Source organism: Paenibacillus qinlingensis, assembly GCF_031455095.1.
GTDB lineage: Bacteria > Bacillota > Bacilli > Paenibacillales > NBRC-103111 > Paenibacillus_E > Paenibacillus_E qinlingensis_A.
On record NZ_JAVDSB010000024.1, the window covers coordinates 1 to 57,671 of the forward strand.

At 46.4% G+C, this 57,671-nt stretch carries 53 protein-coding genes, 1 pseudogene and 2 riboswitches (1 of these 56 running past the window's edge); of the genes and pseudogenes, 4 read left to right on the top strand and 50 right to left on the bottom strand.

Annotated elements, in window-relative coordinates; all coding sequences use genetic code 11:
• Window positions 1-315: 315 nt before the first annotated feature.
• The 22 genes from lysS to J2736_RS31510 form a co-directional block, all read right to left on the bottom strand.
• Window positions 316-1,812, bottom strand: coding sequence for a lysine--tRNA ligase (gene lysS / locus J2736_RS31405; protein ID WP_310502509.1), 1,497 nt, complete (start codon window positions 1,810-1,812; stop codon window positions 316-318).
• 87 nt (window positions 1,813-1,899) lie between these two features.
• Window positions 1,900-2,376, bottom strand: a complete 477-nt coding sequence (greA, locus tag J2736_RS31410) for a transcription elongation factor GreA (protein WP_310502557.1) — start codon at window positions 2,374-2,376, stop codon at window positions 1,900-1,902.
• A gap of 221 nt (window positions 2,377-2,597) precedes the next feature.
• Window positions 2,598-3,614 carry a tRNA dihydrouridine synthase DusB gene (gene dusB, locus J2736_RS31415; RefSeq protein WP_310502510.1) on the bottom strand — a complete coding sequence of 339 codons (1,017 nt, stop codon included), beginning with the start codon at window positions 3,612-3,614 and terminating at the stop codon, window positions 2,598-2,600.
• A 16-nt stretch (window positions 3,615-3,630) separates the two neighbouring features.
• Window positions 3,631-3,843, bottom strand: coding sequence for a helix-turn-helix domain-containing protein (locus J2736_RS31420; RefSeq protein WP_310502511.1), 213 nt, complete (start codon window positions 3,841-3,843; stop codon window positions 3,631-3,633).
• Window positions 3,825-4,340 (bottom strand): 2-amino-4-hydroxy-6-hydroxymethyldihydropteridine diphosphokinase, encoded by a 516-nt coding sequence (gene folK / locus J2736_RS31425; RefSeq protein ID WP_310502512.1) that lies wholly within the window; start codon window positions 4,338-4,340, stop codon window positions 3,825-3,827. The genes J2736_RS31420 and folK overlap by 19 nt, the downstream gene beginning before the upstream one ends.
• On the bottom strand, window positions 4,337-4,705 hold the full coding sequence (folB, locus tag J2736_RS31430) for a dihydroneopterin aldolase (protein WP_310502513.1): 369 nt from the start codon (window positions 4,703-4,705) through the stop codon (window positions 4,337-4,339). Before folB ends, folK begins: the two co-directional genes overlap by 4 nt.
• A 41-nt stretch (window positions 4,706-4,746) precedes the next feature.
• Window positions 4,747-5,568 (bottom strand): dihydropteroate synthase, encoded by an 822-nt coding sequence (folP, locus tag J2736_RS31435; protein ID WP_310502514.1) that lies wholly within the window; start codon window positions 5,566-5,568, stop codon window positions 4,747-4,749.
• 54 nt (window positions 5,569-5,622) lie between these two features.
• On the bottom strand, window positions 5,623-6,483 hold the full coding sequence (gene pabC, locus J2736_RS31440; protein ID WP_310502515.1) for an aminodeoxychorismate lyase: 861 nt from the start codon (window positions 6,481-6,483) through the stop codon (window positions 5,623-5,625).
• Between the two features lie 3 nt (window positions 6,484-6,486).
• A complete protein-coding gene (gene pabA / locus J2736_RS31445) occupies window positions 6,487-7,068 on the bottom strand; it encodes an aminodeoxychorismate/anthranilate synthase component II (RefSeq protein WP_236292806.1) in 582 nt (193 codons plus the stop codon).
• A 35-nt stretch (window positions 7,069-7,103) separates the two neighbouring features.
• The gene (locus tag J2736_RS31450) at window positions 7,104-8,636 is read right to left on the bottom strand and encodes an anthranilate synthase component I family protein (protein WP_310502516.1); all 1,533 of its coding nucleotides are present in this window, start codon (window positions 8,634-8,636) and stop codon (window positions 7,104-7,106) included.
• Between the two features lie 113 nt (window positions 8,637-8,749).
• The gene (gene cysK / locus J2736_RS31455) at window positions 8,750-9,691 is read right to left on the bottom strand and encodes a cysteine synthase A (protein ID WP_173120980.1); all 942 of its coding nucleotides are present in this window, start codon (window positions 9,689-9,691) and stop codon (window positions 8,750-8,752) included.
• 113 nt (window positions 9,692-9,804) lie between these two features.
• Complete coding sequence (locus tag J2736_RS31460) at window positions 9,805-10,755, bottom strand: peptidylprolyl isomerase (protein WP_310502517.1); 951 nt, start codon at window positions 10,753-10,755, stop codon at window positions 9,805-9,807.
• 82 nt (window positions 10,756-10,837) lie between these two features.
• Entirely contained in the window at window positions 10,838-11,704 is an 867-nt protein-coding gene (gene hslO / locus J2736_RS31465) for an Hsp33 family molecular chaperone HslO (RefSeq protein WP_310502518.1), read from the bottom strand.
• A gap of 23 nt (window positions 11,705-11,727) precedes the next feature.
• A complete protein-coding gene (locus tag J2736_RS31470; RefSeq protein ID WP_171629506.1) occupies window positions 11,728-12,492 on the bottom strand; it encodes a type III pantothenate kinase in 765 nt (254 codons plus the stop codon).
• The gene (gene nadC / locus J2736_RS31475; protein WP_310502519.1) at window positions 12,489-13,358 is read right to left on the bottom strand and encodes a carboxylating nicotinate-nucleotide diphosphorylase; all 870 of its coding nucleotides are present in this window, start codon (window positions 13,356-13,358) and stop codon (window positions 12,489-12,491) included. Before nadC ends, J2736_RS31470 begins: the two co-directional genes overlap by 4 nt.
• A 1-nt stretch (window position 13,359) precedes the next feature.
• The gene (nadB, locus tag J2736_RS31480; protein ID WP_310502520.1) at window positions 13,360-14,970 is read right to left on the bottom strand and encodes an L-aspartate oxidase; all 1,611 of its coding nucleotides are present in this window, start codon (window positions 14,968-14,970) and stop codon (window positions 13,360-13,362) included.
• A 127-nt stretch (window positions 14,971-15,097) separates the two neighbouring features.
• On the bottom strand, window positions 15,098-16,036 hold the full coding sequence (gene nadA, locus J2736_RS31485) for a quinolinate synthase NadA (protein WP_310502521.1): 939 nt from the start codon (window positions 16,034-16,036) through the stop codon (window positions 15,098-15,100).
• A 200-nt stretch (window positions 16,037-16,236) separates the two neighbouring features.
• Window positions 16,237-18,198, bottom strand: a complete 1,962-nt coding sequence (gene ftsH / locus J2736_RS31490) for an ATP-dependent zinc metalloprotease FtsH (protein ID WP_310502522.1) — start codon at window positions 18,196-18,198, stop codon at window positions 16,237-16,239.
• A gap of 97 nt (window positions 18,199-18,295) precedes the next feature.
• Complete coding sequence (gene hpt, locus J2736_RS31495; protein WP_056617930.1) at window positions 18,296-18,835, bottom strand: hypoxanthine phosphoribosyltransferase; 540 nt, start codon at window positions 18,833-18,835, stop codon at window positions 18,296-18,298.
• A 61-nt stretch (window positions 18,836-18,896) separates the two neighbouring features.
• Entirely contained in the window at window positions 18,897-20,318 is a 1,422-nt protein-coding gene (tilS, locus tag J2736_RS31500) for a tRNA lysidine(34) synthetase TilS (protein WP_310502523.1), read from the bottom strand.
• A gap of 34 nt (window positions 20,319-20,352) precedes the next feature.
• Window positions 20,353-21,258, bottom strand: coding sequence for a protein kinase domain-containing protein (locus J2736_RS31505; protein WP_310502524.1), 906 nt, complete (start codon window positions 21,256-21,258; stop codon window positions 20,353-20,355).
• Entirely contained in the window at window positions 21,242-21,964 is a 723-nt protein-coding gene (locus J2736_RS31510) for a vWA domain-containing protein (RefSeq protein ID WP_310502558.1), read from the bottom strand. Before J2736_RS31510 ends, J2736_RS31505 begins: the two co-directional genes overlap by 17 nt.
• A gap of 368 nt (window positions 21,965-22,332) precedes the next feature.
• Here J2736_RS31510 and J2736_RS31515 point away from each other — a divergent pair, with 368 nt between their 5' ends.
• Window positions 22,333-27,615 carry an SdrD B-like domain-containing protein gene (locus J2736_RS31515; protein WP_310502525.1) on the top strand — a complete coding sequence of 1,761 codons (5,283 nt, stop codon included), beginning with the start codon at window positions 22,333-22,335 and terminating at the stop codon, window positions 27,613-27,615.
• Window positions 27,616-27,701: 86 nt separating this feature from the next.
• Entirely contained in the window at window positions 27,702-28,535 is an 834-nt protein-coding gene (gene srtB / locus J2736_RS31520; RefSeq protein ID WP_310502526.1) for a class B sortase, read from the top strand.
• A gap of 9 nt (window positions 28,536-28,544) precedes the next feature.
• On the opposite strand, the gene J2736_RS31525 is transcribed toward srtB, so the two are convergent.
• From J2736_RS31525 to J2736_RS31655, 27 genes and pseudogenes are all read right to left on the bottom strand, one after another.
• The gene (locus J2736_RS31525; protein ID WP_310502527.1) at window positions 28,545-29,375 is read right to left on the bottom strand and encodes a transglutaminase domain-containing protein; all 831 of its coding nucleotides are present in this window, start codon (window positions 29,373-29,375) and stop codon (window positions 28,545-28,547) included.
• Window positions 29,376-29,431: 56 nt separating this feature from the next.
• Window positions 29,432-29,514: riboswitch (cyclic di-GMP riboswitch) on the bottom strand.
• Window positions 29,515-29,711: 197 nt separating this feature from the next.
• Window positions 29,712-32,177, bottom strand: coding sequence for a stage II sporulation protein E (gene spoIIE, locus J2736_RS31530; RefSeq protein ID WP_397342072.1), 2,466 nt, complete (start codon window positions 32,175-32,177; stop codon window positions 29,712-29,714).
• A gap of 369 nt (window positions 32,178-32,546) precedes the next feature.
• Window positions 32,547-33,146: a S1 domain-containing RNA-binding protein gene (locus tag J2736_RS31535; RefSeq protein WP_173121002.1), complete on the bottom strand. Its 600-nt coding sequence runs from the start codon at window positions 33,144-33,146 to the stop codon at window positions 32,547-32,549.
• A gap of 108 nt (window positions 33,147-33,254) precedes the next feature.
• Window positions 33,255-33,578: an FtsB family cell division protein gene (locus tag J2736_RS31540; protein WP_310502529.1), complete on the bottom strand. Its 324-nt coding sequence runs from the start codon at window positions 33,576-33,578 to the stop codon at window positions 33,255-33,257.
• 15 nt (window positions 33,579-33,593) lie between these two features.
• Window positions 33,594-34,169 (bottom strand): spore cortex biosynthesis protein YabQ, encoded by a 576-nt coding sequence (yabQ, locus tag J2736_RS31545; RefSeq protein ID WP_310502530.1) that lies wholly within the window; start codon window positions 34,167-34,169, stop codon window positions 33,594-33,596.
• Complete coding sequence (gene yabP / locus J2736_RS31550; protein WP_056617955.1) at window positions 34,166-34,453, bottom strand: sporulation protein YabP; 288 nt, start codon at window positions 34,451-34,453, stop codon at window positions 34,166-34,168. The genes yabQ and yabP overlap by 4 nt, the downstream gene beginning before the upstream one ends.
• 138 nt (window positions 34,454-34,591) lie before the next feature.
• Window positions 34,592-34,855: an RNA-binding S4 domain-containing protein gene (locus J2736_RS31555; protein ID WP_057313307.1), complete on the bottom strand. Its 264-nt coding sequence runs from the start codon at window positions 34,853-34,855 to the stop codon at window positions 34,592-34,594.
• A complete protein-coding gene (locus J2736_RS31560; protein WP_028557378.1) occupies window positions 34,855-35,127 on the bottom strand; it encodes an HU family DNA-binding protein in 273 nt (90 codons plus the stop codon). The genes J2736_RS31555 and J2736_RS31560 overlap by 1 nt, the downstream gene beginning before the upstream one ends.
• A gap of 120 nt (window positions 35,128-35,247) precedes the next feature.
• Complete coding sequence (yabN, locus tag J2736_RS31565) at window positions 35,248-36,774, bottom strand: bifunctional methyltransferase/pyrophosphohydrolase YabN (protein WP_310502531.1); 1,527 nt, start codon at window positions 36,772-36,774, stop codon at window positions 35,248-35,250.
• A gap of 78 nt (window positions 36,775-36,852) precedes the next feature.
• Window positions 36,853-38,616 carry a putative polysaccharide biosynthesis protein gene (locus tag J2736_RS31570; RefSeq protein WP_310502532.1) on the bottom strand — a complete coding sequence of 588 codons (1,764 nt, stop codon included), beginning with the start codon at window positions 38,614-38,616 and terminating at the stop codon, window positions 36,853-36,855.
• 133 nt (window positions 38,617-38,749) lie between these two features.
• Window positions 38,750-39,292: a stage V sporulation protein T gene (spoVT, locus tag J2736_RS31575; protein WP_065854327.1), complete on the bottom strand. Its 543-nt coding sequence runs from the start codon at window positions 39,290-39,292 to the stop codon at window positions 38,750-38,752.
• 244 nt (window positions 39,293-39,536) lie between these two features.
• On the bottom strand, window positions 39,537-40,628 hold the full coding sequence (locus J2736_RS31580) for a peptidylprolyl isomerase (RefSeq protein WP_310502533.1): 1,092 nt from the start codon (window positions 40,626-40,628) through the stop codon (window positions 39,537-39,539).
• The gene (gene mfd / locus J2736_RS31585; protein ID WP_310502534.1) at window positions 40,615-44,136 is read right to left on the bottom strand and encodes a transcription-repair coupling factor; all 3,522 of its coding nucleotides are present in this window, start codon (window positions 44,134-44,136) and stop codon (window positions 40,615-40,617) included. Before mfd ends, J2736_RS31580 begins: the two co-directional genes overlap by 14 nt.
• Window positions 44,137-44,210: 74 nt before the next feature.
• Window positions 44,211-44,438 (bottom strand): anti-sigma-F factor Fin family protein, encoded by a 228-nt coding sequence (locus J2736_RS31590; RefSeq protein WP_310502535.1) that lies wholly within the window; start codon window positions 44,436-44,438, stop codon window positions 44,211-44,213.
• 116 nt (window positions 44,439-44,554) lie between these two features.
• The gene (gene pth, locus J2736_RS31595) at window positions 44,555-45,115 is read right to left on the bottom strand and encodes an aminoacyl-tRNA hydrolase (protein ID WP_310502536.1); all 561 of its coding nucleotides are present in this window, start codon (window positions 45,113-45,115) and stop codon (window positions 44,555-44,557) included.
• A 60-nt stretch (window positions 45,116-45,175) separates the two neighbouring features.
• On the bottom strand, window positions 45,176-45,418 hold the full coding sequence (locus J2736_RS31600) for a hypothetical protein (protein ID WP_310502537.1): 243 nt from the start codon (window positions 45,416-45,418) through the stop codon (window positions 45,176-45,178).
• A gap of 209 nt (window positions 45,419-45,627) precedes the next feature.
• Window positions 45,628-47,025, bottom strand: coding sequence for a bifunctional UDP-N-acetylglucosamine diphosphorylase/glucosamine-1-phosphate N-acetyltransferase GlmU (gene glmU, locus J2736_RS31605; protein ID WP_310502538.1), 1,398 nt, complete (start codon window positions 47,023-47,025; stop codon window positions 45,628-45,630).
• A gap of 146 nt (window positions 47,026-47,171) precedes the next feature.
• Complete coding sequence (gene spoVG, locus J2736_RS31610; RefSeq protein ID WP_028557369.1) at window positions 47,172-47,456, bottom strand: septation regulator SpoVG; 285 nt, start codon at window positions 47,454-47,456, stop codon at window positions 47,172-47,174.
• 118 nt (window positions 47,457-47,574) lie between these two features.
• Entirely contained in the window at window positions 47,575-47,958 is a 384-nt protein-coding gene (locus tag J2736_RS31615; RefSeq protein WP_310502539.1) for a RidA family protein, read from the bottom strand.
• 66 nt (window positions 47,959-48,024) lie between these two features.
• Window positions 48,025-48,849 carry a pur operon repressor gene (gene purR, locus J2736_RS31620; RefSeq protein WP_171629527.1) on the bottom strand — a complete coding sequence of 275 codons (825 nt, stop codon included), beginning with the start codon at window positions 48,847-48,849 and terminating at the stop codon, window positions 48,025-48,027.
• A gap of 195 nt (window positions 48,850-49,044) precedes the next feature.
• Window positions 49,045-49,899, bottom strand: a complete 855-nt coding sequence (ispE, locus tag J2736_RS31625; protein WP_310502540.1) for a 4-(cytidine 5'-diphospho)-2-C-methyl-D-erythritol kinase — start codon at window positions 49,897-49,899, stop codon at window positions 49,045-49,047.
• A 261-nt stretch (window positions 49,900-50,160) separates the two neighbouring features.
• Window positions 50,161-50,331 (bottom strand): annotated as a pseudogene (locus J2736_RS31630) (small, acid-soluble spore protein, alpha/beta type); the annotation flags it as partial.
• A 171-nt stretch (window positions 50,332-50,502) separates the two neighbouring features.
• Entirely contained in the window at window positions 50,503-50,778 is a 276-nt protein-coding gene (veg, locus tag J2736_RS31635; protein WP_028557365.1) for a biofilm formation stimulator Veg, read from the bottom strand.
• A 403-nt stretch (window positions 50,779-51,181) separates the two neighbouring features.
• Window positions 51,182-52,063: a sporulation peptidase YabG gene (gene yabG, locus J2736_RS31640; protein ID WP_310502541.1), complete on the bottom strand. Its 882-nt coding sequence runs from the start codon at window positions 52,061-52,063 to the stop codon at window positions 51,182-51,184.
• A gap of 55 nt (window positions 52,064-52,118) precedes the next feature.
• Complete coding sequence (gene rsmA / locus J2736_RS31645) at window positions 52,119-53,027, bottom strand: 16S rRNA (adenine(1518)-N(6)/adenine(1519)-N(6))-dimethyltransferase RsmA (protein WP_310502542.1); 909 nt, start codon at window positions 53,025-53,027, stop codon at window positions 52,119-52,121.
• A gap of 39 nt (window positions 53,028-53,066) precedes the next feature.
• Complete coding sequence (rnmV, locus tag J2736_RS31650) at window positions 53,067-53,600, bottom strand: ribonuclease M5 (RefSeq protein ID WP_310502559.1); 534 nt, start codon at window positions 53,598-53,600, stop codon at window positions 53,067-53,069.
• 117 nt (window positions 53,601-53,717) lie between these two features.
• Entirely contained in the window at window positions 53,718-54,857 is a 1,140-nt protein-coding gene (locus tag J2736_RS31655; protein WP_310502543.1) for a ubiquitin-like domain-containing protein, read from the bottom strand.
• A 289-nt stretch (window positions 54,858-55,146) separates the two neighbouring features.
• Window positions 55,147-55,341: riboswitch (cyclic di-AMP (ydaO/yuaA leader) on the bottom strand.
• 283 nt (window positions 55,342-55,624) lie between these two features.
• On the opposite strand from J2736_RS31655, the gene J2736_RS31660 reads away from it, so the two are divergent.
• Window positions 55,625-56,368 carry an ABC transporter ATP-binding protein gene (locus J2736_RS31660; protein WP_310502544.1) on the top strand — a complete coding sequence of 248 codons (744 nt, stop codon included), beginning with the start codon at window positions 55,625-55,627 and terminating at the stop codon, window positions 56,366-56,368.
• Window positions 56,365-57,615: an ABC transporter permease gene (locus tag J2736_RS31665; protein WP_310502545.1), complete on the top strand. Its 1,251-nt coding sequence runs from the start codon at window positions 56,365-56,367 to the stop codon at window positions 57,613-57,615. The genes J2736_RS31660 and J2736_RS31665 overlap by 4 nt, the downstream gene beginning before the upstream one ends.
• On the opposite strand, the gene J2736_RS31670 is transcribed toward J2736_RS31665, so the two are convergent.
• Window positions 57,598-57,671, bottom strand: the final stretch of a protein-coding gene (locus J2736_RS31670; RefSeq protein WP_310502546.1) for a TatD family hydrolase. The gene runs 694 nt beyond the window's last position; the window shows 74 of its 768 coding nt (coding positions 695-768); its start codon lies off the right edge, out of view; the stop codon is at window positions 57,598-57,600. The genes J2736_RS31665 and J2736_RS31670 overlap by 18 nt on opposite strands.

The window sequence follows — 57,671 nt, forward strand, 5'->3', positions numbered from 1 at the left end:
TTGCTCATTTGAAGCTAGCGAGATTTTGCAATCTCTTTTATAGTCGATTACTCGACTGTGCTTACTCACTCGTTGTTCAGTTTTCAAAGATCAATCACTCTTGTCCAACCCGCTCTCTTTCGAAAGCCGGAAGACCAATATACCACACTGAGTTTTTATTTGCAACTCTTTTTTGAGTTGTTTTTTGTTTGTTTCTTGTGTTTCTCGTGTTGTCCTCAGCGGCAACTTTTATAAGATACCACAGACCACATACACTTTGCAAGTCCTAATTTCAAAAAAATTAGAGGCACCGAATGGCGCCTCTAATTCAACCAATTACTCACCTTGACGTTCACGCATCAACGGGAATAATAAGACATCACGGATGGACGGCGCATTCGTCAATAGCATAACCAAACGGTCAATACCTATACCTAAACCACCTGTTGGCGGCATACCGTACTCAAGAGCACGAATGAAGTCTTCGTCCATTTCATGTGCTTCATCATTACCTAGATCTTTTTCACGCAACTGAGCCTCAAAGCGCTCTCTTTGGTCAATAGGATCATTAAGCTCTGTAAAAGCATTCGCATGCTCACGTGCCACGATAAAGAGCTCAAAGCGATCCGTAAAGCGCGGATCCTCAGGATTCTTTTTGGCAAGCGGAGAGATCTCTAATGGATGTCCATAGATAAACGTAGGCTGTATCAACGTCTCTTCAACAAACGTTTCGAAGAACTGGTTCACAATGTGACCAAACGTCATATGAGGCTCCACAGCAACCTTGTGCTCTTTGGCCAAGCCATGCGCTTGCTCATTCGTCATATGAACGCTAAAGTCTACACCAGTGACTTCTTTGATCGCATCAACCATGGATACACGTCTCCAACCCACAGCCAAATCAACCTCATGGTCGCCATAAGGAATCGTCGTCTGTCCAAGCACTTCTTGCGCGATATGAGCAACAAGCTCCTCTGTCAGCTTCATGATGTCTTTGTAGTCGGCATACGCCTCGTACAACTCGATCATCGTAAACTCAGGGTTGTGACGCGTAGAAATACCCTCATTACGGTATACACGACCGATTTCGTACACTTTCTCTAGTCCGCCTACGATTAGACGTTTCAGGTGAAGCTCGATTGCAATACGCATGTGCAGTTGCATATCTAGCGCGTTGTGATGCGTGTTAAAAGGGCGTGCAGAAGCACCACCTGCGATTGAATGCAAAGTCGGTGTCTCCACTTCCAAATAGCCCAAAGAATCTAAATAACGGCGCATGGATTGTATGATTTTGGAACGAAGGATAAACGTCTTCTGAACATCTTGATTCATAATCAGATCCACATAACGTTGACGGTAGCGAAGCTCAACATCACTAAGACCATGGAATTTATCCGGCAATGGCAGCAATGATTTCGTCATCACCTCAAGTGATTTCACTTTAATAGAGGTTTCGCCTGTTTTCGTTTTGAAAACAACGCCTTCAACCCCTACCATGTCACCGAGATCAAGAATATCAAAAGCTTTATATATGTTGGCATCCAACGCATCTTCACGCACGTAGATTTGAATTTTCCCAGTGATGTCTTGCAGATGCGCAAAGCTAGCTTTACCCATGCTTCTCTTTTGCATGATACGCCCAGCAATACGAACTACGACATTCGCTTCATCTAGTTCTTCTTTGCTCATCTCTTGATAAGCAGTAAGAATGTCCCCTGCTGAATGCGTTCTTACATATTTGCCGCCGAAAGGATCGACACCAAGTCCGCGGAGCTCGTCCAATTTGTTGCGCCTGATAACGAGCAATTCATTTAATTCTAGTTCCTGACTCATACTTTCATCTCCTACTAATTTAGTTTAGGGCTGTGAACGGAAAAAAGCTTCCTGAGGGAAGCTTTCCAAAAGGCTTGCGGCTGCACGCTACTTTTTAATATCAACAATTTGATACTGAATGACGCCAGCAGGAACGACAACATCAACGTTGGTGCCCTTTTGCTTGCCAAGAATAGCTTTACCCACAGGGCTTTCATTGGAAATCTTATTCTGCAATGGATCGGATTCAGCCGAACCAACAATGTTGTATTCTACCAAGTCACCGTATTCCAAGTCTTTCAGCGTAACAATCGACCCAACACTAACCGTGTTAATATCGACATCATCGTTATTAATAATCCGCGCATTGCGCAGCATTTTTTCTAAAGTAATGATTCTTCCTTCAATAAAAGCTTGCTCGTTCTTCGCATCTTCGTACTCGGAATTCTCACTAATATCGCCATAACCGATGGCAACCTTAATTCTTTCCGCGACTTCCCGGCGTTTCACGGACTTCAGATGCTCAAGCTCATCCTCTAATTTCCGTAGCCCTACTGGTGTAAGAATGACCTCTTTTTCAGCCATTGCCAACTGATCTCCCGTCATGTGAAAGATTTTCATATCGTTGAATCGATGCTTCCTGCTAGGAGTTAGGTCTTTATAGAGCTGATTCAAGTAGTATGAATTCACGTTTCATAATAAGTTGCTTACTCGTTAGTCTTTCAATATATGCAGGAACACATTAATATTGACTGATTATATTGCAACGGTTTCAAAATGTCAATGTCAACCATTGTTGCATTTTTTTAATGCAGCACAGCTGATTCTTCCGCTGTCCCAGACGCTGAACTTACAGCAAGATGCTCAACGTAAGCGTCCAATGTACGAACCATTTCATCCCGCTTTTCAGTCTCCATAATGATGTCTTTCACACGCGCTGCTCCAGTCATACCTTTGAGATACCACGCCATGTGTTTGCGCATTTCCTTCACGGCTACATGCTCACCTTTGAGGGCAATTAGACGGTCCATATGCAAGATAGCGATACGGATTTTCTCTTCAGCTGTCGGTTCCGGCGGAAGCTCTCCATTCGCTAGATATTGTACAGTACGATACAACATCCATGGGTTGCCTAACGCACCGCGTCCAATCATAACACCGTCTACACCCGTTTGATCCAGCATGCGCTTTGCATCCTCTGGTGTGACGACATCCCCGTTACCAATCACGGGAATCGAAAGAGCTTGCTTCACATCGCGAATGATATCCCAATCCGCTTTGCCGGTGTAAAGCTGCTCACGAGTACGACCGTGCACACTAACCGCACTACCGCCGCCTCTTTCGACAGCTTTTGCATTTTCGACCGCATAAATATGTTCGGAGTCCCAACCAATACGCATCTTTACAGTTACAGGCTTACTCACTGCTGCAACAACAGTTGCGATCATGGCCTCAATTTTATCCGGTTGAAGCAACCATCTTGCACCCGCATCACACTTGGTGATTTTGGGAACAGGGCACCCCATGTTGATATCAATAATATCGGCATTCGTATGTTGATCAACGATTCGAGCCGCTTGAACCAACGTATCCGTATCGCCTCCAAAAATTTGAAGACTTAACGGCTTCTCACGATCGTCAACGTAGAGCATCTCCATAGAACGTGTATTACCGTGCACGATCGCTTTGTCACTAACCATTTCAGCACAGACTAGGCCTGTACCAAACTCTTTGGCAATTAGGCGAAACGCCGGATTACATACGCCCGCCATCGGGGCTAAGACGACTTTATTCGGAGCTTCGACATTTCCTATTTTCAGCATTCAGATTACACTCCTCTCATTTCGCAATAACAGCTACTAATTCTTCCGGTTCTATATTTAGAACTTGTGAGATATTTTGAATCATTTTGTTATCTGGCTTCCGTGTTCCTCGTTCAATCGCCCCTAAGATGGCAATAGAGACGCCTAACAAATCCGCTAGTTCACTCTGGGTATACCCTTTTAACTTACGAAAAGCGCGTATGCGCTGTGCTATTGAGCTTTTTTCCATAGAATAACGCCTTCCTTTCCTTCCAGTTTCTCCAAATGTGCAGAGATGGATTCAAATTGGACGGCCTGCCGCGCGTAAAGAACCTCAGAGAGAGGAACTAATACAAAAGCCCGCTCATGCATCCGCGGATGCGGAATGATCAAGTCGGGGGTCGTTAACCGATGGTCACCATATAGGAGCAGATCCAAATCAATCGTTCGAGGTCCCCAACGCAAGTCACGCGTCCGACCCAGACGGTTTTCGATGGCTAGCAAGGTAACTAATAAGGCTTCAGGCGATAAGTCCGTATGAATTTGAACAACCATATTTAGAAATGCAGATTGATCCACATAGCCTACAGGCTCGGTCTCATAGATGGAGGATTGCCCCGTCACCGAGATGCCCGATTCTTCATTCAGCGCTGTAATCGCACCCTGCAAATAATGTTCCCGATTATCAATATTGGAGCCTAATGCGACGTAAGCAATGATCGTGCGTTCTTGTTCTTCGGCTGTCATTCCAATGCCCGCTTTCGATTAATCTCTATTGTAACGCCATCAAAAATGACGGCAAAGGGCGGATGCGGCTTAATAACGCGAACCGTCACTTCATTGATACTAGTATAAGTATGCAGGAGCTCGGATGCAATATTTTCTGCTAATGCCTCAATTAATTTGTACGTACGCCCTTCAACGATCTCTTTGATCAGGAAAAAGGCCTCGCCATAATGTACCGTTTCTGTTAAGTCATCGTTCTTGCCAGCTTTATCTAAAGGGAGCATTAGCTCTACATCGACGTAGAATCGCTGACCCAGCGTATTTTCTTCAGGGAACACACCGTGATTACCAAAAAACTGCATGCGGGATAGGATGATTTTATCCATAGTAGAAGCCTCCAGGGTTAAAACAGAATATACCTTCTCAATTAAAGGTTGCTGCGAAGAATGGCGTCGGTCATCACGGCCAGCCTTTTAATTGCTTGGACATCGTGAACTCTAACAATGCCACATCCCTGCGCAATACCAAGGACTACGGTTGATGAAGTTCCTTCGAGACGCTCCTCAGGAGGCAATCCTAAGGTTAGGCCGATAACACTTTTGCGCGATGTGCCCAATAGGACGGGGTACCCCAAATCAACGATCGCACGCAGGTTGTTCATCAGGTAGAGATTCTGTGCATATGACTTGGCGAAGCCAATGCCAGGATCGAGAATAATATGCTCTGGCTTAACACCAGCCTGCTGAGCCTGATCCGTGCAGCGGAGAAGATCAGCTATCACCTCAGGGAGAAATTCGACATATTCTGAGTCTGTTCGATTATGAGTAATGATAAACGGACATTCCAATTGGGCTGCCACGGCTGCCATCTCCGCATCCGCTTGACCACCCCATACATCGTTGATGATATGCGCGCCTGCATCTATAGCTTGCTTAGCCACTTCAGCTTTGTAGGTATCGATTGAAATAGGCACGTTGATTTCTCTGCGAATCGCTTCGATCACTGGGATTACGCGTTGCAACTCCTCATCGACAGTGACCGTTGCTGCTCCAGGCCGAGTGGACTCCCCTCCTATGTCAATGATGTCTGCACCTTCCGCTACCATGTGCTGAGCTCTACGTAGCGCATCCTCAATACGATTATAGCTGCCTCCATCCGAAAATGAATCTGGCGTTATGTTTAATATGCCCATAATGATCGTACGATCACCAATGGGCAGCTCGTGTCCTCTACAGGATAACACATTCATCTTAGGTTCACTTCCTATTCATTGCTGTTCGTTGCCGTTCATTCGTTCGGGGCCTTACTGAGCATAATGTTTCGTCAGTTGGCGGGTGATTGTGCCTGGTGAGCCAGAGCCTAATGTATAGGCTTGTCCACTCGGAGTGTACAAGGTGTTAACAGGGACTATTTCTTGAATCGAATTGACGAGAAACGCCTCGTCCGCTTCTATGAGATCTTCCCACCGATACAAACCATCTTGGATAGGAATTTGAAGCTGCTGGGCAAGGTCCATGACATAGGCTCTTGTGATGCCCGGTAAGATTCCCGTATCGAGAGATGGGGTATATAGGGTATCTTTTTTAACGAAAAACAGGTTACTGACGATCCCCTCAGCCACATAGCCATCCTCTGACAACATCAGGCCTTCAGCCCCTGTTGCCCATGCATATTGCCCAAGCTCTCTTTTGGCCAAAATGTTATTCATATAATGAAAGGACTTAAACCGATATAAGCCCTCTGGTGTATTTCGTGGCAGTTTCAGCAGTTGTAATGCCTTGCCTTGAAGGTAAGTTCTTTCATCCCTTGGAGGTAGTGGCTTGATGTAAATAATTTCTGTTGGCTTCGTATAGTCACTGGTTGGAAGACCTAATGCCTCTACGCCTGCAGAGACCGAGTAACGAATGTACGCATCCTCTAAATGATTCGCTTGGAGTAATTCTTCAATAAAGCGTGACAGATTCTCAAGGTTAGGCTCGTAGACAATACCAAGCTCCTGACACCCATCTGTCAAACGACGAATGTGTTCAGCAAGCAGGAAGGGCTTACGATTATACGTGCGAAAGGTCTCAAACAAGCCGATGCCGTAAAGAAAACCGTGATCATATACTGAGACCACGGCTTGTGTTTCTTCAACTAAGGTTCCATTCATGGAGATGATCATGCGTTAGACTCCTGTTTTGGCTGTGCGACGAAGGAAGTTGCGCAGCATTTGATGTCCGTGCTGGGTAATAATCGATTCCGGGTGAAATTGCACCCCTTCGATTGGATACTCTTTATGGCGTAAGGCCATGATTTCGCCTTCTGCTGTTTGTGCACTGATTTCCAAGCAATCAGGTAAGGTTTCTGTTTTGACAATCAAAGAATGATAGCGTGTGGCGATGAAAGGAGACGGAAGTCCTTCAAACAAGGTTTTGCCGTCATGGAAAATCTCCGAAGTTTTGCCATGCATCAAGCGCTCTGCGCGAATGACATCGCCGCCGAAGGCTTGGCCTATGGACTGATGTCCCAGACAAACGCCGAAAATCGGGATGATCCCTTTAAAATGGTCGATCAGTGATAAGCTAATTCCAGCTTCATTCGGTGTGCACGGCCCTGGAGATATTAAGATATGGTCTGGCGCGAGCGCCTCGACGCCTGCTAAGTCAATCTCGTCATTCCGACGAACGATGACTTCCTCCCCGATCTCTCCTAAATACTGCACAAGGTTGTACGTAAACGAATCATAATTATCAATCACTAAAATCATTCTAAGCTCCCCTTTCGTCTCAGCCCGCTTGGGCCCTAAGCTCGGCTCATGCTCCGCTCGCTATATTCAATGGCTTTCCACATCGCTTTGGCTTTATTCAAGGATTCGATGTATTCTCGTTCTGGAATGGAATCAATAACGATCCCCGCTCCAGCTTGAATATGTCCCATCCCTTCAACAGCTACTAGCGTGCGTATAATAATATTAAATTCCATATTGCCATTATAGTCAATCCATCCCATGGATCCTGTGTATGGACCACGACGTACGGGCTCTAGCTCTTCAATGATTTCCATACAGCGAATCTTCGGCGCACCCGTAATGGTACCGCCAGGGAAGGTGGCCGCAATGACATCGTAGGCATCCTTGCCCTCGGCCAATTCGCTGACGACTTCGGAGACGATGTGCATCACATGGGAATAGTATTCGATGACCATGAAGTCTTTGACATGGACAGAACCATACCGTGAGATGCGTCCCATGTCGTTGCGCTCGAGGTCGACGAGCATCACGTGCTCAGCACGCTCTTTGTCGTTGTGGATGAGCTCGCCAGCTAGGCGAAGATCATCCTGGTCGTCCTTGCCGCGCGGGCGCGTGCCAGCGATAGGACGCGTCCGCAGGACGCCGTCCTCGAGCTGCACGAGCAGCTCCGGCGAGCCAGAGACGAGGGCGAAGCCAGCGAAGCGCAGCAAGCCCATGTAGGGCGAGGGATTAACGATGCGCAGCGCCTCGTAGATTTCCTCCGGCGTCGTGCGCAGCTGCCGGCTCTGCCTGACGGACAAGTTGACTTGGAACACGTCACCTTGGGAGATGTAGGCTTGGATGCGCTCCACCGCAGCCATGTACGCTCCTTTGTCGAAGGCAGGCTCGATGCCTGCGATGCTTTCGACGTCGATGTGCAGCTGCTCGCGCGCCATCGTAGGTTGGTCGGCACCGTTCAGCGGTGTGCCGGACCAGTTGCCTGCGCGGATCGCGTGCCAGCGGACGAGCATGGCTTCAGCGCGAGCGTGCGCCGCAGCGTAGAGCTCGTTGATGTCTGCGCCTTGGGCGAGCGGCATATGCACCGCGATGAACAGACTCTTCTCCGTGTGATCTAATGTCCACACCTGATCATACATAGCGAAGCTGTAATCAGGAATGGGCAGATCGTCACGCGACTGCTCTGGCAGCTTCTCAATGGTGCGAATCACATCATAGCTCCAATAGCCTACGCAGCCGCCGACAAACTTGGGTGCTCCTTGAACTTTAGGGCTGTTGAAGCCCGACATCCATTGCTTCACGATATCGAGCGGCTTGCCTTGTACGCGAGAATGTGTCGAGTTCGTGTGAGTTGTGATGTCAGCTTCCAAGCCTGTCCCCCGTACAGTGGAAAAGGGATGTAGTCCAAAGTGCGTATATCTGCCGCCTTTTCCGCTTTCGAGCACGAAAGAATCCGGAGAAGCTTCTTTCCAAGCATCTTCCCAAGAGGCAATTCGATCATCTGCCAGTCCTAATTTTATTATATACGGCAGCATCGTGTAGTCTGATGAGGACCACTCCTGCCATTGTTCCACTGAAGTTAAAATCATGCCTGTTCTCCTTCAAATCCGTTAATTCGTTGTCCATTAGTATACTCCAACCCTATACAGAAAAAAAGCCCCAGCTGCAATAGCTGAAGGCTTGATCTTGTTTGGCTTTAATCTTATTGCTCTTCGAATTGGTACAAAGGCGTGGACAAGTAACGCTCACCGTTACTAGGGATTACCGCAACAACACGTTTGCCAGCGCCAAGCTCTTTAGCAACCTTCAATGCTGCGAAAATCGCTGCACCGGAGGAAATTCCGCCAAGGATTCCTTCTTCTTTAGCAACACGACGTGAAGTTTCGAACGCATCTTCGTTCTCAACAGCAATGATTTCATCGTACACATTGGTGTTCAAAATATCAGGAACAAACCCTGCACCGATACCTTGGATTTTATGAGGACCTGGTTTACCACCAGAAAGAACTGGGGATGCCGCAGGTTCAATTGCGTAAATTTTGATGTTAGGGAAGTTTTCTTTCAGAACGCCACCCGCACCTGTGATTGTACCACCAGTACCGATACCAGAGATGAAAGCATCCAGTTTACCATCATGAGCGTTAATCGCTTCTACGATTTCTGGCCCTGTTGTTTCACGGTGAACTTTCACGTTCGCTTGGTTCTTGAATTGTTGTGGAATGAAATAGGAAGGATTCTCAGCTTGTAGCTCTTCCGCACGTTTGATTGCACCCTTCATACCTTCTGCTCCAGGCGTTAGAACAAGCTGTGCACCATAAGCGCGAAGCAGGTTACGTCTTTCCAAAGACATTGTTTCTGGCATAACGAGGATCGCTTTATATCCTTTAGCCGCTGCCACTAATGCGATCCCGATTCCTGTGTTACCACTTGTCGGTTCTACAATTGTGTCACCTGGCTTCAATTTACCTTCTTGCTCCGCTACTTCGATCATGGAGATGGCAATACGGTCTTTAACACTGGCACCCGGGTTCTGGTACTCTAATTTCACATAAACCTCTGCACTGCCTTCTGGAACAACACGGTTCAAACGAACTAGTGGTGTATCCCCAATCAAATCCGTAATGCTCTGTACTAATCTTGCCATAATATTTCCCCTCCAGATTGAGTATTGAATGATTTCCGAGTTGTTTAGTCGGTATTAATTATACTAATCTTATCAATGCGCCTACAGGTTGTCAACCATATTTTCACATTCACCTATCGGAGCGTCGGATCCAGCACACTAACCTTCCATTTAACGCGCAACTGCACGACAAACTCCTTCAATGGAGGCGCTTCTTGCAGTGCTAGCTCCTTTCGCACACTCTCTCGAATAAACGCCATATCCGGGTTCTCCTGATCCCGCTTATTCTTAAGTAAAATGACGGCAAAGCCTTGTGAAACAGGTATGGGCTTACTCACTTCGCCAACCTTCATCAATTTCGCCGCTTCCAGAATAGAGCCCTCAACAAAAGGATCGTCACCTTCAATCCAACCCAAATCACCACCGGTGTTATGGGTTGCATCATCGATGGATCGATCTCTGGCTAGTGTCACAAAGCTCACACCTTTGGCCAGTTCCGCAATGACTTTCGTTGCTTGCTCCTTCGTGGATACAATGATCTGCCCAATGTTGTATTCCGTTCCTTGTTCAAACTCATCCGCATGTGTCTTTATGTAGGTATCAACCTGAGTATCTGTAATGTGAATGGATGCCGTTGCTAGCTTCTCAAGTAACAACTTATTCGCTACATCCTCTTGGATTTCCTGCTCAGACAAGCCCAACTGACTTTGCATGGAGTCATAAAATTGCCCTTCACTTTCGTACCCTTGCTGCATCCTTTTCAGCTCACGGTTGATTTCCGCACTCGCTACCTTAGTCCCCGACTCATTTCCCTCTAGGCGAATTACTTCTCGATCCAACATTTGACTCAACTGCTCCGGCCCATAATGGCGCGCGAGCGCTGATTCGAGCTCACTCATAGTAATTTCCTGATTCCCAATTTTGGCGACAACTCGTGTATTCTTATTCTCACCCTGCTGTTCTGGCTCCGGTGATTGTCTTGGTTCTGATTGGTTGATGGCATGACTGATCAGCAAGGATGCGAGTACGAGAATACATATCGCCATCGCGATGATGACTCCCCACAATCGCTTTACATTGCGCATCCTATTTCCCTCTTTTACTTCCATATTGCTTCTAGCTGCTTGCATCCGTGTTCAGTAGCTAAATCAAGCAGTTCACCCACGCTTACACATCAATCATCCGTTGCAAATCTTCGCCTTCATACCGGTAAGCTTCATTACAGAAATGACAGACGACCTCCGCAACTCCTTCTTCTTCCAGTATCTCTTGAAGTTCTTGCTTACCTAACGATATTAAGGTAGACTCCACTTTCTCCCGACTACATTTGCATTGGAACCTGACATCCATCTCATCAAGCATACGGAAAGAAGGGAGTACGGTTTGTAAAATTTCCTCTAAATTCAATCCGCCGCCTAACATGTTCGTGAAGCTTGGGATTTGGCTTAGCATGGCTTCGATCTCATCAATCTCACTATCCGTTAATCCTGGGAGCAGTTGAATCACAAATCCACCCGAAGCAAGAATCGAGTGATCCTTATTCACCAAGACCCCTAACGCGACTGCCGAAGGTGTTTGTTCTGACTTTGCAAAATAATACGTAAAATCTTCCGCTAATTCACCTGAAATTAAAGGAACACTTCCTTTATAAGGCTCTTTCATTCCTAGATCTTTCGTTATGTATAAAAAACCGTCTGTCCCTACCGCAGCGGCAACATCTAATTTGCCATTCTCTTTGAGCGGCGGATCTACGAAAGGATTATCTACGTAACCACGCACTTCACCCTTCGCATTCGCATCTACAACGATTTGTCCGATCGGTCCATCCCCTTTGACCTGAACAATGAGATGTTCTTCACCTTTGAGCATAGCAGCTAAAAGAAGCGCAGCGGCCGCTGTTCTCCCTAACGCGGCTGTCGCTGTCGGTGTCGTTTGATGCCTGCGACTAAGCTCTTCGGTTAGGAGAGTCGTCTGAACAGCAAACGCACGTACACGCCCATCTAAAGCTGTTCCTCGAATTAAATAATCACTCATGTCAATTTCCTTCCTTATACTGCTTAGACATTTTTCTCGTAAATCATTTGTAACCCTTGTAGCGTAAGCAATGGGTTGACGACTTGAATCGTCCGCGACTCGCTAGAAATGAGTTCTGCTAATCCACCCGTCGCAATCACTGTTGGATTTACATTAAACTCCTGAATGACCCGTTCGACAATCCCGTCAACCTGGCCAACATAGCCATAAATAATGCCCGCTTGCATTGCTGCTACGGTATTCCGACCAACCACACTTTTCGGCTTAACCAGCTCAATACGCGGCAACTTCGCTGCCTTCTGATACAGCGCTTCCGTGGAGATCCCAATGCCTGGCGCAATGGCGCATCCCACTAGCTGCCCTGATGAATCAATGTAATCGTAGGTTGTAGCTGTGCCGAAATCAACAATAATACATGGAGCTCCATATAGCTCCAGTGCCGCTACCGCATTCACGATGCGATCTGCGCCAACTTCCTTCGGATTGTCTACACGGACGTTCAATCCTGTTTTGATCCCTGGACCTACGATAAAAGGCGCCCTTTTCAAATAGTGTAAGCAGAGGTTTTCCATAGCATTCATCAACGGGGGCACGACAGATGAAATAATGACACCTTCTACTTGCGCAAAGGAAATGCCCGAATGTTGGAACAAGCTGTGCAGCTGCATGCCATATTCATCCACGGTAGCCGAACGATTCGTGCTTACACGCCAATGATGCAAGAGCGTACGTTCTTGGTAGAGGCCGAGTACAATATTCGTATTCCCGACATCGATAACGAGAATCATAATGCTGTCCCCTTCCGCTCATTCAGATCTAGTGAGATATCGAGCGCTGCTACCGAGTACGTCAGCCGTCCAACGGAAATCACGTCTACACCCGTTTCCGCCATCGCTTTAATCGTTTGCGGGGTGACCGAACCTGATCCCTCTACTACAATATGCGGCGCTTTGCTTTTAATTATCGAAACTGCTTCTTTCATTTGGACTGGAGCCATGTTATCCAGCATGATGATATCAGCTCCTGCTTGGAGCGCTTCATGCAGCTGTTCAAAGTTCTCCACTTCCACCTCGATCTTCATCGTGTGGGGAATGTTCTGACGTGCGGCTTGAACCGCCTGGGTAATGCCTCCTGAGCCTTTGATATGGTTATCCTTAATCATAACCGCATCATAGAGGCCAAAACGGTGGTTGTAGCCGCCACCAACGCGCACGGCATACTTCTCAAGCAATCTGTGTCCAGGCGTTGTTTTCCGTGTGTCTACAAGTCTGGTTGGCAATCCTTCCAGAGCCATCACAAATTCATGCGTCTTCGTGGCGATCCCCGACAATCGTTGCATCAAATTCAGACTCAATCGCTCGCCTAATAGGATGCTGCGTGTATTGCCTTCCACTTCAGCTAGTATGGTCCCTTTATGAACAGACGATCCTTCGGCCACTTTTGTTTCGAAACGAAGAGAAGCATCGACCACAGCAAAAACCTCCTGTGCGATGCGAAGTCCACAAACGATTCCGTCTTCTTTGACGTGGATAATCCCCTTGGATACTTGTTCCAAAGGGATTGTTGTTATAGTCGTGACATCGCCCGTGCCGATATCTTCTTCTAGCCATAGGCGAATTTGCTTCCGAACTAATTCCATATTTATTTCTAACATGCTAAATCCACTCCTCAATCCTATCTTCCCCGCGCTGGAAAACAATATGCTTCTTCCATACCAAGTCATCCCGTTCTGGGAAATCTTCTCGATAATGACCGCCGCGGCTTTCCTCACGGGTTAATGCTGCTGTTGTTGTTAAAAGGGCGACATTGAGCAAATTAGCGAACTCATACTCTTCACGCTTCGTCATGAGAGAATCAAAGATTGACAATTGTCTCGCCAACTCTTCATGCCCTTTTTGCAAGCCCTTAGCTGTGCGCTTGAGACCTGCATAGCGAAGCATAACTTTCTGAAGCTTCAACTTTTTCTCTACAACCGCCTGATTAGGAATCTCTGTCCGTGGGGCTTCCGATTCCGCACGGATCTGAATATTACCTTCCAGCGGAGGCAGTTCTTGAATCCGCTCAATAATTCTGCGACCGAACACAATTGCCTCGGATAAAGAGTTACTCGCTAAACGGTTAGCGCCATGTACGCCTGTCGACGAAACTTCACCACATGCAAAAAGGCGACGAACTTGAGTCTCTCCGTGTAAATCGGTTTTCACGCCACCCATCATGTAATGTGCGGCTGGTGCAACAGGGATCCAATCGGTACTCATATCGAGCCCGTAATTCAGACAATATTCGTAAATCGTCGGGAACCGATGTTTAATCAGTTCTTCCGATTCGTGTGTAATATCAATATAAACGAAGGTAGATTTACAGCTCTCCATTTCGTCAACGATCGCACGAGCAACAACGTCTCTAGGCGCTAGCTCTAGTTGTGGGTGATAGCGCTCCATGAAGCGTTCGCCCTTGATGTTACGCAAATAAGCGCCTTCGCCCCGCACCGCTTCAGAAATCAGAAACCGTGGTGCGCCCGGGTAGCATAATGCTGTGGGGTGGAATTGAATGAATTCCACATCTTGAATCTGAGCACCCGCGCGATGCGCGATCGCAATCCCGTCGCCCGTGGCGATGTCGGGATTCGTTGTGTAGCGGAACAGCTGTCCCGCGCCACCGGAGCAGAGAATTGTAGCGTTGCCACGCACAAATACGCGCTGTCCGTTAGGTTTCTGAACGAGCGCTCCGTAACATTCGCCGTCTTGGGTAATCAGGTCGATCACGAAGTGGTCGTCCCAAATTTCAATATTCGGATCCTGTTTGGTACGTTCCGATAAAGCTCTAACAATTTCCGCACCTGTCGCATCTCCATTAGAGTGCAAAATACGTCGTTGGCTGTGCGCCCCTTCTTTGGTTAAAGCAAACTCCCCGTTCTCTAGATCGAACTGCGTTCCCATTCGAATCAAATCCTGAACGCCTTCTGGTCCTTCATGGACAAGTACATCAACAGCTTCCGACGAACAAAGACCTGCTCCTGCAATCACTGTATCTTGACGATGATATTCGGGTGAATCTTCATCCGAGATCACTGCGGCAATTCCGCCCTGCGCATAACGCGTGTTGCTATCCAAGAGAGATTTCTTCGTAATCATAAGGACTTTTTTATTCTCGCTCGCACGAAGCGCTGTGAATAGTCCAGCAATGCCTGCACCAATAACAATTACATCCGTATGTATATGAGGAATCGAATCTAAATCAACATCTACGAGATATCTAGGAATCATGACGTTTCACCTGTTCTTCACCCTTAATACCTCGTAAAGCAACGTCAGTACGTCCATACTCGCTCATTAGATCGATACTAGCCTTGCTTCACGAGGGCATCTATTCAAGACAAGAGAGTAGCGCATGCTACTTAACTTGTAACATGCGCTCCAAGGACAATCTTGCTTTATCTGCCACATCTTCTGGTACATAAATCTCTGGTTGCATCGTCTCTAGACATTTCACAATTTTCTTCAAATTGTTTACTTTCATATTCGGACACACCAGATATTTGGTTGCAAAATGGAACTTCTTATCAGGACTATCCAGGCGTAATTGATAACCAGTCCCATCTTCTGTTCCTACAATAAACTCTTGGCAGTCCGACTCTTTGCAATATTTAATAATTGCAGTTGTACTACCTACAAAGTCCCCTAGTTTCACAACTTCTGGGCGACACTCTGGGTGAACAACAAACTGTGCATTCGGGTATTGCGCTCTCATTTCTTCCACATCTTTAACGGTTAACATATCATGTGTATTGCAGTAACCTTCCCAGATGATCACTTTTTTGCTTGTGAATTTTGATACATAGTCACCCAAATTTTTATCCGGTACCCAGATGATCTCATCTGAATCGACGGAATTGATGACATTGATCGCATTCGCAGAGGTACAACAAATGTCTGTTTCAGACTTCACATCGGCCGATGTATTAATATAGGCAACGACCTTGGCCTTCGGATGCTGACGTTTAAGGGCGCGTAGACCTTCCACATTCACCATATCGGCCATCGGACAGCCAGCCCGTTCGTCTGGAATAATCACGGTTTTATTCGGTGCGAGAATCTTGGCACTTTCCCCCATGAAATGAACACCACAGAATACGATGACATCCGCATCGGTTTGTGCGGCCTTCTGAGCAAGCAAAAAGGAGTCCCCTCTAAAATCCGCTACCTCTTGAACTTCGTCACGCTGATAATAATGAGCAAGAATAATGGCATTCCGTTCTTTCTTCAATTGCAGCAGTCGTTCTTTGAGCTCACGGTTTTGTTCCGCTTTGCGCTCTAATGCTAAGGCTTCCATGGTGCTTCCTCCCCTATCTGGGACGTAAAATGGTCTCGTCGTCTATCTAAAAGTAGTATGATCTAAATGCAATAAAATTAGAGATTTACAACTAATTTACACATTCTCACATCGCCTGTCAATGCGCAAATACAGTGAAAAAACTCGGAATTCCGCGCACACTTGATGTGTACAACGGATTTCCGAGTTCGCATTGCAACTTACTCTTCTGTTTGATCCGGTTTGATCTCTTTAACTTCTTTATCTTTATCAAACTCCAGCTTATTGCTCTCACTAGCTTGACTTTGACCTTGAATAGTAACTTTCACATCTTCCTCATCGGAGCTGGCGCTAAGCTTACCTTTTTCCAAAAGTTCGATGATTTCGTCTTTATCCAACGTTTCTTTCTCAAGCAATGTTTTGGCTACAAGGTGAATCTGATCCGCATGCTCCGTAAGAATCGTGCGTGCACGTTCGTAGCACGTACGAATAAAGCTTTGCATCTCTTGATCGATCTCGTAAGCAATGGCATCACTATAGTTCTGTTCATGTCCGATGTCGCGGCCCAAGAATACTTGACCTTGTGAGCTACCGAACTGCATCGGTCCAAGCTTATCACTCATACCGTATTCCATGATCATGCGGCGAACGATTCCTGTTGCCTTCTGGAAGTCACTGTATGCCCCTGTGCCAATTTCTCCGATAAATAATTCTTCGGAAACACGACCACCCAAGAGTCCAGTTACTTTATCCAACAACTCGTTCTTCGTTTGCATCATGCGATCTTCGCCTTCTTTAGGCAACATCATCACATAACCGCCAGCGCGTCCACGAGGCACGATTGTTACTTTGTGAACCATGTCCGCATTCTCTGCATGATAACCGATAATCGCGTGTCCTGCTTCATGATAAGCTACGATACGTTTCTCAGTCTCAGAAATAATACGGCTTTTCTTCTGTGTACCCACGATAATACGGTCAAATGCTTCTTCAACTTCTGCCATCGAAATATCTTTACGATTACGACGAGCAGCGATCAAAGCCGCTTCATTTAATAAGTTCTCAAGATCAGCGCCCGTAAAACCAGTTGTATAACGTGAAAGTGAATCTAGCTTCACATCTTTCGCAAGCGGCTTGTTACGTGCGTGAACTTTCAATACAGCTTCACGGCCTTTGATGTCCGGACGATCTACCGTAATTTGACGGTCAAAACGACCTGGACGCAATAAGGCAGGGTCTAAAATATCAGGTCGGTTAGTTGCTGCAACGATAATAATACCTTCGTTCGCACCGAAACCGTCCATTTCAACAAGCAATTGGTTGAGCGTTTGCTCACGCTCGTCATGTCCGCCACCTAAGCCTGCGCCACGTTGACGACCAACCGCATCGATCTCATCAATAAAGATAATACAAGGTGAATTCTTCTTCGCGTTCTCGAACAAGTCACGAACACGGGATGCACCGACACCGACGAACATCTCAACGAAGTCAGAACCAGAAATACTGAAGAATGGTACGCCTGCTTCACCAGCAACTGCACGAGCTAGCAACGTTTTACCTGTTCCTGGAGGACCGTTCAATAGAACACCCTTAGGAATTCTAGCGCCAACTGCTGCGAATTTGCGAGGATCCTTCAGGAACTCAACAACCTCGATCAATTCTTGCTTCTCTTCATCCGCACCTGCCACATCTTCGAATGTGACACGTTTCTTCTCCTCGTTATATAGGCGCGCACGGCTCTTGCCGAAGTTCATCACTTTACCGCCGCCGCCTTGCGCTTGATTCAATAAGAAGAAGAACAAAATGAAGATAATGACGAATGGAATAATGGACGTAAGAAAGCTAATCCAAACGCTATCACGTTCCATCGGCCCGTACTCTTCCGAAGGTACGCCGTTCGCTTCAATCATTTGTACAACTAACGGCTCGTAAGGAGCATGTGTTTCGAAGCTCTTCTTATCGGCGCCATTAGGCGGGTTAATATACTTACCCTTAATGGAATAGGTATACCCATCAAACTTTAATACTACGGACTCTACATTTTTGTTTACTACTGCTTGTCGGAATTTATCGTAGGTGATTAACTCCTTCTGTTCATTTTGAGTACTAATGAAATGAACGATCCCTACAGTAACCAAAAATATAAGCAAATAAAAGCCGGTATTCCGGATAATTCGATTCATAACGAGCCTCCTCTCAAACGGCACACAATTATTATTTTACCATATCCCGGTAAAGCGCCACAACATTACTGTCCTACTGCGCGTGCGGAACATGACACTAGCTCGAATAGATCTCTGGTTTCAATATGCCGATAAATGGAAGGTTACGATACTTCTCTGCATAATCCAGACCATATCCGACAACGAATTCATCTGGTAGCACATAACCTGCATAATCAGGCTCAAGCTCTACCGTTCTTCGTGCCGGTTTATTAAACAGCGCAACAACTGAAATCGTCTTCGCATTGCGACGTTCTAGCACATCTATCAGATAACTAAGCGTTAAGCCGCTATCGATAATATCTTCCACGATCAGAATATGACGTCCTTCAACCGGAACATCAAGATCTTTGATAATCTTAACGACTCCTGAAGATTTCGTGGATTGACCGTAGCTTGATACCGCCATAAAATCAATTTCCAAAGGTACTCTAATTTGTTTTACAAGATCCGCCATGAAAATAAAAGCGCCCTTCAATACACAAATAACCAATGGATTCTTGCCTTCGTAATCAGTGGAAAGCAATTCCCCTAATTCTTTAATCTTGCCTTGAATCTGTTCTTCACTGTAAAGTACTTCTTGAATGTCGCTGTACAAGGATGAACCCCCTAGATTATATTATGAATCCTTATAAATTTACATTCTAGAAGAACGAAATTTACGTATGTTTCTGCAGCACTAGCTTCATATGAAGCACACGTTGTGTGTCTGGTCCGACCATAGCGTGTTTGGACCTACGAAATCCAGCAATCCAGAGAATCTTTCCGGATGCGTCGACCAGTAGTGGGATAACCTCACGCCTCGTTGGCGGCATTTTGGCATCAATGAACATATCCTTTACTTTTTTGGATCCGTTTAAACCAAGTGGTTCCAATCGGTCGCCCGATCGGCGGCTTCTAATATAAAGCGGCAATTCAACTTGGTCCAAATCCAAAAAAACGTCGCCGTTATCATCTGGGATTGCTTTCTCGTACGAGCTTAAAGGCATCCAGGAGTAGATCAGCTTGGCGTTCATGCCTGGCAGGTTCACTTCATTCGATGCTAACCTAATCTCATAAGCGTAAGGCTTCGGATCGGGTGCAAATGTCTGAAATTGAATAGATCCATATTCTCTCACAATATAAACCTGTTCATCCACCTGTAAGACTTGATTCGACATCTGATCTTTCACAATTAACTCGCGAACACGCTCAATTCGTGTAAATACCAGCCGTTCCCTTTCCAAACAAAGACAGTTTAATATTAATTTAATCAAACGCCTTTGTAAAGCAACGTGAAGCTCGGCGAAATCACTCCTATTTAAGCGGCAGATGTTGGACTGAAAAGTCACGATTCGGCGAAAAACGTTATCCGTTTCCCCATCCAAATAATCATTCTCAGCTTGCATCACTTCCGTCAATCGATTGAGTGACTCTGGAAGTTGTTCATTATACTGTTTCAGCATCGGCATCAGATCTAGCCGAATCCGATTGCGGAAATACTTCCGCAGCTCATTGCTGCTGTCCTTACAATAGGTAATTTCATGCTGAGCGCAATAATTCACAATATCTGATTTGTATATACGTAAAAAAGGACGAATCAGTTCCACTTTTTTTTCGCGTCTGCGTTCTGGCATTCCGACAAGCCCTGAAGGGCCCGTTCCTCTGAGGATTCGCATGAGCATCGTTTCCGCTTGATCATCCGCATGATGCGCTAAAGCGATCCGTTGTGCGCTGTATTTATCTGCTACTTGGTGAAGAAATTCATACCTTTTCTCACGTGCTGCCGCTTGCCCATTTAGAGAAGCTTCCTCTATATAGGCAGGAACATCAATTTCCCCAATTTCACAGGGAAGCTCCAGCCCTGCCGCAAGCTCCGCAACGAAATCTGCCTCTGCATCCGACTCAGCACCTCGGAATTGATGGTTCACGTGAGCTACAACGAGCGTCCACTGATACGTCCGAGAAAGCTGAAACAGGACATGTAATAAAGCCACAGAATCAGGCCCCCCTGAAACCGCAACAATCATTACATCTCCTGTATCGGCGAGCTTTTGCTCTACTATTCGTTGTTCTACACTGGCAACTAAACCCGTTTCCATGCCACTTTCCTTTCTGCCAATCCCTTACCCCACACTACCAATACTTATATATCGTTACTCCAAAAATAAAAATAGAGGCAGCAAAGCATATTTTGAGCCATGGCATTTTCAACGTAGCCTGCGCGGCTTTCTTGCCCGTTATTAACTTCTTCCAATAACTAATCGCTTCTTCCGAAGTGCTGAACTCGCCGTGCAGGGCTTTATTCAAAAAGGGAGCCAGTTGTGCAGCAATTGGATTTTCGCGCATAATCGCAGTTAACTGATCTAATTCTCGATTCTGTGGCAGCATTTTAATAAATCCTGTGAAGCGCTTGCGATGATCTAGTGTCTTTAATAATAAAATAGCGAATGAAAATAGATCGTAGCTTTCTTCCGCAACCCGCTCCCCCATATTCCAAAACCCGCGATCGTAGACTTCCGTTAGTTGTTTAATCGCTCGTCCCTTAGAGGTTACACCGCCAAAATCAATAAGATCCACATCTCCATACTTAGACACAATCATATTCTCAACCTTCAGGTCCCCGAATACATAACCGCTTCTATGGATTTCTGTGAGCTTTTGCAAGAGATTCGTGCCTATGACATATATCCAATCTTGGCCACGCTTATTTATAAAATCAGAAAGACTTGCACCTTCAATATAGCGCATGACATAAAAGGAAATTCCTTTTCCCTGAATAATCATATCGTCTGAATCGATCAAAAAATTCTTAAATGAATTCTCTTTCAATGAAATAGCCAGCAAGGAATTGATCTCCGACTGATGGTCAACGGTTTCATATCCTGCTTTAAGCGCAAATCTAGCGTTTCCCCTGCGTACAAGAGCAACAATACCATTCGAACCTGCACCTAATAAACGCTCGACCACATACACATGGCCATTCCACTTCCCTTTAATCTCAGACCCAGGGCGAAAGGCCTCATCATACCACGTAGTCACTCAGCATCCCTTCCTCGGTCGTCTTTGGTGAGAAAGGCTTTTCTGTCACGAACTGCAACGTTTGCAGTAGCGCTGGACCCGTTGGCGTCGTACCCTTCATGTTTATTTTATAGAACATCTTATCAACATTTGCAAGCTGATTCGTCCAACCATGATCCATTTCTAATTCTTGATCACTTGATTTCGTTGACGGGAAATGGAAAACAGCCAACTCACTTACACCGCTACGGGCTCTTAGACTCAGCAGGAGATCATGGATCGCTTCACGTACCGCGGCAAGCTTCGGCTTCATACTGGCACTAGCATCTATTAAAAGAGCGACACGCAGCGACGTGGTTTCACTCATATTATCAATCACTTGTACGACTTCGGCACGTTTCTCCGGTGGTAATTGTTCAATTTGAGAAATGCCCAGAATGCTTTGCAGTTCTTTGCCCACAGCATGCTGGATAGTGGCATTGACGGTTTTACGAGTCATCATTTGCACCGTATGTGAAAGCTGTTCGGAATTAACAATTCGACTCATGCCACCACCGGCTGCCGCAATCTCTCGAATTTCTTCTGATCCTAGCACGCCTAGCTCTCCATGATCAATCACACCAATGACATTCACCGTAACACCTTCTGCATGCGCTTGAGCCGCTGCGATAACCGGACTTACACCAACATTGGAACAACCATCTGTGATTAATAGTATTTGTTTCATCATGAACCTCTGCCTCCCTGGCGGAAAAAGATTAGCTCTCTAGTAGTTTCTATCCTAGTTTTTCCATTTTTAAGAGTGTCTAATCATCCCAAAGTTAGCGTTACTATCTATGTATTTTTGGATTTCAAATAAACTTCACATTTATTTTCATTAAACATAGACTTTAGTCCCGCCATTAACGATATAATAGGTAAAAAGATCTACTTGCAATGGAGGTGAATAGTGCTTAGGTTGGAAAATATCGACATTTCATATCAACTTGGCTTCTACATACGAAATAGGATTAGCAAATAGATATAAACATGTTGAAAGTACTGATTTTACTCAATTACATGGCCATTCATGTTTAAGGATTCGGAGGACCGATTATGCGTCAATTATCTTCTCGCGTGAAAAAAAAGCGCGCCATGCTTCAATTTCGCAATAAAATTCTCATCCTGCTTTTCACACTTTCTCTAGGTGTATTGCCCTACTACAATTTTGTTGCAATAGCAGCGTCTGTTAATCTTACTCTGGAGAAATCGGTCGACAAAACTACTGCTAAACCAGGGGAAACGATTACCTTCACGATCAAGTATGCCAATCCAAGTACCACCGTTGCCGCTGAAGATATGGTGATTACGGATATCCTGCCTCCAACGCTCGATTACATTGACGTGGATACCACAACAGACGTAGCTACAGTAGATGCCACCGCAGGCACAGTGAAGTTTAACATGATCCACATTCTTCCCGCCGGTAAAACTGGCGTACTCAAGTTGAGGGCGAAGTTCAAAGAAGGTGTTACCCGTCAGGGTGACATCGCACAGAATACAGCTACTGCAACAGCAGCTAACGGCGTTCCTACTTCGTCTACAGCCCAGGCTGTAACTGCTACTGTGGATGCACCAGATTGGCTTATCGAGAAAAGCAAAATCAATCCCACTGTAGATCCCGCCTTAGATAGTGAAGTCACCTACGAAGTCAAACTAAAAGGCAACAGCAAACTAGGCGGCTCCAATATTAGTCATGTAGGCGTTTATGATACACTTCCGCCGAACTCTACGTTTGTTTCTGCTACTGGCGGCGGCGTTTACGATTCCGTGTATGGCAGTGTGTACTGGAACATTCCTACATTAAATGTAGGGCAGCAAGTTACTTACCAAGTTGTGCTGAAATTCCCGAGCCCGCCCTTCAACATAGGCAACTCCGTAACCAATTCGGTTTATGCTGCAGGAACGAGCCTCGCTGGAACTGCTCTTATGACCAATGTGGCACATGTTACGCATCTTCTCGCGGCCCCGACGCCAGGCATATACGGAATTAACAAAGATGCTCGTCAATCTAATGACGAATATGCCATTGGTCAAATAGTTGATTACAAAATCAATAGCTTTGGCAACAGCGGCAACGTACCTCTGAATAGCCTGATTGTCGAGGATGCAATACCTGCCCAGATTAATCTGACTAAGGTAACGACGGGTTCCTATGTGAACAATTCAGGAGTTACTGTATCTGTCTTTTATCAAAAAAACAATATCAACACTTGGTTCCCTTGGAACGGTGGCAGTGGCTTGAGTACGAGTACTAGCCAGGATTTAGTTGTTTCCAGTTTAGGGCTCGCAGGTGCTGATTACGTGTCGAAGGTCAAGTGGGAATATAGCGGGGCTCCTGCTGGATTCCGTGTTGCTTCTGATCTTCACGTTTATGGTGAACTGCTAAGTACAGATCATAACGCAAACCCTGTCGCAACAAATCAAGTGATTCCAAATACCGCTACGGTTACCGCGACATATCTCGCTGCTTCACTTACTAATAGCGATACCGTTACAATAAAAGTGGTAAATCCTCAGCCTTGGATCGTGGCCGACAAGTCCGTAGTAGGCAGTTCCACTGTGAATCTGGGCGATACCGTTACCTATAAATTAAGAGTACAGAATCATCCTTACGCTACTGGTAACCTGACCTCTCCGACGATTCTTGAATTCTTTCCGAAAGAACTAGACGATTTTACAATCGTTAGTGAAGATCAAACACACGCTCACACTGGTGGGACGATCAACTTCAGCCATACAACGCCGACTGTTGGCACTGTCACTTATTCTGTCTATAACTGGACATTTGCAGGCGCTGTTTTACAGCCTGGGGATTATATTGATGTGACAATCCGTGGAAAGATCAAGACTGACGCTTTGAATGGCAACTTCAGTAATACGATGTATGCCGCCAGCTCAGTCACAGATACCTTCCGAAGTGACGTCCCTACCATTCCTGATAGCATCAATTGGGATGCCAATGGAACAACTACAAAGTTTGTATCTGACACAGCGAATGTGTACGTGAAATTCAGAGGATCCCTTGAATCCATAAAGTGGGTAAAAGGAGAGCTAGATAGCGGCTTCTCCAAGTATCCAGCTACAGGGAAGACTCTTCCTGGCGGAAAAGCGATGTATCAATTAAGGGTTAAAAATGCTGACTCTAATGGTCCGATCTCGAACATCGTCATCATTGATAAATTACCTCGCATTGGTGATACAGGTGTTATTGATTTGAGTGAACGAGACACGGAATGGAGACCCTATCTGGTTAATCCTGTGACAGGTCCTGACGGCGTTGCTCTGAATTCTGAAATCAAAGTCTATTACTCCACCAAAAATAATCCAAATGTCAGTGATCTTTCAGATCCACTTCATCGCTCAACATCAAGTGATTGGACAACTACGATTCCAGATGATATTACAACCGTAAAAGCACTGAAATTCGATTTTGGTAATATGTCGCTTAGTAGGGGCGAATCCGTTACCTTGGAATGGGATATGCGTGCACCTGTTAGTGCGCCAAGAAATAAAATTGCTTGGAACTCATTCGGTTATGGTGCTACCTATCCAGATTCAAGCGGTCCACAAGCCTTCTTACCTTCTGAACCCATTAAGGTAGGTTTCGGTGTAGAAAGTATAGATCCCGCAGGAACGAGCAACTTAGGTGATTTTATTTGGGCAGATACGAACGCAGATGGGATTCAAGATGCTGGGGAAGTTGGCATTAACGCTGTTTTGGTCAATTTATATCGCGCCTCAGCACCTACAACACGAATCGCATATACTAGAACTGGATTTGAACATGGAACGAATAAACCGGGATACTATGAGTTCCCTAACCTTATCGCAGACAATTACATCGTTGAATTCGTTATGCCAAGTGGAAGTTATTATCTATCACCTCAGGATAATCCATCGGCTACAGATGCAACAGATAGTGATTTTGCTTTATATGATTCAGGTGACCAAACCTATCGTACGCAAGTTAGCCTGCCTGCAAATACAACCAACATGACATTAGACGCAGGTATTTACACGAAGGGCGAGATTGGTGATTTCATTTGGAATGATTTGAACGCCAACGGCAAGCAAGATAGCGGTGAACCAGGCATTAGCGGAGCGACAGTGAAGCTGTTCAAATCATCCGATTTGGACCCAGCACATGTCCTTCAAACGACAACAACGGATGCGTCTGGTAAATATTTATTTCCTCAATTGGATCCAGCCCATTATACGGTTCAATTTATTAATCCTATCGGTTATAAACCAACTCTTCGAGATCAGGGAGCCGATGATGCCAAAGATTCTGATCGAGACGTAATAACAGGCTTTAGCCATTCAATAGCATTGACATCAGGAAAACAAGACCATTCTGTTGATGCAGGCTTCTACCTCGGCGAGATCGGCGATTTAGTCTGGTACGATCGCAACGCCAATGGCGTTCAGGATGCCGGAGAGCCTGGTATTTCAGGCGTAACCGTCAAGCTGTTCGATGCTTCACATCTAGCAGCAGCTTTAATGACAACAACAACTAGTAGCAGCGGAATTTATAACTTTTCTAGCCTCTTACCCGGCAGTTATGTTGTAAAGTTTACAAGACCAGCCGCCTATAACTTCTTCTCCTCTGCTAATCAAGGGGCAGATGACTCGAAAGATAGCGATGCTATCTTTACAACCCGCGAAGCTTCAGAAGCAACGATTAACAATATTTCGCTTCTGGATGGCGGACGTGATTATACGTTTGACGTAGGTCTATATAAACCAGCTAGTTTAGGCGATAAAGTCTTCCTAGATGCTAATAAAAATGGCATTCAAGATACAGGTGAGGCCCCTGTCCCAGGGGTAGTAGTAAAATTGTATTCAAACACGGATCCTACTCATGCAATCAGTACACAAACTACAGATGTCGCTGGATTATATAAATTTGAAAACTTGGATCCAGGCAGCTACATCGTAGAATTCGTGAAACCTCAAGGCTATGGGCTATCGGCCAAGAATCAAGGCGGTAATACCGCTTTGGACTCCGATGCTGACCTTGCAACAGGTAAAACAAGCGTCGTAACCTTATCTGCCGGAGACGATAACATCACCATCGATGCTGGACTTTATTTATTGACAGACGGCTCACTCGGAGACATCGTGTGGCACGATCTTAATGCCAACGGCCTGCAAGACACCGGTGAACCTGGGATTCCTGGAGTCACGGTGGAGCTGTATACGGCAGGGACGGCAACATTGCTTGGCACGCAAACTACGGATGCTGGAGGGCGTTACCTGTTTACAAACCTCCTGAACACAGGTAGCTACCAAGTGAAGTTTATTGCTCCTGCAGGCTACAAGAAAAGCCCTATAAATGTTGGCAGCGACGATAGCAAAGATTCAGACGCTGACCTAACGACAGGACTTAGTCATTCCATTTCCTTACTGACTACAGTTAATGATTTGACCATTGATGCAGGCTACTATAAACTTGCAAAGCTGGGGGACCGGGTATTCCTGGATTCAAATAAAAATGGATTGCAAGACGCCACAGACGCTGGCTACCCTAAAATGACAGTCAAACTTTATCTCACATCTAATCCAAGCGTCGTTCTCGATACACAAGAAACGGATGTCAACGGTAACTACTTGTTCGAGAATCTAGAACCAGGTTCCTATGATGTCGCATTCCAACCTGTCAGCGGTTATTTATTCTCAACTAGCCTTATTGGCCCAGATCGTGCAGTTGACTCTAACCCTAACAGTTCTGGTCGTGTAACAGGGATTGTCCTACAATCTGGCGACGACGATCGCACGATCGATGCTGGTATCTATCTGCAACCTATTTTCTATGGCCCTGGACCAGTACCGACACCAAGCGTTACACCAACACCGACGCCTAAACCTAGCGTGACACCAGGAGTTACTCCAAGCGCCACGCCTAAACCTAGCACAACGCCTTCTCCAGCTCCTTCGGCGACGCCAGCTGCGCCTATTACAACCGATGAAGATACATCCGTTGAAGGCATCATTCCGGTGGTATCTCCGAAAGCGGAAGAATCTATTTATGTAGCTCCTGGAAATGGTGATGTCGAGTTAACAGACGATGGCAAATGGATCTATACGCCTAAAGAAGGGTTTAATGGAACCGATGGCTTCACAATCGCCATTAAAGAGCCTGATGACTCCATTACGTATCATGATGTTCAAGTTCGTGTATTACCAAAAGGCAAAAAGAATGGCAGCGCTGCTTCCCTTGTTCCGAAAACAGGCCAACAAGCCTACAGCAATTTCTATTTAACCGGATTAGCCATGGTAGTTGCAGGATTAAGCGTTTTTGGAGCTACCCGTTGGCAGCAACGCAGAAATAAATAATCATTGACCCTAGGGGCACAACATGTGCCCCTTCTTAATTCTCTTTTGAGTAACCATAATGAATCAGCTAAGGAGATGACAGGTGCATGTTCAGGCTAAAAACACCGAAACCAAAAAGATCGTATGCCATTTCGTATGGGTTGGCAGGGTTTCTACTTGTTGCTGGAATCTCCTTTCTCTTTGTCGATTCGTATACCCAACATAGGGAGAGCCAGCAGTCCCTCACTTTACATAATCAACTCTCACAGCTTTATTACTCAAATCCAACATCCCCTGCCTCCATTCAACCTAAAGCAGCGGATACACAAACAGATGCACTTCCAACATCCCCGCTGATGCCAGAGAACACGCCCGCATCCATTCGGGACAAAATTAAAAGCCTAACCGTCGTGAACAAAGAAATCAAGGGCTGGCTTCGTGTCGATGGCGCTGGTGTCGATTATCCTGTGGTCCAGCATACCGACAACGACTATTATTTGCATACGGATGCTGCAGGTAAACCATCCATATATGGGAGCATTTTTATAGATTCTCGCATTGATATGAATCGTCCACAACGTAATATCGTTATCTATGGGCATAATATGATCGATGGGACTATGTTTGGAAGCTTAGGCAACTTCAAGAAGGAATCTTTCTACAAAGAACACCACTCGATTCAGCTCGACTTACCCGATGAAGTTACAAACTGGGAGGTATTCGCTGTCTACACGTTAGATGCGAGTCAGGATACCATTGAAGCCTCTTATGATAATGATCAAGCTTTTCTTCAAGCACTACATGAATACCGCCAGAAGTCACTTTATTCCACAAAAATTAACCCTACGGCGAAAGAACAAATCATCACGCTTGTTACTTGCAGTAATGAGACCGATGATACGCGTCTCGTTGTGCATGCGGTCAAAAAAAAGGAGCCATAGGCTCCTTTTTTATTTATATTCAGTTTCAGCGACAGGGTAGTCACTTTCTTCCCATGTATGCTTCATGCCCTTGAGCGCTTTACTCGTTACATTATAATAATCCATTGATGGATTTGATGTTGAATCATTAAATACAGTATCAAGCATATACCAATTATCCTCGATGTTCACTTCATTCCACATGTGCGGTTGTTCTACATCATCATTAATATAACCTACGATTAGATGGCTTGTAATTCCCGCTTTGTTCAGCAGTAGATTTGTAAGGATTGCATAACCCTGACATACCGCTTTCTTATTGTATAACGCTGAATATGCCGTATGGCCAATCTCGCCTACATCTTCATACGAGGTATGTGAGACAACAAAGTCATGTATAGCTAACTCTTTCTCAAAAGGAGTCATCTTCGCCGTAATGATCTCACTCAATATACGGTCAACTTCCTCGTCCACATATTGGTCCTGCTCCAGTGTCGTTAAATACTCCGGATGCAATGTAATCTTCAGCTTGCCGATACTACCTTTCATGGAATAAGTAAAACTCTTCATATTCCAAAATAATTCTTCTGCTAATCCACTTTGAGCTTCGTGAATCGTATCCTTCACACCTTGCAAATAACTTGTTGAATTTGTCGGTCCTTTAGCCGTGTAAAGAATCGTTATCTCCTGTGGTTTCTTGGCTAACTCTTCTTGTAGCGCTGCTTCCAGCTCCACTAAATCATTAACCTCTACTACTGAATTGGTAGAACTGGAGATTGACGTTGCCGCGCTTACCGTTGTAGAGACCATGAAGATAAAAAGCGTGAATAGGGCAAGGGACAAATATAACTTATTACGCATAACAAAAAACCTCCTTTGTAGTGAAGCCAAAAGAGGTTAGATTTACTCTACTACCCCTTGGCGGCCCGACGATCATAGCGAATGCTTTAGACTCGTGGCTTTGCGTCCCTGCCTTTCGACAGGTTTGCCTTTTTCAAAAGTTAAATGATATAAAAACTATATGTCTATTCTACCATTTTCGACATCGAAGTCAATTGAATTGTTTCAATTGGTAGTCGAGGAGAACTAGGTTTAAAGTAGTACGTATCCTTTCATGCAAAAGTGGCTGTTGCCCACGAGGGCAACAACCACTCCTTACTTCCCTCCATTTCAATAGGCTGTGGTGCCCCCATAACGTCAGCTAACCGTCTTCGGCCGCTCCATACGCGTAATGCCTGGCCAACGAAACGTCGCCCATTCGGGTTGCCGTCTCTCAATACGTGCTACAACAACCGTCATATCATCCTGAATCTCGCCATGATGATGTCGGAAAATACGTTCCAACAAGCAATCAGCGAAATCCTGCGGTAAAGTTGTATCAATCTCCTGAATCATGCGCTTCATCCACATCTCCTTGTTCACAGCATGGCCTGGCGCATCAAAGATACCATCAGTCATCATCACCAGGATATCTCCTGATTGCAACGGGATAGAAACCAGATCAACATCAATCTCGCTCAAAATGCCTACCGGTAAATTATTCGCCGAGATCGCAAAAACCTCTGTCCCCCGCTTAATAAAGCTTGGCGTTGAGCCAATCTTCATGAATGTCGTATTCGCGTTGTACATATCGATCAACGCCATATCCACCGTCGCGTACATCTCGTCGGAGGATCGCAGCATCAACACCGAGTTCAGCGACTTGATCGCCAGCTTCTCGTCCATCCCCGACTGCAGCAGCTGCTGCAGGATGCTAAGCGCCGTCTCGCTCTCCGCGCGCGCTCGCTCGCCATTCCCCATGCCGTCGCTCAGCGCAACGGCATACTTGCCATTGCCCAGCTCCACCGTGGAGTAGCTGTCGCCCGAGAAGAGATCGCCTCCCTTGGCAGCGCCGGCGACTCCGGTTTCGACCTCGTATTCCTTGGCGGAGCCGAATACGACCGTACTGTAGCCCTCGCCGCGCGTGTGCATCTCCTCACGCATCACAGCGACGTTCTCACCGATGATTTCGCTGAGGAGCGGCGCGATGATTTTACGACATTCATCAAATCCCTTCGTATATTGATGGATGATTTCGATTTCGATATTTCCTTCATCCAAGGAAATAACGTCAATCGTATGGATGGACAGGCCTAACTCCTCCAGGGCATTACGAATTTGCTCTTCTTGGAGGAACAATTCCTGTCCTTCCCTCTTAATTTCCTTCGCTAGGTCTTCCATGACCTGCGAAACGCCTGATAATTGGTCGGCGACCAGATGTCGACTATCGATGATCTGCTTTTTCCAATGCATGTCATTCTTATATAAACTATATTGCTGCTTCATCACGTCTAGCACTTGCTCCGTCTTGATACATACCTTCTTCCATTCGGGTGGAATCTGCTTTTTCGACATACTCTCCTTCGTCTCAATCTGGCTCATCATATCCGTCATATAGGTATAGGTTTGATAGAATTTCTGGTCCCAGCACTGGCTCTTCTTCCAACAGGACTCACACGCCTTCTGGGTGACTGCATTCATAAAGTGCCCGACATCCTCCTCCTTGCGGCTCACCTCGTCTTCCGTTGTCAGCTGTTTGAAGCTGCGCGCCAACTGGCGAAACACCTCCGAAAATTGCTCTACGCGTCCTGCCGTCACATCTCGCACACGCTTTGCATAATCCTGCTGCGACTTGAGATTCTCTTGCGTGCCAGGCACATACTTGGCCAACATGAGAATGACGCTCCTAGGTGTCAGTAAGAATAAGGCCACAGCCGCTAATGATTCCCAGGCGGAGTTAATAACATCCACACTAGAGCCCATATAGAAAGAGAGAATAGAAGATCCAAGCAGCATCCCAAAGGCAACCATCAAGCGATTCCCCTCTTTAAGAAGACCAGCGAGCATTCCAGAGAAAGCAAGTAGACTCATCTGATAGATGGCATTACTGTTCGCCAGACTGAGAATAAGACCTGTCACAACACCGACCGACGCTCCGAACGGTGCTCCACCTACTAAGGCGAACAGTAGAATTAAATACCGAGACAACACATGCTCTATCGTAACAGGACCTGCGATCCAACCGACCGTACCTGTCATCACCGAAGCCAACAAAATAATTAAACAAATGATCTCCTCATGTTTCAGATGATAGTTTTTACGGGTAAGTGTAAATACAGGGATAGCTTGAATGAAAATGAGCGTCAGCACCAAACTTAGCAAAGCTTCAACGGTGAGCATCATCAGCGAGTACCACGTCAGATTAGAAACAACCAATTCTGCAAAGAGCTGCACGAGGAATGTGGAGCTAAATACGAGCAGCGGTGCTAACGAAACGTCTGATCGTTCATATTTTTCCAGCGCCTTCTGGATCCCTAAGAAAATAATAATTTCGGTTACGAGATAACCGGTGTTCCCATTTACCGCGAGCAAACTCCCAGCAAAAGCAGCAATGCCTACCCAATGCAAAATATCTTTTCTTGTAAAATAGATGACTGCAATAAACGCCAACGCAAATGGTGATAACTGTTCCAGAATCATCGCACGACCTAGCAAGAAGCCCATAACGATAAGCAGTAACGACCACTTCTTAGCCACAAAAGCTTGCACCCATCGATTCTCTACAGCTGCACTGTGAACACCTACTTTTGCTTTCTGCCATACTCCCGACCATCCGCCACCCATCACCGCGCCTAAGCTTCGTCTTTGCATATTCTCGAACACCATCCATTTCTTCCCTTATTTGTTACTCTAGTATAGAGACAATCTAGTAGAAAGTTTGTCAGAATGAGTTGATAGATTCAAAGAAATTTCCGACATGTCCCGATGTCTTTGTCAACAGCTCTCAGCCCTTGCCTACTCTAGGTTCCTTGTATTGAAAACGTTTCCAAAAGTCTGATTACCTCGAACTTTCGCCCTGCATATGCGGGAGATACCCGTAACTCCATGTCGATTGATTTGCACTCGTTTGAGCTGGATTTGTCACACCCGAGCATTCGCGGCAAATAAAAAACCACATTCGCCTAAGCGAATGTGGTTCCTTATCTGCATCTATTAGTCTCTTCTTCCGCCTCGGCCACCGCGTTTGGACTCGGTGTTCTTCTTCAAGGACGAAATCCGCTCTTCACTATCTTTGAGGAAACGAGATACTTTATCTTCGAACGAAAACGGTCTAGCACCGCCCTGCTGCTTGTTAAAGCCGCCGCGACCACCACCGCCGCCGCCACGATTGAAGCCACCGCCGCCACCTGGACGACCGCCACCACCACCTGAACCACCGCTTGGAGGGCCACTACGTTCTCCACCACCGCTTGGACGACCACCTTGGTAACCGCCGCTTGGACGATCTCCACTAGGGCGACCTTGATAGCTGCTGCCACCTGTACGTTCAGGACGAGCTGGTCTTTCCTCAACTGGCTTGTCAATCGTTTGCTTGATCGACAGTCCGATCTTGCCATCCTTGTCCACGTTAATTACTTTGACCGTTACCTTGTCTTCAAGCTTCAAGTGGTCATTAACGTCCTTCACATAATTGTCCGCGATCTCCGAAATGTGAACAAGACCGGTAACTCCTTCAGCAAGCTCGACGAATGCTCCAAAGTGAGTAATCCCCGTCACTCTTCCCTCTAACTTGGTGCCAACTTCAATTGCCATAAAGTAAAATGTTCCTCCCTTAAAATGTTGAAAACACTGGCTACGCCGATTATAACCGATGCAGAAACCACGGTCAACACGGCATTCGCCACTTCTTCGTAATGTTTTTTATTGCGACTTCGAGGCGCTTAGTGGCGTCTCTCCCGTTTTACTGTAATGAAAGTCTCGGCGAATGATCTGATCCAAATATTCGTCGTTATGCAGCCGTGCGATTTCCTTCGTCGTTTGGGCATTCACCTTCTGTGCCTGAGCGAGTTGTTGTTCCATATCCGCTACGACACTTCTCTTCTCGTGCAGCTTGGCGAACTGCCCCCAGATATTAACAGCAGCCCAGCTCAGAAAACATAAGACAATGATCAAAAGGATACGCAGTCTTCGCTTCGAGCCTTCCCGACTGTTGCGCTTGGTTGAAACGGTTGCTTGAGCATGCATGAATAGGAATTCCTCCTACTTCGAGAATATCCTGCGATAAAGCGCAATGATACGTCCCTTTAGTTTCTTCAACCAGTCAGGGATCACCAAGTACTTATGCACAGGCTTAGTCATCCAGAGGAATAATCTCCACACAGGATACAGCAATTGTAGCACAATTCTGTAAAGGAATATAGCTACGGCTAGCAAAAAGCCTAAAATTATCACCGTTAGACGATATAAGCCAATAATCGGTTTAATGATCAGAATTTCGACAGTCCGCGTAAGGAAACGGTAAATCGCCACAATAATTCGAATGATGATAAGTGTAAGACGAACCACTAGGCGGCTCAGAAGCGCGAAGTAGAAACAAATTCCGATCCCTATCCCGAGGAAAATAAAAATACGAACTTGTCCTTCATTACTGTAAATGAGCATCTTGAACACCAGGATTGTCGCCACAATCCAATAGATACTATCTACAATCGGAATGCTCCAGCGCGGCAATCGCAGCTTGCCCGAGAGTACATGAAAAACATCGAACAGAGCTCCTATGCAAATTCCACTCAGGAACATCATGAAAATCGTCTGAAATTGAACGTGAAGTGTCACTTAAATAGCTTTCCAAGAAACCCCTTGGATTTCTCCTGGGTATTTCCGTCCACATAGGCTAATTCATGAATGATACCTTCAATGGCGACTAATCCTTGCTCCAAGCTCAAGTTCTTGATGTGCAAATTCTGCCCCTTAATCATCAAGTAGCCCATTTCCGTTTCTAGGAGGAATTCTTCGCTATCAAAGCTTTCTACGTTCAAAACTCCTGAAATTTCCAAGAGCTTGCGATTCAGCATCTTAATTTCTTGCCTTTTATTACTATTTTTCACGGGTTCGATCATGGCCTGTACCCCTCCTTCACCTAATCTTACGATATGGGAGGACGTCCTTTTTTAGAACCAAGCCTTGTACCTGGGCCTACAAAAAAAGCAGCCTAAAATTCCCTCTGCAGGAATCCCAGGCTACTTCATCGGTATGCGTTATTCGGATTGGAATGCTTCTTCCTTCAGCAGCGTGTACATCTGCGCAGCGTCTTCCTTACGGGTAGACTCCGTCAGAAGCTCAACGCGAATCGTTACTTTCTTCTGACCGAACTGAATGGACAGCTCATCTCCAACTTTCACATGTGTACTCGCTTTAGCGTCTCTACCGTTAATCCACACGCGTCCTTGGTCGGACACATCCTTCGCAACCGTACGGCGTTTGATCAGACGAGATACTTTGAGAAATTTATCGATCCGCATTATTTTACAGCGTCTTTAAGCTTGTTACCTGCTTTGAAAGCAGGAACATTGGATTCTGCGATTTCGATTGGGTTACCCGTTTGTGGGTTACGACCTGTACGGCCGGAACGTTTGCGAGTTTCAAATGTACCGAAACCAATCAATTGTACTTTATCTCCGGATGAAAGAGCGTCTGTCACTTCACCAAGGAATCCGTTAAGGACAACTTCTACGTCTTTCTTAGTAAGTCCGCTTTTTTCAGCGATGTTGTTGATCAAGTCTGTTTTGTTCATGTGTTTTCTTTACCTCCCAAAATGTTTGAAGATCAGGTCTTCTATGTACCAATTGTGGTTACATTTCATCATTATACCTTGCAACAAGTCTAGTATTCTGCTTTTTTCGGCAAAATCCTTCTATCGCAGATCAAGTTTTACAACTTTTTTTGCTTCCTGCCAATATTGTTCCATCTCTGATAACCCAGTTTGTTCAAAAGATAAGCCCTTTAAACGTAGCTGTTCCTCTATATATGAAAATCTTTGCATAAATTTACGATTTGTTTGGGCTAGCGCTTCTTCAGGGTCTACTTTGAGGAATCTAGCAACATTTACGATAGAAAAAAGGACATCTCCCAGCTCATCGCGACGCTCTTGAGCACCTTCTTCTACGGGTTTCGCTATCGCTTCACGCAGCTCTACAAGCTCCTCTTCCACCTTAGCAAGTACATCATCCAGCTCCGTCCAGTCAAAACCGACCGTTGCCGCCTTCTTCTGCAGCTTCAGAGCCTTCATCAACCCCGGCAGCTCACGCGGAATCCCATCCAACACAGATTGCTTCGTGACATCAATGCCTTTCTTCCGCTTCTCTTCAACCTTGATCGCATTCCAGTTAACTAGTGCTTCATCAGCGTCATCTGCCTTCGACTCCCCAAACACATGCGGATGACGGCGAATCAGCTTCTCATTCAACGTAGCGATCACATCATATACGGAGAACGTGCCGATCTCTTCTTCCATTTGCGCATGCAGCATGACTTGTAAAAGCAAATCGCCAAGCTCCTCACACATGTGGTCCGGATCATCTTCATCAATCGTTTCGAGCACTTCGTAGGCTTCCTCAATCAAATTCTTACGAAGACTCTCATGCGTCTGTTCACGATCCCATGGACACCCTTCTGGACTGCGCAGCGTCTGAACAATCTCATGCAGCTTACCAAATGTCCGATAGTAAGGCGCCTCCTGCTCACTCCGTGGTACCCACACCAGTGACAGGTTGCCGTACCCCTTGACATGATCCAGCTCGTGGAGCGGCACTTCGATGATCTGTTCCTGACCTGCCACACCTAAAGAGTGGCCTACTACAACTCTATACTCGTCTGGATAGGCATCCATCAAACTAATTTTCAGATCAGATGCTGTATAGGTATCGTACACTTGCCCAATGACCGTATGCAGCTGCGGATTCAAGGCATAACGGCTGATACTAGTCGCATCAAGCAACTGGAAGCCATCAATGGGATCGAAGCCAAAGCGAAGAAACGCTTGGTCCAGAAAGCTCTCTCCGCCTGTGATTTGGAGTTCAATACCTTCCGATGGGCAGCGTTGTTTCAAAAGTTGCACCGTGTACTCTGCCACCATGGGATGGCCTGGGACAGCGTAAAGCACTCCAGCCGTATGGCTTGTCGCTGCCGTGATTAATTCTTCCGCAATAGATTCATAGACGCCCTCGAATGACTCATTCGACATGTAATTAGCATCGAACGTTTCATACGGAATCTGATTGGCATCCAGAAGTTGCACCATGGGATGATCTTTCGTCCGCAGGAACAGCTTGGCTTGCGATTTTGCCGCTAGTTGAAGCTTCTTCCATACACCTAATGTTAGTTGATCTTCGTCTCCTGTACCGAGTCCAAGGACGGTAATTCGCGGGTTGCTCATTGACATCGGATGACACCTCCTGATTAATAGTTATTTAATGGATCTAGGGAGTCCAGTAATAGTAAACCTACAACAACAAACCTACTACTGCTCGCGCTTCGTCAGCCTCAGCTTCGCCAGGACCGACGCCAGCTTTCGGTCCAGCTCCGGCATCAGCCGCATCTCCTCGCGGCTGATGCTGCCGCTGCGCAGCAGCGCAAGCGCGTAGACGGCTGCGCCGCCGGCTACGCCAAAGATGGCGATGGCGCTAGCGCTCCATCGCTCAGGCACGTGCCATGCCGCGCCAGCGAGCATGGCCAGCCCTTGCAGCGCCGCGAGGGCGCCGCCCATCAGCCCCACGCCCAGCGCGGGACTGACGGCGTACGGCCGCAGCGCGAAGCGCACCCCGGTGCTGCGGCGCAGCTGCACCAGGTTCAGCCCCGCCGCAGCGGCGTAGGCGATCACCGCGCTGAGCGCGGCGCCGTCGATGCCCCAGCGGGGCATCAACATGACGTTGCCGAGTGATTTCAGCACGATGGCAACGAGCAGAGCCTTAGCCGGCGTGCGTATCGCGCCGGCGCCCTGGAGAACGCTGGCGCTGACAGCGTTCAACGTACTAAACAAGGCCGTGAAGGCCAACACGGCCATCGTCCAGCTCGCCTCGGTGCTCGTATAGAGCATCAGATTGATCGGCATCGCTAAAAACGCGAGGCCAAACGAGGCGCCGAGCCCGATCAACCAGGCGAGCCTCACGGACATCTCCGCGCGGGAGCGAATAAGATCAACCTGCCCGCTTAGTTTCGCTGCCGCAATAGCTGGTACCAAAACGGCTGACATCGAGGATGCCACCATGACCACCAGCTGAACGAGTGGCAGCCCTCGGTTATAAAGTCCGAACTGACGCATTGCCGCAAGCTCACTGCCCATTGCAGCTTTTAGTAATCGAGGCATCGTGAACGTATCCACCAATGTGAGCAGCGGTACGACAATCGCACCTAAACATACGGGGATCGCATACAACGTAATCTTTTTCGCCCATTGCCATGAAGAGATTTCTTCCTTGACCTCTAAGCCCGCTGCTATCGCTTTTCTTGCTCCCTGCTCTACCTCTTGCCCGTTTCCATCCTGCCTCTCCTTATCAGTCGGCAAATCTGCTTCGACATCTCTCAGCCGCCGCTCTCGCTGCCAGTACACGACCATCACGCCGAGACCCGCTCCAGCGCCTGTCACGGAGCCGAATGTTGCTCCTGCTGCAATCCATGCCTCATCGTACGCGAGAGCAACCAAGTACAGAAGTAAAGCGACCATCGTAATCACACGAATAAGCTGTTCAATAACTTGCGATACCGCAGTCGGCACCATGTTCTGATACCCTTGGAAATAGCCGCGGAGGACGGCCAGCACAGGAGACAAAAGCAGCGCAAAGGATATGCTGCGAATGGCTGTCACGGTCTGCTGGATGCCAATCCAACCAGCGATGGTCTCCGCGCCGTAATACAACAAAACGAATAAAAGAAGCCCTGCACTCATTAATAACGCTGATGAAACGATCACAATTCGTTTGGCCCCAGCATGGTCCCCTGCCATAACGCGTTCAGCTACAAATTTAGACACAGCGACTGGGAATCCAGCCGTAGCTGCAAATAAGATTAAGATATAGAGCGGATAAACCGCATTATAAATACCAAAAGCCACATCTCCGGCTACGTTTTGCAAGGGGATCTTCTGCAGCGTTCCCAATAACTTAGAAATTACAGCAGCAGCCCCAAGCAAGGCAGCGCCCTTTAATAGCTTATCCCCCTGTTTACCTGCATTCCCTCGGGGCCGGCCGAGCTGATGAGGCTCCCATTTCTTGTCGCCCACTCCCATCCGATTTACCCCTCTACACTTTCATAATTCCTATGTACGTATTATAACGAAATCTGCCAGTTCAGACAAAAAAAGCTTCACTTACAGATGCGTCACCATCTCCGTAAGGAAGCCTTCGTTTGGCATTATGTGTTCACTGCTCCATCTGCTTCGCTAGAAATCCAGCGGCAGTCTCAACCATTTTAACTTCCATATTGCCCATTTTCACATTCTCATCCTTCGAGATCAGGATTACCGAACCAATGGGATCCCCTCCTGCGACAATCGGCGCAGCTACGAAAGAAGTGAACGTTTCATTGGTATCTTTAATAATCTCAAATTGACCCGAACTGCTTTCAATGACGGCCTTACGATTCTCCATACAAGACTCGATGATCGCCCCAACGGATTTCTCTAAATAATCTTTCTTGGATCCGCCAGCCATAGCAATAATATTATCTCGATCTGAAATCAAGGCAACATGATTGGTGCTTTCAAAAAGTGACTCTGCATATTCCTTTGCAAAATCCCCCAGCTCACCAATCGGTGAATATTTCTTCAGAATGACTTCTCCATCACGATCAACGAAAATTTCCAAAGGGTCACCTTCACGAATGCGTAGGGTGCGTCGTATTTCCTTGGGGATTACAACTCTCCCTAAATCATCTATCCGACGGACAATTCCAGTTGCTTTCATATCTCTAGATGCCTCACTTTCCGCTTACGAATTAGATACGACACGAGCATGAAACCTTGTATGCTAGATCGGGATTTGGTGGGAACTTGAAATCTATCCATAGTATTCTTCACTTCCCATTCTTCTATGCAGACGCCCCGACTAAGCAATTTACTTTATTTAGCTCTGCATCCTGCTGCGCTTATCATGTCCAAAAATGAGAAATAAAAACAGGATGTCCAATGTCGGACATCCTGGTAAGTTCTTACTTTGCAGCTGGGCTCGCAGCAGGACTAGCTGCTGGACTTGCCGCCGGTGCTGGGTTTGTTTCCACTTTTGGAAGGTTATTTGTTTCAATCAATTTCGGATATTCTGTTTCAGCAAACTCAGACAGGGATTTCTCTGCAAGCTGAGATTTGATTTGTGTTTTAAGTGTATCATCCAATTGCTTCGTGCTTCTGGATTCAACTTTCATCACGTGGTATCCGAATGAGGATTCAACAGGATCACTGACTTTATTCAGTGGAAGTGTGCTAGCTGCATCCTTAAATTCTGTTACCCATTGATTAATGTCAGCATCTTTGTACGTACCGCCATTATCTTTGGAACCTGGATCATCGGAAAACTCTTTCGCTAACGCTGCAAAGTCCCCGCCAGCATCTAGCTTCGCTTTCACTTCTTTCGCTCTTTTCAGCGCTTCTTCTTTCGTACGAAGATCTGCTTGTGTCGCAGAATCTTTCAATCCGATTAGAATATGGCTAACCGTTGCAACATCGAAGGCATGCGCTGCCGCTTGCTCTTTATACGAGTCTTGAACAGCTTGGTCTGTGATTTTGCTTTCCATGCTGCCCATTGTGTAGAAGCTTAATTTCATCAAGGACTCGATATCTTTCAATTCGATTCCGTTGTCTTTCAACTGCTTGTCCATTCCGCCTTCTTGTTTACCGAAGTAGTCCGTAATAGCTTTCATTTGCTCTGTTACTTGTTTGTCAGCATCCGCTTTCACTTTGTCATCCGCTTTAGCGGAAAGAACACGGAAAGTAACCATTTGCTTCAACATATCTTGTTGAAACGCAGGATCTGCCAAATACTGTGCTAATTGTGGAGAGAACATTTTGTTTACGTTGATGAATGAATCGAATTCACCGCGTGTAATTTTCCCGCCGTCTTTGTAAGTAGCAATAATATCACTTGGATTACCTGTCGCAGCCGCTGATGCGGAAGGCGAAGCTGTTGCAGCGCCTTCCTTTTTGCTTCCACACGCGCTGAGGACAGAGAATGCAAGGACTACTGTCACCAAACCTAATATCCATTTTTTCGAAGTACGTCGTTGTCTGCTAGTTTCATTTGGCAACATCCTGTAATTCCCCTTTCGTTTTCAGAACATCCTTATATTGTACCAAGAATTTCTCCAACAATTCGATGGAGGCTTCCGGCTTCATACCTTTAAAACGAATAACAATTAGTAGCTGCGGATCTGCATTCAATTTGATACGACCATCAAAGCCTTTGGACAAAGCAAGCAGCTTCTGTCCATCCAGCCTGCCATTCTGGTCGATATGCACCTTGATTAGGTAATCCTCCCCTTTTTGGCTAATCGTTTCAATCCGGTATTCCGAACCGTATGCTTTCAAACGAGCCACTGTCAGTAGGTTGAACACGGACTGCGGCAGATCACCGAAGCGATCAACGAGCTCATCATGCAGATCCGCGGCTTCTTCCAGCGTACGAATGGCGGCCACTTTTTTATAAATTTCGATTTTCTGCATGCTGTCATAGATGTAATCAGATGGCAAGTAGGCATCCAATTGAATATCGATCGACGTATGCCATTCTGGTTCTGGAATGACCGCTTCTCCATCTATTTCAAGCTTCAGCTTAGCAATTTCTTCGGCTAGCATTTGAGAATACAAATCAAAGCCGACAGAAGCAATGAAGCCGTGCTGCTCAGCACCCAATAAGTTCCCTGCGCCACGAATGGATAAGTCCCTCATCGCAATTTTAAAGCCTGAACCAAGTTCTGTAAACTCTTTAATCGCTTGAAGTCGTTTCTCGGCAACTTCTGTCAGTACTTTATCACGTTGATACGTGAAATAAGCATAAGCGACGCGATTCGACCTGCCTACACGTCCACGCAGCTGATAGAGCTGGGAAAGCCCCATTTTATCCGCATCATGGACAATGAGTGTATTGACATTCGGGATATCTACACCCGTCTCAATGATACTTGTGCTGACAAGGACATCGTACTCTCCGTCCAAGAAATCGAGAATCGTCTTCTCCAGCTCCTGCTCGCCCATTTGGCCATGTGCAACAGTTACCCTCGCATCTGGAATCATCATCGATATTTGATCAGCAATTTGTGTAATACCCTGTACACGATTGTAGAGATAGTACACTTGCCCCTCACGCGCTAACTCACGTTCAATGGCTTCTCTAACCAGCGTCGGACCGTATTCCACTACATAAGTTTGCACCGGGAAACGGTTCTCCGGCGGAGTTTCAATGACCGATAGGTCACGAACGCCCAGCATGGACATATGCAAGGTTCTAGGAATTGGCGTTGCGGTCAGAGTAAGCACGTCCACGTTCGTCTTCAGGCGCTTCAGCTTCTCTTTGTGAGACACGCCGAAACGCTGCTCCTCATCGACAATCAGCAAGCCAAGGTCCTTAAACTGGACATCTTGTGACAAAAGACGATGTGTCCCGATGACAACATCAACGGTACCTTTCTTAACGCCTTTCATTACCTCGGTTTGTTCCTTCTTCGATCGGAATCTACTTAACACCTTTACATTAAACGGATAGCCGGAGAAGCGTTCACGGAACGTCTCATAATGTTGCTGCGCCAAAATCGTTGTTGGTACGAGCACTGCCACTTGCTTCCCGTCGATTGCTGACTTGAAGGCCGCGCGGACCGCAACTTCGGTTTTGCCGTATCCAACGTCGCCGCAGAGCAACCGATCCATTGGACGTTCTTTCTCCATATCCTTTTTGATTTCCTCAATAGCGCGAAGTTGATCTCGCGTTTCATCGTAAGGGAACATGGCCTCAAACTCGTTCTGGTAGGAGCTATCTTTACTGAACCCGTAGCCAGTCGCAGCTTGCCGCTCAGCGTATAACTTAATCAGCTCGTCTGCAATATCTTTGACAGAAGCGCGTGCTTTGCTCTTCACGCGAGCCCAGTCTGCACCGCCAAGTTTATATACCTTCGGTTCTTTCTCTTCGGAACCGACATACTTTTGAATCAAATCAATTTGATCGATCGGAACAGACAGCTTATCGCCGCCGGCGTACATAATATGCAGATAATCCTTATGAATGCCGCCAACCTCTAAGGTGCCGATACCAACGTATTTCCCGATCCCGTGATTCACGTGAACAACGTAGTCGCCGACCTTAAGCTCTTGATAGCTCTTGATCCGCTCCGCATTCTCCAGCTTCTTCTCCACTTTGCGTGCCTTACGCTGCTTCTGAGTGAAAATCTCACCCTCGGTAATGACAACAAGATGGATTGAAGGCATTTCAAAGCCCGTTTGCAGATTGCCATCAACAATTTCAGGTACTTCAATCTGGTAGTCACCCAGAACACGACGTACACGTTCTGCACGGTCTTCCCCGTTCGCCAAGAGAATGACCTTACTGCCATTCTTCTTCCAGCGCTCCATCTCCGCCTTGAGCAAATTCATCTGACCATGGAAGTTTTGCATAACACGGCATACGAAGTTCACAATGTTTTGCGGCTGGATTCCCGCTACCTGGCGAAGGAAAAGGGACACATACAACGTTGGGAACGGTCTGCGATGTAACAAGGTTTCGTAAGATTTGGACAGCACAAAAGCCGGCAAGCTCTTCCCCTCAGTTAACGCATGCATCATCCATTCGGCCTCATCGCGTTCAAGCTGCTTCGCTGTTTCCAGGAGGCGGGCCGGTTCATCGATAATGAGAATCGAATCTTTGGGCATGTAGTCCATGAGCGTCTGTCTTTCCGTGTATAGGAGAGAAATATATTTATAAATGCCTGGGAACGTCTGACCCTCGCGCATCAACTCAATATCACGACCTATGACCTCTAACAGCTTGTCTTTGGCTGAACGTTCAGTCATCTTCGCCAGCTGGGCCTGCAGCAGTTCGTACGCGTGCTGTGCCGCTGACTGTAAACGCTTTCTATCCGCTTGAATCTCTCGGCATGGCGGGATCGTCACGGTCGTTAATTTATCAATTGACCGCTGGTCACTTACATCGAAAGTCCGAATAGAGTCGACTTCGATATCAAAAAGCTCAATCCGAATGGCATTCTCAGACGTTAATGGAAATAAATCGAGAATACCGCCTCGCACACTCAGTTCACCTTTAGTTTCAACACGTTCAACCCGTTCGTAGCCTAGGCTGGATAACGAAGCTAGCAGTTCATCTAATTGAACCGTATCGCCCACATTAATCGTTACACGAGATTCCTCGAACACTTGTTTGACTGGCAGCAATCTTCGCACGCCTGCAAAAGGAGCAATGACTACACCTCGGTAACCGCCGGCGAGTTTCGTGAGAACGTCAATACGCTGCGCTAGCATCTCTGGGCTTGAAGCCGCTTCTTCTGTCGTCAGAAGCTCTTGAGATGGATAGAGCAGCACTTCATCAGGGGATAGACACTCCAGGAGGTCTTCCGCTATTTTTTGCGCGGCGAACATATTATGCGTGACAACGAAAAGCGGACGCTCAAGCTCACGCGCGAGTGAAGCCAACATCACTTGCCTGGAGGAGCCAGTTAAACCGGCAATGAGCTGCTCTTTCATTTCGGACTTGAGGCCTGTCACAATCGTTTGAAAGTCGGTATCCGCAGAAAAAGCTCCAATTAAAGCTTGCAAACAAGTACACTCCCCTCACAAAAAGAAGCCTCGGCACACTTGCCTCGGCTATTAACTCTTCATTTTCATCATAATTATTGCAACGGACTGGCTAGCAGGGATAATTCCGGGTTCGCTTCTAATGCCTCATGACAATAGTCGCAAACGACTCTAACCGTAACATCGCCATTCGTATTATACGATATTATATCTCTACGCTCATCAGGGGTCAAGAAATGGAAGCCTAACTGCTGCTCCGTAATGGCATGCTGATTAATTTCCCCGACAAAGGTATGACAATGCCTGCAAATATACTTGATCATATGTATGCCTCCTTCGACAATTCGATTACATCCTAGTATGACCATTCTTCGGAGAAATTAGCCGAATCTGCCATTGTCATTTCGGATAGGTTGCATACATATCATCATCTATACAATTATTTATTAAACTTAGCCATCGTCTTCTCGAAGGTCTCCCCAAGACTGAACTCCATCGCATCGCAAGTTAAGTCCAGCACATCGTTAATAGACTTCATCTCATCCTTAGTAAAGTTGGACAGCACGTAATCCGCAATATTGTAGCCAGGTGCCGGGCGATTCACACCAATCCGTATGCGATTGAAAATTTGTGTGCCCCCATGCTGAATAATGGACTTAATGCCATTATGTCCGCCTGGACTCCCTTGATAGCGAAGTCGAATTTGGCCATAGGTCGTATCCATATCATCATAAACAATAACAACGTCATCTATTTTCGCTTTATAGAAATCGAGGAATGCTCGCATGGATTCACCCGAAAGGTTCATGTAGGTCATCGGTTTGAGCAAATACACCTTTGTCCCATTTACATTGCCTTCGGCCAGCAACCCCTTCCCTTTATTCTGAAAAGAGGTGATCCCCCATTTGGCGGCAAAGCGGTCAATCGCCATGAAACCGACATTGTGCCGATTTAGCTCATACTGCTTTCCCGGATTTCCCAGTCCGATAAAACATTTCATAATTTTCAAAATCCCCCTAAGGATAAACTAAAAAACCTTTGCGGAACCCACTTTTAAAGGTTATTGTTTACAATATAACTGTAATCCGCTGTCATCCATCCCATAAAAGCTGTAGGTGATAAAAGAACGATGTATCTTCATGGACAACAGCTTACAGAAGATGATCATTTCCAAGATCATGTCGATGCGGACGTACCCGTCCAAGTATACTACCAAAATCTGCACAAGGATATAGGATTCATTGAAATGTACAACCGTCATTTCGTGAAAATCAATCGTATCTTTTATAGCAGAAAGAGACATACTTTTATATCGCGTCCTGGATATTAAGCGCTTTCATTGGTATGGCGCTTCAGAGAACTAGAAAAAGAACCCCCTTTGGTCTCGCTCAGCTTGGTCGCTTTCACGTATGCAAGCTGAGTGGGCAGCTACTCGTTTCTAGCGTACCCTACCTCAAGAGGTTCCATTCCTTCTATTCATTCCAGCCCTAGCACATGATCATCCGCCAAATATCAACGGCCTTTATTCTCTTTCTTCGCTTTCATCCGCGCTTTAATCTTCTCGGCATAGCCTGCCTTATTCTCTTGTCGCACGCGAGCGATAGCCAAATCGCCTTCATTCACATCATGTGTAATCGTGGCGCCAGCAACGACGAACGCACCGTCCCCAATTTTCACAGGAGCAATCAAATTGACATTACTGCCAATAAACGCGTCGTTCCCAATTTCGGTTACGTTTTTATTAAAGCCATCATAATTCACTGTAATCGCACCGCATCCGATGTTCACATTCGTTCCAACCACAGCGTCACCAACATAGCTCAGATGAGAAACCTTCGTTCCTTCACCCAACGTAGCATTCTTAATCTCTACAAAATCGCCAACCTTCACTTGCTTGCCAAGTTTAGCACCTGGTCTCAAATACGCAAATGGACCTACCGATGTTTCGCTATCTACAAATGCCCCTTGAAGAACGGATTGCTTAATCGTCACTTCATCATGAATCGTGGAATCGATGATTTCGGTTTGCGGTCCAATCGTACAAAGCTCACCAATACGCGTATTTCCGCGTAAAATCGTACCCGGCAGTAACACGGTATCGGAACCGATCGTAACATCCTTCTCGATATACGTATTCAACGGATCAATGATTGTAACACCATTGAGCATGTGCTGGCGGTTAATCCGCGCTTTGAACAGCTGCTCCGCTTCTGATAAGGCCACCCGATCGTTCACACCAATCGATTCAGCCGGATCTGCCATGCAATAACCTTGCACGACTTCTCCCGCGCCTGTCATAATCCCGATCACATCGGTTAAATAGTACTCATTCTGAACATTCTGGTTCGTTACCGAAGCCAGCGCCTTGAACATTTTACGATTATCAAAAATGTAAGTACCCGTGTTAATCTCCTGAACAGCCGCTTCCTCTGGTGTGCAATCCTTCTGCTCGACGATACGCGCAACGCGCCCATCTTCTCCTCGGATAATACGACCATAGCCTTGCGGTTGATCTAGCTTCGCCGTCAAAATTGTCGCAGCCGCACCCGATTGCTTATGCAATTCGATCGTGTCTTGCAGCGTAGCCGCTGTAATAAGCGGCGTGTCGCCGCAAATGACAACCGTCATGCCCTCTTCCTCACCAAGCAGTTCCTTCGCCTGAAGTACGGCATGCCCCGTTCCTAATTGCTGCTCTTGCAGCGCATACTGAGCACGATCTCCGAGATAACCTTTGACCGCCTCCGCACCAAATCCAACGACAACTACCGTTTGCGTTACTTCTATATCTTGCAGCGTATCCACAACGTGACCCACCATCGGTTTACCAACAACCGGGTGAAGCACTTTGTATAGCTTTGATTTCATTCGTTTCCCTTGTCCTGCAGCCAACACAATTGCCATGAGCTTCAACGAATATCCAACTCCTTTATAATGAATGATGATTTCTCTTTTCTGTCTCTGAAGTCTATCTCTTAAACGATGAGTTCTTCCCCCAATATAGCATCATTACCAGCCAAAAGAAAAGAGAGCCCTAAGGGCTCTCTCAATAATCTGAATTATGCGCCTTCTTCAATAACTTCCTCTTCTACAGCCGCGCGATCGTATTCAGCGAGTACCGCTGCTTGAATTTTCTCACGAGTTGTGGACGAAATCGGATGAGCGATATCGCGGAATTCACCATCTGGTGTTCGTTTGCTCGGCATAGCAACGAACATTCCGTTATTGCCATCGATGACACGAATGTCGTGTACGACGAACTCGTTATCAATGGTAATAGAAGCAATCGCCTTCATCCTCCCCTCGGAGTTTACCCGGCGGAGTCTTACATCTGTAATTTGCACTTGTGTTCACCACCTTTTTCCATCTCTGAGACTTGGGTGATATATTCAACATCTCCATGCAAATTCCTTCTTATTATTTTGAAATTTTTGATAATTTAATGTGATCTTAATGTTAATGTTAAATTTCGACAGGAATCACAGCAATTAGTTCAATTTCGACATAAACATCACGTGGCAATCTTGCAACTTCCACCGTAGATCTAGCAGGTTTATGATCACCAAAGTAGGTTGCATAGATTTCATTAAGCTCACCAAATTGGTTCATATCTTTCAGGAAGACAGTTGCCTTCACGACATCGCTGAACGATGAACCCGCCGCCTCAAGCACGCCTTTCAAATTCGCAAACACTTGATGCGCCTGTTCCTTGATTCCACCCTCGACGATCTGGCCATCCAAGCCTAACGGGATTTGTCCCGATGTAAACAAGAGGTTCCCCAGCTTCACCGCTTGGGAGTAAGGTCCGATAGCAGCCGGTGCTGCTGATGTTGAAATGAGTTCCATGCTTTTCGAATCTCCTTCTTTTAACAAATAATGAGATGTGATAGCCCTCAAGGAGGACTTCATCGTTTATTTTGCGTCAAAATAGTTGCCTGGCTCTACTGTAATTTGCTTCGTCTTGGAGTCTACGCCATATAACCGAGCTAGTGACACGTAGTTATCAACCAACTGCTCCTCGGCCTCGCAGGATTCCATGAATACGCCTACGCCTTGCACAGTCGCTTTAAACTCCGCCAACAGATCCATCATTCCATGAATGGTACCGCCTACATGCATGAAGTCATCGATGATGAGCACCTTGGACTCTTCCTTCAGCGCGCGCCTCGCTAGTGACATGGTCTGGATCCGTTTGTTGGAGCCCGACACATAGTTAATGCTAACCGCAGAACCTTCCGTCACTCGGCTGTCTCTGCGCACGATAACAACAGGCAAATTCATATAAGTGGCCGTCGCATAAGCGAGCGGTATCCCTTTGGTTTCAACAGTCATAATCACGTCCACGTCCCGACCAGCGAAAGCGGATGCAAAGGTTTTGCCAATTTCGTTCAAATATTGAGGTTGTCCCATGATATCTGACATATACAAGTATCCACCGGGTAGAATCCGTTCTGGTTGTTGGAGCTGTAGGCACAGATTCTGGATAAACTTCAGAGATATTTCTTTCGGCACCTTCGGTGAGAACTTCACGCCTCCGGCGGCACCAGCAAGCGTATTCAGCTCACCAAGTCCTTCTTCTTCAAATACTTCTTTAATAATTGCAAGATCTTCGCTTATGGAAGATTTCGCGGAGTTGTAACGCTCGGCAAAAGTCGTTAAAGGGATTAACGAGTGGGGGCGAAACAACAAATATTGTGTCATTTCTACCAGCCTAGCGCTCCTTTTCAACTTTTTCATCGCACTACCCCCAAAAATCCGAATATTATAATGAAAATATACCACTTTTATACGTATTTATTCAAGCTTACCATGAAAATTATGTTAACACGAACCTCACACAGATATAACATCATCCAAGATTTAGACACGACTCTTACCATTATGCCCCTTTAGATGAAAAAGAGCCCCATCACGGGGCTCAAATATCGCCATTTACGTCAACATGCGCACCGCGTAAACGTCTTTACAAAAACCTCGCAGTCCATTGTAGATGCGCGGCACCTTGGCTTCCTTGGAAACGAGACCAAACACAGTCGGCCCGCTACCTGACATCAACACGCCGTCTGCTCCCAAACGCTGCATGCATTCCTTCAGATGTCTGACTTCCGGATACAAGTCCAGCGTCACTTCCTCCAGGACATTGCCTAGATTATCGCACAAACGATCGAACTGCTTGTCCCGTATCGCACTCAGTACACCTGCTGTGGATGGGTGTTGCTTGATTTCACGTGCATTCAGCTTTCCGTAGATCTCCGAGGTCGATACGTTGATAGGCGGCTTCGCTAAGACAACCCAGCATTGGGGAGGAGCAGAGATATGCTCCAGCTTCTCGCCACGTCCTGTTGCAAGTGCCGTCCCCCCCGTTACACAGAAAGGCACATCAGAGCCAAGCTCAGCGCCTAGCACCTGCAGCTCCTCATTGGAGATATTCAGGTTCCAGAGACGATTGAGGCCTCGCAACGTCGCCGCCGCGTCACTGCTCCCGCCTGCCAATCCTGCCGCTACAGGGATCCGCTTGTCCAAATGAATGTAGACGCCTTGTTTGACGTCATAGCGGTCTTTAATGAGACGCGCAGCCTGAAAGGCTAGATTCTTCTCATCAAGCGGAATATACCCCGCCTGACTAGATATGATGATCGTATCACGCGCCATCTCCTGCATTTCAATCCGATCAGCCAGGTCTACCATCGTCATCACCATTTCAACTTCATGGTAACCGTCAGGTCTTTTATGTAGAACATCAAGAGACAAATTAATTTTAGCCGGTGCTTTCTCAAAAATCTTCATCCGATCACCTTCTTTTGCTCGTTTGCCATTTCGATATTATAACAAAAGCGCAAAAAAAAAGCTAAAGCATTTGCTTTAGCTATAATACGGACGTTGTGTTCCCTGTCCAGATTGCTGATAACTTTGATTCATCGCACCCGCCTGCTGCTGGTAGGTGTTATAGGAAGGTGTAGGCGCCTGCCCATAATTTAAAGGCGGACTAGCTGTCGTCTGGCGATAGTTCAAGGGACCCGCATGCACGTTGTTCGAAGCACCGACGTATTGCTTAGCGAGATGCTCCTCCGCAATTTGAATAGCCCGCTTCACCATATTTCCTGCATCCTTCGTACGAATACCTGCCCAACCTTCACGTTGCACAACGTCATAGAAACCAAGATCCTTCGCTAATTCATATTTAAAACTTTCGGACATGACACTTCTTCTTCGACTCATACCAAATCCTCCTTATCATTTTCGCACAATGAACGCTGCAACCATCATAAGCAGTGATTGACGATTTCGATTAGTATGTCCTATCCATGTAAGTCCATGCACCATCAGGTTACCCCTGAATAAAGCAAAAACAGACCATAAGGGCCTGTTCAATATCGGAACGCTATTAAGCTAATGCTGTATGTAAGTGATGCGGACTTGACCATCATCATTACATACAGTAACTTCGACGGATTCAGTAAGGATATCGGCGTAGCTGTATGACACTCGTTTGAAGGCGTGAGATTCTTGATCTAATTTCACAATAAACACAGAAGGGTAGGTTTCTTCTAAAACACCAGAACGCTCGACTGTCTTACGACGGCCACCATTCGCTCTCAACATGATCTTCTGCCCAACGTGGGGTTCCAAACTGCGTTTGATTTCCAATAGCGCATTTTTTGCCATTGTCAACTACCACCTCTTTCCTTGTCAATTATAACCCATTTACCCCTTCATGTCAAATGAGGGCAAATATTATATCAGCACCCTAATCCCGTTGTCAACGGCATTTTTGTTCGTTTTCCGATTTCTCCTCCCTTCAGGTTGTCACCAATGTTCGCAAATTATTCACACTTTTCCAGTTAACGAGAAACTATTTCCCGCCTCCTTAGACATGCCCGCTTCTTTTCGAGCAAATAAGGGCTATTCAAGCTATCATTAAGCAAAAAAAAGAAACACTCGCCGTCGCTCTCCTCCAAGGAGTCTGCTGACAGGCTAGTATTTCTTTTAAATAGCTGAATTGTGGGATGTGTCCATGCCACGAAAGCACTAGCCACTATGCACCATCTTCTAGAAGCGCCATATTTAGCTACACAGACTCTTCCGTGTGATGAATACCAGGAATGCCCATCCGATAACTACCGCGCGTCTCTACGCCTCCTAGGCCCTCTAAACCGGTCACCGTTAAATCCATAATATCCAACATCGAGATTGTCTCTCTAGTTGGCGTGTAGGACAGCTTAGCGGCGATGCACAGCGGATCTAACGCGTGAATGAGAATGCGCGCAGGAGAACTTGCGAAATTAGCCCCTGCCCGCAGCAAGGCTTCGAAATGGGACTGACAAGCGCCTGCAACAATAATCAAAGAATCACGATCCCTCTCATATTGTCTGGCAACTCGCACGGCATTCACAAAGTTTTGAGAATTCTTGTAACTAGACAGATTGCTCGGGCTGGCACTTTGGCGGCTTTTCAAAATGCCATCATGACCAGTGATGACGACAATATCTGGTTTATATTGAGGAAGCAATCTTTGCAGTGCTTCCGCCATTTGCACCTCAGGAATGAAGAAACCTTCTGCTGGCACACGCAATTCGCCATATAATTGCATACTTTTGCGTAGATAACTTGGATCGCCATCTAAGTGAAGCACCCTTCCTGGTACTTCAAAATAGCTATTATTCGTAGGTAATGACTTCTGTTTATGATTGATGGCTAACTGATTCTTCTCCTGTAGTTGCACTTGGGACACCGCTAGTCGACGCAGCGACTCACGAAACTCAGGCGAGCTTGACCGTGGATGATCTAAGGTCTCCTTAGGATTCGTTTTTGTCAGATCCGTGAGCGGCGCATCTGCAAGCAACCGAACATCAACACCTCGCAGAATGGCCTTGAGATGCTCAATTCGCTCAATTTTAAACACGACGTCGCCGCCATAGGAAATACGGGTAACAAAATCTCCTTGCCTCATCGCACAAATCCCCTCCTAAGGGTATCCTATGGCGAGGCTAGGCATTTGGTGCGGGTTATTTGCAGCCGTGCGCGCGAAGCGCCGTTGACAAGCGCGCGAACTCTTCCATGCTGAGCGTTTCGCCGCGGCGCGAAGGTTCAATTTGAATGCTGTGCAGCAGCGCTTCCAGCTCCGGTTTGTTCTCTTTCGTAAAGAACCTCGCCGCGAGGTTGTTGTAGAGGGTTTTGCGACGCTGAACGAAAGACGCTTGGACGACAGCGAAGAAGAAGTCCACGTCCGCCACTTCGACCGGCGGCGCTTGACGCACACGCAGGCGGATGACAGCGGAATCGACGTTCGGCTGCGGCACGAAGACGGTGCGAGGCACGATCGTGACGAGCTCCGGCTCGCAGTAGAACTGCACGGCAATGCTCAGGCTGCCGTAATCTTTGGTGCCCGGACGAGCCGCCATGCGGTCGGCCACTTCTTTTTGAATCATCACGACGATATTCTCGAGTGGAAGCTTCTCTTCCAGAAGCTTCATGATGATCGGCGTCGTGATGTAGTAAGGCAAGTTGGCGACAACGCTGACGCCTTCCACGCCTTCAAAATGCTGCCGGAACAGCTCCGGCAGGTTGGTTTTCAAGATATCCCCATGAACGACAGTGGCATGGGGGTAAGGCGCCAGCGTTTCGTCCAGGATGGGCAGCAGGCGCTGATCGATCTCCACAGCCAGCACGCGGCCAGCGAGCTTGGCTAGCTGCTGTGTGAGCGCGCCAATACCTGGGCCGATCTCCAGCGCAGCTTTCGTAGGGCCGAGCTCAGCGGCCATAACGATTTTGCTCAATATATTCTGATCAATCAAGAAGTTCTGGCCCAAGCTCTTCTTCAGCACGAGTCCATTCTTCTTAATAATTTGTTTCGTTTTACTTGGCGTTGCCACATCTTCTGCTGTTACAACAACCTCTTGTCCGTTTATATTCATAGTATAGACCTCGTATCTATAGGTTCTCGTTCTCGTCAATCAATTCAAATGCTCAAGTGCCGCTTCGAATTCCTCTCGCGATATCTGGAACATCGCGCATCGCTTATAAAATTGCTTACCATTGCAATAGCCAATGCCAAGTGCATTGCCTACCGTCAATCGACGAGCCGCCGCATCGGGATGCACGATGAGGCCGGCAGCAATCAGATCCTCCATCGTCAACTGCGAGACGGCAGCGTTATACTCCGTCCGCAGGCTCTGGAGCGCCTGCCGGATTGTCTCAGGCGTCGCGTTCTCGACGCCGATATCGCCTTTATACGCAGCTTGCTCCTGCGTAATGAAAGCATGCTTGCAGCCAGGCACCTTGGCTGCTACGATTTTACGAATCCGCTCACCGGCGTGGTCCGGATCTGTGAATATAATGACGCCTCTACGCTGCTGTGCCAGCGCAATTCGCTTGAGAACGGCTTGTCCGATAGCGGAGCCGCCTGTTTCAATCGTATCCGCCTCCACAGCGCGCCTGATGGCCGCCGTATCGTCCTTGCCTTCCACAACGATCATTTCTTTTATCATCACCGATTTCCTTCCCCAGTACGCAGAAAAAGAAGAGGGGTCTCCTCTTCTTTCGCGCAGGCAGATGCCAAGCTACGTGTATTTAGTAGTGTTCCCGTCAAAACTACCGTTTACACGTTAGTTTTGGGACGGTTTTGTAGGGCCAACTACATACACAGTGTACCCTTGCTTCGTGCCGAATTTATTCGCATAACCATGATCTTCATAGTACACATCAATCATTTGGCCTTTCACGCCACTGCCAATATCCTCAGCACGACGGAAGCCAATTCCTTCGATGTATACCCACCATCCAAGCGGAATTACTTTCGGATCGACCGCAATCGTACGACCTTCGGTCACGGTAGTACCTGTGTAGGTTTTACCATAGCCCGAGGAGCCTTCGGTTTTGCCCGTCGACGCAGCGTCCGCTGAATAAGCTGTAAGCTTCACGTTTTTGAGAATTTGTTTGTAACCGAAGGTCACACCGTTCTTGGAAACCTCATCCACACTCGGTGAAGAGGCAGAGAGAACAACCACAGGGTTTTTGGTGCCAACGGAAACTACTTTTTTAACACTTTCTGTTTGTACTTCTTCACCCACAACTGCTTCCGCGACTAAAACACCGTCTTCGAAAGTCTTTTCTTTCTTCTTGACCAATACGCCTTCTTTACCCTCTTGGACGATTTGCTCTTTCCCTTTAAGTAAAGACGCGTCATTCTTTTTCTCTGTCTCGAATGCGATCGGTTCAGAGACTTCCTCCGTCTCTTTCTTCACACGGACGATTTTGATTTCATCGCCAGTCGTAAGAGCGGCCGTCGGTTCGGGAGTCATTCGGTCGTTCTCCCCAAGTGCAATATTTAAACGTTGCAATGCACTTTCTACCGTTCTTGCAGTTGTGTAAACAGTGGTGGTCTTTCCATCAGCAGTCAATTGAATTGGTGAGGCATGCTCGATAACAATTTTGTCTCCACCCTTGAGCTTGGTCGTGAGTGCAGCTGAAATTTCATCGTGTTCACCAATCGTTATGGCTTGTTCATCCAGTAGGCGTTGCAGGACCCATTGCTTCGTGTGCACAACAGTTTCTTGTCCATTCACAACCACGGATACGCTCTTGGTAGCCGTTCCGTACAACAACACCAAAAACATGAAAGTCATTGCGATTGAGATTACAGCTAAGCTTAAAATCAAACGCAAGTTTTCATGCTTCCATCGCAATGCGAAGGACATGCTGGATGATCGTTTTACATGGGTCTCGCTAATTGAGATACTGCCCACTTCTTCGGTCCTCCTTCAAAGCCTCGCCGCCAGGTTACAGCATGATTAAATTTGACGCGACTAAGGTTTTTTAGTTTAACTTAACATGCTCGCCATCATCAGCCGAAAATATACCTAGGCCGAATCTGGTCGTCCCCCCCTTTTACCTATTCATCATCCTATGAATTCCGGGTTATTTTATGTCTTCCGATCTGTGTAGAACCCTGTATGTGGACAAAAAGCCAGCAAGAAGAGGACTCTTCTCGCTGGCTTAGTTTGCATAGTGAAATACAAATAGCACGCACGACAATCGTTACCTCTCTTACGCTTACGAGGTTAGCTGACGGATTCGGACGTGAGAGTCGCCCTACGTAGACGCAAACTGCTTGTTTAACGTCTATGATTCACCCCTATTACTCTCTGCTTACTTAAACTGCATTGGTGTGCAATTCAAGTTTGCAGTGGTTCCCCCGTTCCCACATTTGGAACTCAGCGAATGGAAATTTGGCAAATTGGATATTAAGTTATTATGAAAAGTATATTACGCTGTTAATCTCAACCTGTAAAGGGATTAACACCCGTTAAAAAGGGCTAAATCGATTAAATTTTGATTATTTTTCGAATATAACCCAACTATATCTACATTTTTCTAACTATAACGTACGTATACGCTATTTTTCATAGTATAATGACCAAAACTAGGCTAAAAATGCAAATTTGTTTATAATGATTCTGGAAGTATTTGATTAAAAAATACCAATAATTTGCTATTTAGGGAGGCAATTGAGATGGGGCCCATCTTGCAAGTAAACGCTTTATTCGGTGGATATTTACCCAATAAACCTGTTCTTCACGATCTTACCTTTTCCATTCGTCAAGGTGAAATGATGGGATTGATCGGACTCAACGGTGCAGGTAAAAGTACCACCATCAAAAATATACTTGGACTGCTTCAACCGCAAAAAGGATCCATTCGCATTAACGGTTTAACGTTAGCCGAAGATCCATTACCTTACCGTGCGACGTATGCGTATGTACCTGAAAGTCCAGAGCTATACGAAGAGCTTACGATACGCGAACACCTTGAATTAACGGCCATGGCTTACGGCGTTTCCAAGGAGGATTACGAAACCCGTTCCCAATCCTTGTTAGAACAGTTCCAAATGAAAGACAAGCTGAATAGCTTCGCGAGCCATTTATCCAAAGGGATGAAGCAAAAGGTCATGATCATGAACGCCTTCCTGATCGAGCCCTCTTTATATATTATCGATGAGCCGTTTCTCGGACTCGATCCTTTAGCGATTCGTTCCTTGCTCGAATTAATGGTTAAAATGAAACAAAAAGGTGCATCCTTTCTCATTTCCTCACACATTTTGTCTACAATTGAAAAATATTGCGATGGCTATGTCGTTCTCCACAAAGGGCGTATGGTAGCTCAGGGAGATTTAGTCGAATTACGCGAACAAACCAAGCTGCCTCAGGCGTCATTAGACGACATCTTTTACAAGCTTGTTCAAGGAGACATGGCATGAGTCACTTATCCGATAGTACACATGCATTTAACACACATGCATTATGGAAGCAGCGTTTCCAACATTATATGAAGGAATCCATGGGGTATTGGCAGTATGCTGCACGCAGCAACTTTATTGGCTTCTTGTTGTTTCTTGTCATCGTTTCTTCCTATTATTATGCAAAAACATTACAGCGTCTTCCGACAGATTATCCCTACCTGTGGATTGTCCTGCTCGTGCTCGTTCCACTCATTGCTTCGAGCTCTATCCGAACGCTGACTCGCAGTGCTGATCGCATGTTTCTATTACGGATCGAACATGAAATGGGTGCCTATTTTCGAAGCAGCTTTCTATATAGCTTTTCGTTGCAGGGCATTTGGTTATTTCTCGCTTGGGTCACCTTAAGCCCCCTGTATAAGCACTGTTTAGGCACGGAATCACAGCCATTTTTACTTATGTTAGCTCTGTTGCTTCTATTAAAAGTAGCGAACCTATTAGCGAGTTGGCAGGAAGGAAGATTTGCTGCTGAACGAACAAGGGTGATATCTGTCTGTTTTCGATGGATCGCCACTATCGCTTTAGTTACAATCCAATTTCACTACAGCAGTTTATGGGCAAGCCTTGCTGCCATCATTCTTGTATTCGTTTGGCTGATTGCATTCCGAAACGTAGCCAAATATGTGATTGGATGGGACTACCTGATTGCCAAAGAGAAGCAGCAACAAGCTAGACTCTACGCCTTCTTCAACTGGTTCGTAGATGTACCTCAATTGCCAACGCGAATATCCCGCCGAGGATGGATCAGCGGACTTACCCGATTGATTCCATTTCGACAGGATTCGGCGTTTCTCTACTTATATATGAAGACATTGATTCGCACTGAGTTGTTCGCCATTGTGCTTCGACTGACCCTAATCGGCGTCTTAGCTATAGCTGTTGCAGACTCCACTACTGCGCGAAGTGTCATCCTGCTCATTGCGCTGGCCATCTCGATGGTTCAGCTTACTTCATTAGAACGTGCACATCGATATACATTCTGGCTCGATATGTACCCTTTGGAAGCACAAGCCAAAGCTGGCTCCCTTGCTTATATCATCTGGTTAACACTTACCCTGCAACTAGTCATCCTGACGATTCCATTTATGATAGGAACCCCTATCTTGTATCTCCTAGTTCCCTTGGTAAGTCTGGCCCTTATTTCTTTCGCGTGCGGCGTTGTGCTTCGCCGAAAGTTCAAGAAAAATGCCTTACTTGAGGCCGAGTAATCGTATCGCATTATTCGTCGTAATCTCAGCGATCTCTTCCAGTGACATCCCTCGAA

Excerpts from the sequence above, each read along its gene's own strand:
- lysS (WP_310502509.1), bottom strand. The coding sequence starts at position 1,812 with ATGAGTCAGGAACTAGAATTAAATGAATTGCTCGTTATCAGGCGCAAC.
- greA (WP_310502557.1), bottom strand. The coding sequence starts at position 2,376 with ATGGCTGAAAAAGAGGTCATTCTTACACCAGTAGGGCTACGGAAATTA.
- dusB (WP_310502510.1), bottom strand. The coding sequence starts at position 3,614 with ATGCTGAAAATAGGAAATGTCGAAGCTCCGAATAAAGTCGTCTTAGCC.
- J2736_RS31420 (WP_310502511.1), bottom strand. The coding sequence starts at position 3,843 with ATGGAAAAAAGCTCAATAGCACAGCGCATACGCGCTTTTCGTAAGTTA.
- folK (WP_310502512.1), bottom strand. The coding sequence starts at position 4,340 with ATGACAGCCGAAGAACAAGAACGCACGATCATTGCTTACGTCGCATTA.
- folB (WP_310502513.1), bottom strand. The coding sequence starts at position 4,705 with ATGGATAAAATCATCCTATCCCGCATGCAGTTTTTTGGTAATCACGGT.
- folP (WP_310502514.1), bottom strand. The coding sequence starts at position 5,568 with ATGAATGTGTTATCCTGTAGAGGACACGAGCTGCCCATTGGTGATCGT.
- pabC (WP_310502515.1), bottom strand. The coding sequence starts at position 6,483 with ATGATCATCTCCATGAATGGAACCTTAGTTGAAGAAACACAAGCCGTG.
- pabA (WP_236292806.1), bottom strand. The coding sequence starts at position 7,068 with ATGATTTTAGTGATTGATAATTATGATTCGTTTACGTACAACCTTGTG.
- J2736_RS31450 (WP_310502516.1), bottom strand. The coding sequence starts at position 8,636 with ATGATTTTAACTTCAGTGGAACAATGGCAGGAGTGGTCCTCATCAGAC.
- cysK (WP_173120980.1), bottom strand. The coding sequence starts at position 9,691 with ATGGCAAGATTAGTACAGAGCATTACGGATTTGATTGGGGATACACCA.
- J2736_RS31460 (WP_310502517.1), bottom strand. The coding sequence starts at position 10,755 with ATGCGCAATGTAAAGCGATTGTGGGGAGTCATCATCGCGATGGCGATA.
- hslO (WP_310502518.1), bottom strand. The coding sequence starts at position 11,704 with ATGAGTGATTATTTAATTCGAGGAACAGCTTTAGATGGGCGTGTACGT.
- J2736_RS31470 (WP_171629506.1), bottom strand. The coding sequence starts at position 12,492 with ATGATTCTCGTTATCGATGTCGGGAATACGAATATTGTACTCGGCCTC.
- nadC (WP_310502519.1), bottom strand. The coding sequence starts at position 13,358 with ATGTTAGAAATAAATATGGAATTAGTTCGGAAGCAAATTCGCCTATGG.
- nadB (WP_310502520.1), bottom strand. The coding sequence starts at position 14,970 with ATGATTCCTAGATATCTCGTAGATGTTGATTTAGATTCGATTCCTCAT.
- nadA (WP_310502521.1), bottom strand. The coding sequence starts at position 16,036 with ATGGAAGCCTTAGCATTAGAGCGCAAAGCGGAACAAAACCGTGAGCTC.
- ftsH (WP_310502522.1), bottom strand. The coding sequence starts at position 18,198 with ATGAATCGAATTATCCGGAATACCGGCTTTTATTTGCTTATATTTTTG.
- tilS (WP_310502523.1), bottom strand. The coding sequence starts at position 20,318 with ATGGAAACGGGTTTAGTTGCCAGTGTAGAACAACGAATAGTAGAGCAA.
- J2736_RS31510 (WP_310502558.1), bottom strand. The coding sequence starts at position 21,964 with ATGAAACAAATACTATTAATCACAGATGGTTGTTCCAATGTTGGTGTA.
- J2736_RS31515 (WP_310502525.1), top strand. The coding sequence starts at position 22,333 with ATGCGTCAATTATCTTCTCGCGTGAAAAAAAAGCGCGCCATGCTTCAA.
- srtB (WP_310502526.1), top strand. The coding sequence starts at position 27,702 with ATGTTCAGGCTAAAAACACCGAAACCAAAAAGATCGTATGCCATTTCG.
- J2736_RS31525 (WP_310502527.1), bottom strand. The coding sequence starts at position 29,375 with ATGCGTAATAAGTTATATTTGTCCCTTGCCCTATTCACGCTTTTTATC.
- spoIIE (WP_397342072.1), bottom strand. The coding sequence starts at position 32,177 with ATGGGTGGCGGATGGTCGGGAGTATGGCAGAAAGCAAAAGTAGGTGTT.
- J2736_RS31535 (WP_173121002.1), bottom strand. The coding sequence starts at position 33,146 with ATGGCAATTGAAGTTGGCACCAAGTTAGAGGGAAGAGTGACGGGGATT.
- J2736_RS31540 (WP_310502529.1), bottom strand. The coding sequence starts at position 33,578 with ATGCATGCTCAAGCAACCGTTTCAACCAAGCGCAACAGTCGGGAAGGC.
- yabP (WP_056617955.1), bottom strand. The coding sequence starts at position 34,453 with ATGATCGAACCCGTGAAAAATAGTAATAAAAGGCAAGAAATTAAGATG.
- J2736_RS31555 (WP_057313307.1), bottom strand. The coding sequence starts at position 34,855 with ATGCGGATCGATAAATTTCTCAAAGTATCTCGTCTGATCAAACGCCGT.
- J2736_RS31560 (WP_028557378.1), bottom strand. The coding sequence starts at position 35,127 with ATGAACAAAACAGACTTGATCAACAACATCGCTGAAAAAAGCGGACTT.
- yabN (WP_310502531.1), bottom strand. The coding sequence starts at position 36,774 with ATGTCAATGAGCAACCCGCGAATTACCGTCCTTGGACTCGGTACAGGA.
- J2736_RS31570 (WP_310502532.1), bottom strand. The coding sequence starts at position 38,616 with ATGGGAGTGGGCGACAAGAAATGGGAGCCTCATCAGCTCGGCCGGCCC.
- spoVT (WP_065854327.1), bottom strand. The coding sequence starts at position 39,292 with ATGAAAGCAACTGGAATTGTCCGTCGGATAGATGATTTAGGGAGAGTT.
- J2736_RS31580 (WP_310502533.1), bottom strand. The coding sequence starts at position 40,628 with ATGTTGCCAAATGAAACTAGCAGACAACGACGTACTTCGAAAAAATGG.
- J2736_RS31590 (WP_310502535.1), bottom strand. The coding sequence starts at position 44,438 with ATGATCAAGTATATTTGCAGGCATTGTCATACCTTTGTCGGGGAAATT.
- pth (WP_310502536.1), bottom strand. The coding sequence starts at position 45,115 with ATGAAATGTTTTATCGGACTGGGAAATCCGGGAAAGCAGTATGAGCTA.
- J2736_RS31600 (WP_310502537.1), bottom strand. The coding sequence starts at position 45,418 with ATGTCTCTTTCTGCTATAAAAGATACGATTGATTTTCACGAAATGACG.
- J2736_RS31615 (WP_310502539.1), bottom strand. The coding sequence starts at position 47,958 with ATGGAACTCATTTCAACATCAGCAGCACCGGCTGCTATCGGACCTTAC.
- purR (WP_171629527.1), bottom strand. The coding sequence starts at position 48,849 with ATGAAAAAGTTGAAAAGGAGCGCTAGGCTGGTAGAAATGACACAATAT.
- ispE (WP_310502540.1), bottom strand. The coding sequence starts at position 49,899 with ATGAAGATTTTTGAGAAAGCACCGGCTAAAATTAATTTGTCTCTTGAT.
- veg (WP_028557365.1), bottom strand. The coding sequence starts at position 50,778 with ATGGCAAAAAATGCGCTATTGGAAATCAAACGCAGTTTGGAACCCCAC.
- yabG (WP_310502541.1), bottom strand. The coding sequence starts at position 52,063 with ATGAGGCAAGGAGATTTTGTTACCCGTATTTCCTATGGCGGCGACGTC.
- rsmA (WP_310502542.1), bottom strand. The coding sequence starts at position 53,027 with ATGAATATAAACGGACAAGAGGTTGTTGTAACAGCAGAAGATGTGGCA.
- rnmV (WP_310502559.1), bottom strand. The coding sequence starts at position 53,600 with ATGATAAAAGAAATGATCGTTGTGGAAGGCAAGGACGATACGGCGGCC.
- J2736_RS31660 (WP_310502544.1), top strand. The coding sequence starts at position 55,625 with ATGGGGCCCATCTTGCAAGTAAACGCTTTATTCGGTGGATATTTACCC.
- J2736_RS31665 (WP_310502545.1), top strand. The coding sequence starts at position 56,365 with ATGAGTCACTTATCCGATAGTACACATGCATTTAACACACATGCATTA.